Here is a 46,998-nt window from a genome sequence, read left to right as displayed (position 1 = left end):
TGCGAAAGCTCATCATCCTCGCAAACGCACTACTCAGGGACAATCGGACCTGGACACCATCTCTCCCTTGACCAACACGGATACTTTAGGGCCAAAACTGTTTGCCGTTCGCGGCTGCATCGCTTACATAGCCCCCAACTTCCATCCAATCCGACATCAGTCGACTTTTCAGGGAAAGCGCGCGTGGCACGCCAGTTCATCTATCACATGGCCGGCCTCAACAAGGCCTACGGCACCAAGAAGGTGCTCGAGAACATTCATCTGTCCTTCTACCCGGACGCCAAGATCGGCATCCTCGGCCCCAACGGCGCCGGCAAGTCGACGATCCTCAAGATCATGGCCGGCATCGACAAGGAGTGGAGCGGCGAGGCCTGGCTGGCCGAGGGTGCTACCGTCGGTTACCTGGCGCAGGAGCCGGCGCTCGATCCGAACAAGAACGTGTTCGAAAACGTCATGGAAGGCGTCGCCGCCAAGACCGCCATCATCGAGCGCTACAACGAATTGATGATGAACTATTCCGACGAGACGGCGGACGAGTCGGCCAAGCTGCAGGACGAGATGGACCGGCTCAACCTGTGGGATCTCGAACAGCAGGTCGAGATGGCGATGGAGGCACTCGGCTGCCCGCCCAAGGAGGCCGATGTCACCAAGCTGTCGGGCGGCGAACGCCGTCGCGTCGCGCTTTGCCAGCTCTTGCTGCGCCAGCCCGACCTTCTGCTGCTCGACGAGCCGACCAACCATCTCGACGCCGAGACGACGGCGTGGCTGGAAAAGCATCTGCGGGCCTATCCGGGCGCGGTGATGATCATCACCCACGATCGCTACTTCCTCGACAATGTCACCGGCTGGATCCTCGAGCTCGATCGCGGCCGCGGTATCCCCTACGAAGGCAACTACACCAAATATCTCGAAGCCAAGGCCAAGCGGCTCAAGCAGGAAGGCCGCGAGGACGATGCGCGCCAGCGGGCGATCGGCCGCGAGCGCGAGTGGATCCAGTCCAGCCCGAAAGCCCGGCAGACCAAGTCGAAAGCCCGTATCCAGGCCTTCCAGGATCTGCTGGATGCAGCCGACAAGCGGCGTCCGAGCGATACCCAGATTGTCATTCCGCATGGCGAGCGGCTCGGCAATGTGGTGATCGAGGTCGAGGGCCTGTCGAAGGGCTTTGGCGACACGCTTTTGATCGACGATCTCGAATTCAAGCTGCCGCCCGGCGGCATCGTCGGCGTCATCGGCCCGAACGGCGCCGGCAAGACGACGTTGTTCCGCATGATCACCGGCCAGGAAAAGCCCGATGCCGGCACCATCCGCATCGGCGAGACGGTCAAGCTCGGTTATGTCGACCAGAGCCGCGACGCGCTCGACCCGACCAAGACGGTCTGGGAAGAGATCTCGGGCGGCGCCGAAGTGGTCAAGCTCGGCAAGTTCGAAGCCAACACCCGCGCCTATTGCGCGTCGTTCAATTTCCGCGGCGGCGACCAGCAGCAGAAGGTCGGCAACTTGTCCGGCGGCCAACGCAACCGCGTGCATCTGGCCAAGATGCTGAAGACCGGCGGCAATGTGCTGCTGCTCGACGAACCGACCAACGATCTCGATACCGAAACGCTGGCGGCACTCGAAGACGCGCTCGAGAGCTTCGCCGGCTGCGCCGTCATCATCTCGCACGATCGCATGTTCCTCGATCGCCTGGCGACGCACATCCTCGCCTTCGAAGGCGACAGCCATGTCGAATGGTTCGAAGGCAATTTCGAGGACTACGAGCAGGACAAAATCCGCCGGCTTGGGCCTGAGGCGGTCAATCCGCACAGGATGACGTATAAGCGGCTGACTCGGTAACAACGGATTGGTTGCAAGCGCCCCAGGCTGCTCGTAGAATTACCGGAAGGAGATAAACATGCTTAATGTCGAGCTTCCTACCGCGCTGGAAAAACGCCTCGAGATCGTCGCAAGGAAAACTGGCCGGACAAAACATGACGTAGTCGTTGAGGCCATTGTCGAGCAAATTCAGGATCTGGAAGACGGACTAATCGCCCTCGAGCGCCTTAACGATGGTGAAGGTGAATGGCTTTCTCTGGCCGAAGCTAAGGAACGACTGGGATTGGACGCAAGCGACCGCAGTGACGGTTGATCGTGTGGACAATTCGTGTCGAGAAGCGTGCACTGAAGGATATCTCCAGATTGCAAAGGTCCGATCAGCGTCGGATTGTGGACTTCCTGGAAAACAGGCTCGCCTCGCGCGATAATCCACGCGAACTTGGCGAAGCGCTAACAGGACCACTGGCAGGTCTCTGGAAATATCGTGTGGGCTCATTCCGAGTTCTGACAAGGATCGATGATAGCGCTGTCGCGATTTGGGTGGTTCAAGTAGGCGACCGTCGCGAGGTCTATCGATGAATACAGTCGCGAAGGTGAGACCCGACTGGTCCGCCGCCCTCTACCTGAAATTCGAGGACGAGCGCACCCGGCCGGCGCGCGATCTCGTCGCGCAGGTGCCGGTGCCGGAACCGCGCCGGGTGGTCGACATCGGCTGCGGGCCGGGCAATTCGACCGAATTGCTGGTCGAGCGCTGGCCGCGGGCGCAGATCAGCGGCTTCGATACCTCGCCCGACATGATCGAGAAGGCGAAGGCGCGCCTGCCCGGTGTCAGCTTTGCCTTGGCGGATGCGGCGGCGTGGCAGCCGAACGAACCGGTCGACGTGATCTTTGCCAATGCGGTGTTTCAATGGCTGCCGGAGCATCCGGCCGTCTTCCAGCGGTTGATGGGATTTTTGGCGCCCGGCGGCGCGCTTGCCGTGCAGATGCCGGACAATATGGCCGAACCTTCGCACCGGCTGATGCGGGAGACCGCGGCCGAGATGCCGTTTGCCGAAAAGCTCGAGCGCGCGGCCCGCGCGCCGCTGCCGCCGGTCGCGTTCTATTACGACCTTTTGTCGCCATTCTCGGATCGGCTCGATATCTGGCACACGATCTACAACCATCCGCTGGCCGATGCCGAGGCGATCGTCGAGTGGGTGAAATCGACGGGGCTGAAGCCGTTCCTCGATCCTCTCGACGAAAACGAGCGGCAGCTTTTCCTGAAGCGCTACACGGCCCGGATCAGCGAAGCCTATCCGAAAACGGCAAGCGGCAAGGTGTTGCTGCGCTTTCCCCGTCTCTTCATCGTGGCGCGGCGTTCCGCTTAGAAACTCTTAGCTACACCCAAAAACAGTGCATGGCGGATGCTTGACCGGCTTTCGCCGTCATGCGCATCTCGCTGGGGCACGGCCCTTCATGGGCCATGGGGGGGTGGATGATGACACTGAAAAAGCTCGTTTTCGGCGGCAGCATTTGTGCGGCCGCTGTGCTCGCCTTGTCTCTATCGGCGGAGGCCAAGCGAGCGCGCTGCTTCACCAGCGACGACGGCTATTTCTCGTGCAGCTATCGGGCGCTGGACGATGCCGGCAGCTTTCGCATCTCGGCGCCGGGTTATCCGACCTACGTCCTGGAAATCGACGGACCGGGTTTTGCCTATGGCTATGTCAATCTCGGCCGCCGCAACGTGCCGCTGCCCGGGCAATTCGTGCGCAGCCGCGATGACGGTGCCTGCTGGAACAACCCGCAGACCAATACCAAGCTCTGCGCCTGGTAAAGACCCGTCCCAGGGACTTGATTTAAGCCGGCATAAACTGGCTAGGTGCAAAAGAGGTTGCGCCGAGCTTTTTGCGGCGTCGACATGAAGCCGCAACGCCTGCGCACGGGACGAACTGGAAATGCATCGCGTCATCATCAGCGGCATCGGCGTTGAAATCCCCGAAGCTTCGATCACCAACGAGGAGCTCGTCGCCAGCTTCAACGCCTGGGTGGACATGGAGAACGTCCGCCGCGAGGTGTCGGGCGAGCCGCTAGTACAGAAATCGGACAGTGCCTTCATCGTCCATGCCTCGGGCGTCCAGACCCGCCATGTCATCGAACGGGAAGGCATTCTCGATCCGACCCGCATGGCGCCGCGTTTCGCGGCGCGGCCCGACGATGCGCTGTCGCTGGAGGCCGAGTTCGGCATCGCTTCGGCCCGCAAGGCGCTCGATCATGCCGGGCTGAAGCCTGGCGACATCGACCTGGTGATCTGCTCGGCCTCGCACCATCAGCGGCCCTATCCGGCGATCGCCATCGAAATGCAGCAGGCGCTGGGGACGAAAGGCGCCGGCTTCGATATGGGGCTTGGCTGCTCTTCGGCAGCGGCGGCGTTGCACATCGCCGTCAATCTGGTGCGGGCAGGGGCGCATAAACGCGTGCTGGTGACGACGCCGGAGATCATCACCGGGCATCTCAATTTTCGCGACCGGCAGACGCATTTCATCTTCGGCGACGCTTCCGTGTCGATGATCGTCGAAGGGCTCGCCCAGGGCGAGAAGCGGCCGGGCCGCTTCGAGGTGCTGGATACGCGCGCCTGGACGCAGATGTCGAACAGCATCCGCACCAATCTCGGTTACTATACCCGCGCCACCCAGGACGATCCGTACATGATCGATCTGGAAGGCAATCTGATCAAGCAGATCGGCAACAAGGTGTTCAAGGAAGTCACCGTTGCCGGCCACAAATTCATCGTCGAGTTCCTGGCCGAGCACGGGCTGACGCCGCAAGCGATCCGGCGCTTCTGGCTGCATCAGGCCAATGCGCGGATGAACGCCATGATCCTGAAACTGTCGTTCGGCCATGACGTCGACCACGACCGCGCGCCGATGGTGCTGGAGCGCCTCGGCAACACCGCCGCCGCCGGCGCCATCATCGCCCTGTCGGAGAACCATGCCGACATGAAGGCCGGCGACTACGGCCTGCTCTGCGCCTTCGGCGCCGGCTACTCGATCGGCGGCGCGCTGTTGCGCATGCTTTAGATTTTTGTTTTACGCATGTCGTTGTCCCAAAACCGCTGCACACCCTCGGTTCAAGCCCGAGGGCATGCTTTTGGGCGACATGCATTAGCCCGGCGCGAACGGCACCAGCATCGGAACGCGCCTGGCATAGTCGTCGTAAGCGCTACCCAGTTCGCCGCGCAGAAAACGCTCCTCCAGCCTTGCCTTCATGACGATGCCGACGGTGATGAGGATGGCGCCGGCAACGCCCCAGACAGTGCCTTTCGCCGCCATGGTGGCGAGGATCGCCAGAAGCAGGCCGGTATAGATCGGGTGGCGCACCAGCCGGTAAGGGCCGGTGTCGACGACGCGATGCGCGGCCTTGGCGGTGACCGTGGCCGACCACAGGCGGCCAAGATGCAGCCGCGCCCACCAGGCAAATGCCAGACCGGCGGCAATCAGCGCGACGCAGATCCACGCTTCGGCAAGGTTCGGCGTCCAAAGCCTCAGCGGGCCGGCATAACCGTGCGCCGGGATGAAGAGCAGGATCGTGCCGAGCACCATGACGGCGCGGGATGGAAGCTCCACCCCGAAGCCGGCGCGTTTTTCGGCCCGGTCGGCCCAGAAGGCGGCCGCGGCCCATGAAACCACCCAGAGCAGCCAGAGCTGTGCGATTGCCGATGCGGGATGCATGATGAACCTCCGCGGGCTTGACCTGATCGATATTATCAACCGATGCAGCGCGGCAGCAATGCGGCACGCTTTTGCATGAGGCTGGTTCAACCATGACGCTGGTGGTGCCGACCCGTATCAGCCGTCTTGATTGGAGCATCAACGCTTTCGACTGGACCCTATGAATCGACTTCGGCTAACTGCATCCGGCAGCTAGGAATGAAACCAATGCCGGATATGTTTCCCGAAGCCGAAACTCCGGTCGAGATCGTCCCGTCGCGAAAACTCGCCGCCAGGGTGGCGGCGCTCTATCTCGCATCATTCGATCGTTTTGACACACGAGCGGTGGATACGCTGCAACTCGGTTTCGACGGCATCGACGGCGATTTCCATGCCGGCACGACGCGGCGCTCCGGCGGGCGGGAACCCTGGTATCGGCGCGGCACTGAGATGCGCAACGAACGGCAATTGTCGATCGTGGCTGCGGACGAACTGGCAATCGTCGCCGAACGGATGGGCATCGCCGAGATCAAGCCGGAATGGATCGGCGCCAATCTCCTGATCGATGGCCTGCCGCGCCTCTCCATGCTGCCGTCCGGCACGCTGCTGTTCTTCAAAGGCGGCGCGACCGTCAAGGTCGACGCGCAGAACGGGCCTTGCCGGATCGCGGGCAGGTCGGTCGCCGAGAATGCCGGTATGGCCGACCATGAGGCCGGCGCGCTGCTGTTCCCGAAGGCGGCGAAGCGGTTGCGCGGGCTCGTCGCCTGGGTCGAGAAGCCCGGCACGATCGCGGCCGGCGAGGAGATTTCGGTGCGCGTGCCCGAGCAGTGGATTTACCGGGCCTAGTCCAGAACGCGACCTCTAGTCACGGCGTATTTTGTTCTTGCTTTGTGCCGGCAGCTATGCTATTAATTTGGGTATGGTGCCAATTGGGCTCCAACGACCCGCCCGCGAGGCGGGTTTTTTATTTCAGGCTTTGAAAGTTCCGATGCTGCCGACGTGAGGTTGGCGGGACAGCGCCCCCCTTTGTCCTGCCGGACATCTCCCCCACGAGGGGGGAGATTGGCCGTCACCTCTCGATTTCGCTAATCACAGCAGTGAAGAGCGCAGAACTCGACGCGTGTGCCTGCCGTCGCTCTACGCCTCATCCTCATCGTCGAGCAGACGGGTGGCGCGCCAGCGGGTGAGCACATTGTTGGTCTGTTCGACGACGAAGAAGCGCGCGGAATCGCGGTCATAGCCTTCGGCCAGCAGCTTTTCGTAGTCGGTGTGCATATGGCGAATGTGGGCTATTGTCGCCAGCCACACGGCAATGCTCGGCGGCAAGGTCTTCATGTGCACGGCGCCGGCATCGGCACGGATCTTTTCCATGTCGGCATAGGGCGCCAGCGGCAGCAGCGCTGTCAGTGCCTTGGCGATGGCGCGGCGGCGGCCGGTCGGCGCGCTCATCACTCCACCGGCCCTGGCTCGTCCCGCCCGGCGATGGTCGCATCGGCAAAGGCATCGGTCGAGGCGAAATAAGGCTTGATGTCGATGACCGGCGTGCCGTCGAGCACGTCGATGGCATCGAGATCGACGCGGCCGGTGTTGATGTCGACGGCAACCAGCTTTGCGACATGCAGCCCAATTGGGTTCGGCCGGGCAGGGGAGCGCAGCGAAAAGACGCCTTTCGGTTCTGTGGCATGGCGGGGTTTCTGGACAATCAGTTGCCGCGGCGCATGGTGCAGCCAGGACAGGACGATCACATGGCTGGCGCGTTCCAGCCCAAGCAGGCCGTCCCGATAGAGCGGATCGATCGTGAGAACCGCCGGCTGTTCCGTCTCCCGCGCGGCCTTCATGTTTTTGGGGCAAGTCTCCCGCGTGATCCAAGGCGAAGCGATGCGGCCGATGAAGACGACATGGCCATCCGGCGGCATCGTTGCCGGGTCGGTTTCCAGGAGCTTTTCGCCGCTGCGCGTCTCGAACATGGTTCTCGCCCCGATCATGCGTCCGTTTTTGCGCGATCCGCCACGCATGCGTCATTTTCTTGTCCGGAAGCGACATAGCGCTTGCAAGCCTATCCAAACCGACATAAACATATGTTTATATCTTTTCAAAGAGAATGCTCGCATGCATGTCGCTCTCGACACGATGGTAGATACATTGAAGGCGGCGGCGGAATCCAGCCGGCTGCGCATATTGGCGCTGCTGTCGCGCGGCGATCTGACCGTGTCCGACCTCACCGAAATCCTCGGCCAGTCGCAGCCGCGCGTCTCGCGCCATTTGAAATTGCTGCTGGAGGCCGGGCTGATCGGCCGCTACCAGGAGGGCTCGTGGGCGTTCTTCCGGCTATCGGATTCCGATGCGTCGCGCGATTTCGTGCTCAGGCTGGTCTCCGGCATCCGCGGCGCCGATCCGCAGGTCGAGCGTGATCTCGAACGGCTGGCCGCAGTCAAGCGCAAGCGGCAGGACCGGGCTGCCGAATATTTCTCGGTAAACGCCGCAAGCTGGGACCATATCCGCTCGCTGCATGTGCCGGATCGCGCCGTCGAAGCAGCCCTCATCAAGCTCGTCGGCAAGCGGCCGTTCCAGTCGATGCTCGATCTCGGCACCGGCACCGGACGGCTGCTCGAGATCTTTTCGCCGCTCTATCGGCGCGGTGTCGGCATCGACATGTCGCGCGAGATGCTGACGGTGGCGCGCGCCAATCTCGACAAGGCCGGCGTTTCGAATGCGCAGGTGCGCCAGGGCGACATTTTCGCGCCGCCGGTCGAACGCGACGCCTTCGATCTCGTTACCATCCATCAGGTGCTGCACTATCTCGACGATCCCGCCCGCGCCATCCGCGAGGCAGCGCGTCTGCTACGCCCGGCCGGCCGGCTGGTGATCGTCGATTTCGCGCCGCACACGCTGGAGTTTTTACGCGACGAGCACGCGCATATGCGTCTCGGCTTTTCCGACCGGCAGATTGGCGACTGGTTTTCCGAGGCCGGCCTCGACCTCGAGGACAGCCAGGAATTCGAGCCGCGCGGCGGCAACGAGGCCAAGCTCACCGTCAAACTCTGGCTCGGCCGCGATCGGCGCATGCTGATTGCCGAGCCTTCCAACGACAGACAACCGGCCAATGCGTATCCGATAGGGGAAACCGCCTGATGAACCAGTTCCGCTTCTCCCGCCGCCCCGACATCGGCGACAAGGTCAGGGTTTCGTTCGAGTTCTTTCCGCCGAAAAACGATGAGATGGAAGCAAGGCTGTGGGACACGGTCACCCGGCTTGAGCCGCTTAAGCCGAAATTCGTCTCGGTCACCTATGGCGCCGGTGGTTCGACCCGCGAGCGGACGGCCCGCACCGTCAAGCGCATCCTCAATGAAACGACGCTGACGCCGGCGGCGCACATGACTTGCGTCGATGCGGCGCGTCACGAGGTCGATGCGGTGATCCGGGAGTTCGCCGATATGGGCGTCAAGCGTTTCGTCGCCCTGCGCGGCGATCCGGCCGAGGGCGTCGGCGCGGCCTACCGGCCGCATCCGGAAGGCTATGCCAATGGCGCCGAACTGGTTGATGCGCTGAAGGGCGCCGGCGATTTCGACATATCGGTCTCGGCCTATCCGGAAAAACATCCGGAGAGTCCGGATTTCGCCACCGATTTCGACATGCTGAAGCGCAAGGCCGACAACGGAGCGACGCGGGCGATCACCCAGTTCTTCTTCGACAACGATCTCTATGAGCGCTATGTCGAGCGGGCACGGCGGGCCGGCATCTACATACCCATCGTGCCGGGCATATTGCCGGTGCACAATTTCACCCAAGTCGCCAACTTCTCGGCGCGGTGCGGCGCCTTGGTGCCAGCATGGCTGGCCGAGCGTTTCGATGGGCTGCAGAACGATCCGCAAACGCATGCGCTGGTGGCATCTGCCGTGGCCGCCGAGCAGGTGCTGGACCTTGTCGAGCGCGGCGTCGGCGATTTCCATTTCTACACGATGAACCGGGCCGATCTGGTCTTCGCCATCTGCCACATGATCGGCATCAGGTCGCACGAAGTCGAGGCGGCGGGATCAGCCGCGGCGTAAGGCGGCAGGCGCCTTTTTGAAATGTCAAAGGTCGGGGGAATGCAAAAGGCCGGGCAAAATGCCCGGCCTTTTCAAATGGTTTGGAGTATTCGGTGCTGGTCTTCCCCCGCTCAGCGGCCTTATGGAAGGACGCCCATAATGAGGGCGCCGATGAATGCAAACGCAGCACAAATCATCAATGCGTTGATCGGCCTCGTCAGTCCCATGTCATAGCCTCCTCTTAAAGAGCTATGGCGAGAGTCTAGGGTCATTTGTGCCACAGGCAAGCAGAAACTTTGCTGCAATGCGACGAGATTGTGGAATTTGCGAGCTGCCGTTTGCCGTTAGGCATTGAAACTCTTTGTCAAAAGCCGGCTCGGGACCTGTGAATAATTTGTGGCAAAGCCGTGGCAGCAGCGAGAATGGCAGCGCTACCGCGGCGGAAAATCGGAATCGATTTTCGAACGACTGAAGATTCGACGCATCCTTTGCGCATCCAACCGGATGCTGCATGCTATACGCACGCTATACGAATGCGGTGGGCAACCGGCAGCGTTGTGAGATAGCCAGGACTTGAATTTTCTGCCAATTGGCAGTATATTGCCTGCCAATTGATGGAGGCCGGAATGAGTGTCGCTTATGCGGTTCGCGATCCTGCAAATCAGGCTTTGCCGGCAAATCTGGCGGATGCCTCGGTACGGGCGCGGCTCACGCCAGCGGCTGTTGCCGGCATCGTCAGGCTCGCAGACATCTGGCATCTGACCAGCACCGAGATCTGTACCTTGATCGGCGACGTGTCGGAGAGAACCTGGTTCCGCATGAAGAAAGGCGAGTGGGAGGGCGTTCTCTCCCAGGATTCGCTGACACGCATCAGCGCCCTGATCGGCATCTTCAAGGGACTGCGGCTTCTGTTCTCTGAAGCGCTTGCCGATGAATGGGTGCGGTTGCCGAACAAAGGGCCGCTTTACGGTGGCCGGCGCCCCCTGGACGTAATGATCGAGGGCGGCATTCCGAAGCTGCTGCAGGTTCGCCAACACATCGACGCTTTGCGCGGTGGACTTTGAATGCAGATCCCGCCGCGCGCTGACATTTCCCAGCGCGACACGATCCGGCTCATTTCGACAGGCAGGCTCAAGGAACCGGTCCTGATGCCGTTGGCCAGGAATCATGGAGATTTGGAGGACCTTGCGGAGCTCGAAGGGGCCACCAGCGGCCGTCTTCAGGCGCAGCAAGGGGGATTGCCCGACCTCGATCCGCGCGAACTGGTTTTCGGGAGGCCGGGCTACACCTTCATCAATGCGGCTTTCGCTTACACCCGTCCGGGCGGCAATCGTTTCAACGATGATGCCAGGGGCGTCTGGTACTGTGGGTTCGATGCGGAAACCGCGCTCGGCGAGGTCTCTTTTCATCTGACGCGCGAGCTTGCCGCAATCGAACGGTTTGAAAACGTCACCGACTACGCGGAGCTCGTTGCCGACTTCATAGGCTCGTTTCACGATCTGCGCGGTGCTGAGTTCAGCAAGGACCCGGTGCTCGATCCGGATACCGCCTTAGCCTATCCTGCCGGTCAGGCGCTGGCGAAGCAACTCCGCAAGCAAGACGCCGCGACCGGTCTTGTGTATCCTTCCGTGAGACATGTCGGCGGGACCTGCCTTGCCGCCTTCCTTCCCGATCTCGTTCAGAATCTCAGGCAAGGCGGTATCTGGCGTCTGGAATGGCAGGGTTCATCTGTTCCCGCGATCACGCCCATATAGCGCACGATCGGGAGCGACAACTTCGCTGCGCCATCTCTAACGCCGCCCGAACAGGCGACCGTCGATGGTGACGAGGCCGAGGGCGATCAGCGCCATGCCGCCGAGTTCGAACAGTTCGAGCCGCTCGCCCAGGAACAGGAAACCGAGCAGGATGGCACTGGCCGGCACGATCAGCGTGACCAGCGAGGCGTTGGTGGCGCCGGCCGAGGCGACGAGATTGAAATAGAGGATGTAGGCGAAGGCCGTCGACAGCAGCGCCAGTGCCAGCACCGCCGCCCAGACCGGCGGCGAGGCCGAAAACAGATTGGCGGCATCATAGGTGAACAGAACGACCGGGATCATAATGATGGTCGAGCAGGTCAATTGGCCGGTGGCAATGACCGGTGACGGCACACCCTTGAAGCGGCGGGCGATCATCAGCGCAACCGCATAGGATAGCGATGCTCCGATGAGCGCGAATTTCGCCCAGACCGGACCGCCGAGCCCGGCGACGAGGCCGGGGCCGATCATCACCGCCGTTCCCGCGATACCGAGGGCGATGCCGGCAAGCTTGTTCCACGACAGCTTTTCGTCGCTGGTCAGGGCGTTGGCGAGGATCAGCGTCCAGAACGGCGTCGTCGAATTGAGCACCGAGGCGACACCGGCGCCAAGCTTGGTCTGGCCGGCAAAGATCAGCGAGAAAGGGATGACGTTGTTGGCGAGCGCCAGCAGGAAGAACAGGCCGGCATGCGGCAAGGCGAGGCGAAACGACGGGCCTCGGACCGCAAGATAGAGCTGCAACGCGATCGCAGCTATGGTGACGCGGAACAGCACCAGCACCAGCGGCGGAAGTTCCGCTACCGCAATACGGGCAAAGAAGAACGAGCCGCCCCAGATGGCGCCGAGCAGCAGAAGCTGCGCCCAGTCCTTGAGCACCATCGGACCGCGCATCGTGGTGGTGGCAGCTATCGCCATTGGTCGTCCTCCCAGACGAGATGCCTTGCTCTTCAGGCGTCTGTTCACGCCATACCCGATCCGGCCGCAAGGGCCACCCGAAACCTGAGCGATGGCCTAGCTCGCTCATAACCGGCGTGCAGCACCGGCGTAGCGCCGCGAAGCCAGGGCGGCGAGACATAGAATTGTTTTCATTAGCCGCTAGCTTGGATTAATTGTGCGCAGCCTCAGTCAAGGGATTCGTCCATGCAGCGATTCGAAAATGCCCGCGAGGCAGCGCTGGCGCTTCGCCCGGACGATCCGATCTATTGCTTCCGCCCGCAGGTGCTGAAGGCGGACGCCAAACAGTTCATGGGCATGTTTCCCGGCAAGACCGCCTATGCGGTCAAGACCAATGGCGAGCAGATCGTGCTCAACGCCCTGGTCGAGGCCGGCGTCGGTGCCTTCGATGTGGCCTCGCCCGGCGAATTCGCCGCCGTGCGCGCCGTCTCGCCGGACGCCGAGATGCTCTACATGCACCCCGTGAAGGCGCAGTCGGACATCAGGCTGGCGCTGGAAAAATACGCCATCCGCGTCATTTCGCTCGACCATGAGGACGAGGTCACCAAGCTGACCAGGGTGGTGCGGGCGCTCGACATCGATCCGGGCGCCATCACCGTGTTCGTGCGCATCCAGACGAAAGGCTCGGCGGCCTACGAACTGTCGAAGAAGTTCGGCGCCGGACCGGCCAATGCGGTCGAACTGGCCGAACGGCTGAACCGGACGGGCTACAAGGTCGGGCTGTGCTTTCACGTCGGCAGCCAGATCGAGGATCCCGACACCTACGAGCGGGCGCTGGCCTCCGCCGACTGGGTGCGCAACCGCGTCGGCTTCGACATTGCCGGGCTCGATGTCGGCGGCGGCTTTCCGGCCGAATACGGTCATGATCCGAACAGCCGCAAGCCGGAAATGCCGTCGCTCGGCCAGATCATGTCGCGGCTGTCGGGCGACCTCCAGGAGTACCAGTTCGACCAGTTGCCGCTGGTGGCTGAGCCCGGCCGGGTGATCGTGGCGCGCTGCCTGTCGCTGATCGTGCGCGTGCTGCTGCGCAAGGGCAAAAGGCTCTACATCAATGACGGCATCTGGGCGTCGCTGTCGGATTCATGGACCGGCAAGATCACGCTGCCGGCGCGCTTCATCCCCGATCCGGCGATCCGCTCGCGCAATGGCGAGGACAAGACCATCGTGCCGTTCAAGGTCTGCGGCGCGACCTGCGATTCCGTCGATATATTGTCGCGGCCGTTCTGGCTGCCCGAGACAGTCGATACCGGCGACTGGATCGAGATCGGCCATATCGGCGCCTATTCGCTGTCGCTCAGAACACGGTTCAACGGCTTCTATCCCGACACCTTCGTCGAGGTGGCGACGCCGTTCGACGAAGGCGATGCGCCGCAGGGGTTCGCCAGCCTGGAGACGATGGCGGATTAGTGGATGGTGGAATAGTGAATGGTGAATAGTGAATAGTGAATAGTGAATAGTGAATAAATGAATAGTGGTAATTCTGGTGCTCAATGCGGCTCCGGTGCTATTCTTTTCACCATTCACCATTCACCATTCACCATTCACCATTCACCACCATCACAGCCTGGCCAGCAACTCCGGAGTCGGCCAGCCGTCGACCGGCAGGCCCAGACGCATCTGCTCCTTACGGATGGCTTCGCGGGTGTTGGTGCCCAGGATGCCGTCGACGGTGCCCACGTCATAGCCTTTCGCCTCGAGCTTGGTCTGTAGCGCCTTCATCTGGTCGGCGTCGAGGCCGGGTTCGGGGTTGCGCGGATCGAATCGCGGCGCGCCCCCCAGTCGGGCGGCAAGATTTGCCGCGGTCAGGGCATAGGTGAAGGACTGGTTCCACTCGAGATAGACGTCGAAATTGTCGTAGGTCAGGAAGGCTGGCCCCTTGCGACCCATGGGCAGCGCCAGGCCGGCCTTCAGGCCGTTGTCGAGAAGCGGTGTACCGTCGGGCCTGGTAACGCCCCACTGGCTCCATTGCGTCAACGGCAGCTTGTTGGTGCGTCCCGTCTGCTCCCACGGCAAATCGTCAGGCACACGGACTTCCTCGATCCAGGGCTGGTCGCGCTTCCAGCCGCGCGACTGGATCTTGCTGGCCGTGCTCATGATCACGTCCGGCGCGCTGCCGCGCAGGTCGACCAAGCCATCGCCGTCGCCGTCGACGCCGTGGCCGAGATAGTCGGAAGGCAACATCTGCGTCTGGCCGATCTCGCCGGCCCAGGCACCGGTCACGTCGGCCGGCACCACGCCGCGATCGATCAACATCAGCAGCGGCACGATCTGCGGCCGGAACAGCTGCGGACGGCGGCAGTCATGCGAAAGGCTCACCAGCGCGTTCAGCGTATGAAAATCGCCCTGCACGGCGCCAAAATCGGTCTCCAGGGCCCAGAAGGCGGCGATGACCGGCGCCTGCACGCCGTATTCGCGATCGGCGCGGACAAAGACCTCGGCATATTTTTGCAGATTGGCCGCACCTTGCTTCAGCCGATGCGACGAGATCATGCGGTTCGAGAATTCGATGAAGGTCTGGGTGAAGACGCCCTGGGCGCGGTCGCGTGCCAACGCCTTCTCATCGAGGGTGGCGTTTTCCAGCGCATAAAGGCCGGCAGCGCCGACGCCGGCCGCCCTAGCCTCCGCCGCCACGCCGTGCTTCCATGACTCGAAATCCCCGCCGCATTGCTGTGCCGCGGCCGGCACGGCGGTCAGGAGCAGCGCCGCGAGAAGTCCAAAGCGCAATCGCATCGCTATCCTTCCAAGAAGATTACCGGCGGTTGCAGGCATTCGTCGTTGGCTGTGTCGAAAAGCAGGCGGCAGGCCTGGTGTCAACGGGTGTTCTGCCGCAACCACTTCTTCCACGCGGCTTCGGAGCCGTTGAAGACGCTGATGTCGGCGTTTCCGGCCATGCCCGGCACGACACCCGTTCCGGTATACTGCCAGAAGGTGAAGGGATGGCTGCCGTATTTCTGGCGCGGGTGCCCGGCGACGGAGCGCAGCCAGTAGGGGTAATTGCGGAAGCCCGATAAACCGTTATCTTCGAAGAAATCGACAGACGTGTAGATGATTGGCTTCTTGCCGTAGTATTTTTCGACGATTTCGAGGAACGTGCTCATCTCGCTGCGTACCGTGGCGGGATCGGGCCGCAGCTTGCAGGTCGGCGATTTCGGGTTCCATTCCATGTCGAGAACCGGCGGCATCGCCGAACCGTCTCTGGGCACGTTCTGGATGAACCAGCGCGCCTGGGTAGCGGCCGGCGTGCAAAAGTAGAAAAAATGATAGGCGGCACGGGGGATGCCCGACGCCCTGGTGCGGCTCCAATGCTCGTTGAAAGCTTCATCGAAACGGTCTCCGCCTTCGGTTGCCTTGATAAAGGCGAAGGAGATGCCGCTGGCCCTGGCCGCCGGCCAGTCGATCGATGTCTGGTATTTGGAGACGTCGGTGCCGTGGACGGCATAGCTCCACGGTGCGCCGCTCTCCCATTCATGCGGGTCGGAATCGGCAAAACGCGGCGCGCGTACCGCAACCATCGAGGCGCTGGACGACGACAGCGATGGCGTCAGATCCTCGACCGTCGAGCAGGCGCCAAGCAGCATCAGCGTGATGAGGACCGCGAAACGGCGCATCGCTACTTCCCGAGCCGGTTTCAGCCGGCCGCTGATGGGTCTTTCCGCGGGTGGCCCCTCGACCGGGCGCGGCGCGTTTGAAACTGACTTACGCGACGCGCCTGGATCTTCGTTTCATGCATTCCCAAACCGTTACGCAGTTTTGGGACGCATGCATTCAAGCCCCGCCGGACGGTCACCCCACAGGATCGCCCGGTCTGTCCTAAGCGCGTCGCTTCGACGCGCTTAGCTCTTTTGTCTATGCATGTCGTTGTCCCAAAACCGCTGCGCACTTCTGGGCGACATGCACCTGTGATCGCCGATCATGGTTGATATTCGGTTGACGGCGCTCGACAAGAGCCGCGATTTTGCCGAAACAATGGCGGCAAATCGATGACATAGATCGAGCGCGCCCGGGGGAACTCAAATGCAGATCCTTTTGAAGTTCGTCAAATGGCTGCTCGGCCTGGCTGTGCTGGCCGCCGCGATACTCGCCGGCTGGCTGTATTTCGCGCCGCCGGAACTGATCCGCGTCGGTTCCGGCTATGCCGCCAAGATCGTCTGCTCGAACGTCTTCATCGCCGGGCGAGACGCCGACGACGTGCTCGCCGTCGATGTGCAGGCGCCGGGTCATCCGCTGCTGAAGCTGATGAGAGTGTCGGTGGACAAGGAGAAGGGAACGGTTTCGGCGGGCCTGTTCGGCGCACTCGGCAAAAGTGTCGCGGTCGCCCGCGAGGGGCTCGGCTGCGCCTCGGTTCCCGACGGCGATATTGCCGCCGCCAAGGCTGTCGCCGGAGCTGCACCGACGCCGGCGCCGCTGCCCGATCTGATCTGGCCGGAGGGCGACAAGGCCGATGCCTCGCAGGATCCCGAGGTCGCGAAAGTCCTCGACGATCCAGCCATGACCGGCGCCGGGATGCGGGCGGTCGTGGTGGTCAAGAACGGCCGCATCGTCGCTGAGCGTTATGGCGACGGCTTTTCCGAAAAGACGCCGCTATTGGGCTGGTCAATGACCAAGACGGTGAATGCGGCGATCGTCGGCACGCTGGTGAAGGAGGGCAAGCTGGCGATGACCAACCAGGGTCTGTTCGGTCCCTGGAAGGGAGATGGCCGCGCCGTGATCAGCCTCGCCGACATGATGGCGATGTCGAGCGGGCTGGAATTCAACGAGGATTACGGCGACGTCGCCGACGTAACGCGCATGCTCTACCTCGAACCGGACATGGCCGGCTTTGCCGGATCCAAGCCGCTGACCGGCGAGGTCGGCAAGGTGTTTTCCTATTCGAGCGGCACGGCGGTGATGCTGTCCCGATTGTGGCAGGACGCGATCGGCGACAAGGACAAGGCACTGGCGTGGCCTAGGACCGCGCTGTTCTATCCGCTCGGCATGCAGAGTGCAGTGCTGGAGGCCGACGAGCACGGCACCTTCGTCGGCTCGTCCTACCTCTACGCCACGGCACGCGACTGGGCGCGCTTCGGCCAGTTCCTGCTGCAGGGCGGCGTCTGGAACGGCAAGGAGATGCTGCCCGCCGGCTTCGTCGACTGGATGCGGGAACCGGCAACTGCCTCGAAAGTCTACGGCAAGGGGCAATTATGGATAGAAGGACCGGGCGACGAAGAAAACCCCGGCGCCGGCACTACCGCCGGCCTGCCCAAGGACACCTATTGGATGGAGGGGCATGATGGGCAAACGGTTGCCATCATCCCCTCGGAGCAGCTGGTTGTGGTGCGGCTCGGGCTGACGCCGGCCAGGCTCGGCTATCGGCCGCAGGCGATGGTAGCGGGGCTGGTCAAGGCGCTGCACTGAGGAATGCGGCGGTCGCAGTCTTGTCTATGCGGCTGTCGCCAAAGGCTTGGCGCGATCAACACGCGCCCGCTCGTCGGGTGAGTTCATAACCGTCCAAAGATCATTACGGCGCTGGACGTTCAACCAGAAATCCGGGCTGTTGCCAAACACCCGCGCCAGAATGAGCGCGGTAGCCGCCGTCACGTTGCGGCGGCCGTTGCACAATTCGTTCACATGCTTGCGCTGGACGCTCATAGCTTCGGCCAAAGCCGCCTGTGTCAGGCCGAGTGGTTGCATGAATTCTTCCGTAAGAATTTCGCCAACCGTTGCTGGCTTGCGTGCGGTCATCAACATGTCTCACCTCACTTATATATAACTATAACTGTGGTCGTCGAGATAGATGTCCGACGCCTCGCCCCGGCCCCCGTCCCAGCGGAAGACCAGCCGCCATTGTTTGTCGACACGGATCAAATGGAAGCCTTCGAGATTGCCGCGCAACTTCTCGAAATGGTTGCTCGGCGGCACACGCAAATCCTGATCGATCGCCGCGTCGTCAATCATCTGGAGCTTGCGGAACAAACGGCTTTCGAGATCGGACGGAATATTGCGGGAATGGGTGTCGTCCACGAAGAAAGCCCGCAGCCATCCATCTCTAAATCCGATGATCATCCCATGCTTCCGGCGAGGAGATAATGTACCACTCATTGGGTCACATGGCAATGTGTGATTTAGCCAATTAACTGATTTCAGCCACGGCCCCCATTTAGGATTGGAGCCCCAAAACCTTCCACGCCAAAATTGATATTAGATGGCGATCTTGATCACGGCGAGCCAGCTGTAGCCGCGATAAAGTGTTCTGAATCGAAGGCTTGCACCAACTCTCGCAGATTCCGATTCCAGGACGTCGCGCAGGGCTTCACGCGGCTGGACATGGAATTTTCTCAACCAGCCGCGCAGCAGCGTGCGGAACCAGCCGGGCAGGGCCTCCTGCTGGCCGAAATCGACGACGTGCAGCGAGCCGCCCGGTGACAGGGCAGCAAGAGCCGCGAACACTGTCTTCTCCCAGCCGGGAATCATCGACAGCGAATACGAGACAAAAATGCGGTCGAAACTTTTGACGCCGAACAGTGCTTTCGCGTCGAAATCGGTGGCGTCGCCGCACGCCAGGGTGACGCGGCCGGAGAGGCCTTCGCGCGCGAGGGCGGCAGTGGCCGTCTCCAGCATCTCGGCCGAAATATCGAGGCCGAAGAAGCGCGCGCCGGGATAGCGGCGGGCGGCGAGGATGATGTTGCGGCCGGTGCCGCAGCCGAGCTCGAGCACGGTGCCGCCGGCCGGCACATCGAGTCCGGCGATAAGCCGGTCGCGGCCGAGCAGATAGTATTTGCGGGTCAGGTCGTAGATATGACGCTGCCAGCGGTAGACGCCGTCCATCAGCTGGGCATGGCTGGCCGGCAATTCGGTCGTGCTCATGCGGACCGCTTCACATAGAGATGGAAGCCACCATAGATGGCCGAGCGGTCGCGCGCCGAAAACTCGCGCGAGGCGTCGTTCTCGTAGCGCCACTGGTCGAGCAGCGAATTCGAGACGCGGCCGGGCAGCAGGCTGGGTTCCGCGGCGGTACGGAAGATGACGCGGGCGCCGGTTGAGGCGGTTCGGGTGATCTCGGCCCACAACCCGTTGAGCTGGTGGTCGGTCATCCAGTCCTGTGCATCGAGCAGCACGAAGCGATCCACCGAGCCGGCATCCTTGCCGGCAAGGAACTCGATCAGATTGGCGTGGTGGATGGCAACGCGATCGACATTGTTGCGGATCGTCTTGTAGTTGCACTTTTCGAGATAGGCGGGCAGGGCGGCCTCGCCCGGATCAGGGTAGCGGCGGGCGAAAGCCTGCCAGGCGAAATAATTGGTCTTCAGCGGAAAATCGCAGGCGAGCTTTTCCAGTCGTGCCTTCAGCACGCTGGCCATGGTGCCGTCACCCGAGGTGATCAGCGAATCGTACTGGGCCGGCGGAATGCCGAGGCCGAACAGCGAGGCTTTTCGTGAGGTCGCCCATTTCAGCAGCGGTTTTTCGAAGACCGGCGCCAGCTCTTCGTCGAAGAAGCGGCGCTGATCGGCGATGCTCTTGGCGTCCATGATGCCGGCCGGGTCGACGCCGAAGAATTTTGCGGTGCGGTGGCCTATGGCGATGAACAGGCCAAGCAGGCCGGTCTGGTAGAAATTGCGGTCGAAGACAGCGATGCGGCGACGGCCGCGCCAGTTGCGGCGCTCCCAATAATGGCGGCTGACCGGGTCGAGATGCGGTGCGATGAAGCGATCGTAGGCCTGTGAATTGTGCCCGGTCTCAGCCGCGCCGAAGAAACGGAACAGGTCGCCCTGCGACGGCAGGTGACGGACGGCTTCGAGCTTCATGCGGTTCAGCGCGATATGGGCAGCGTTGAGGTCGACGGCATCGATCCTTTCCGGCGAGCGGGTGAGATAGGCAAGGATGTTACAGCCGCCTGAGGCAATGGTGACGATGCGGTGGCCCGTCCCGAGCTGCATCGCGTCCATGTCGATTTCGGGGTCTTCCCAGATCTGCGGATAGACGAGGCCGGAGAACAGGAAGGCGAACAGGCGCTCGGAGATGCCGGCTTTCGACAGCGGGCGGTTCTGGTAGACGGCCTTGCCGACTTCCTTGCCGCGGCGAAAAACCAGGTCCCCAGAAATGTCCGACATGGCAAGGCGATTCCCCGTTTGCGTTGCCGCAAGCGGGTAGCGCAGGGTGATGACAGGCCGGTGACAGCCTGTTGACGCGAGTTCAGGCCTTGCCAAATCCACCTGGGGTCGGCGTCGTCACGATGACCGCCTCGCCAGCGTCGAGGATGGTCTGATCGCAGGCTTTCAGCGTCTCGATCGCGCCGGTCTTGCGGCGGACCTTGGTCGAACCGGCCTCGCCATCGCCGCCTCCGTCCAGTCCCCGCGGCGGGCGGTTGCGATGCGAGGACAGGATCGCGCATTCCATTTTTTCGAGGAAGCGGATGGTGCGCCTGGTGCCGTCGCCGGCATTCCATTTGCCTTCGCCGCCGGAGCCTTCGCGGATATGAAAATCCTCCAGCAATACCGGGAAACGCAGTTCCAGCACTTCCGGATCGGTCAGGCGCGAATTGGTCATATGGGTGTGGACGCCGGAGGTGCCGGCAAAACCGCGGCCGTCGTTCATCCGGCCGGCCGGCGAGCCCGAGCAGATCGTCTCGTAATACTGGTACTGCTTGTTGCCGAAGGTGAGATTGTTCATCGTGCCCTGCGCATTGGCCATCGCGCCCATGGCGCCGAACAGCGCGTTGGTGACGTGTTGCGAGGTCTCGACATTACCGGCGACGACTGCCGCGGGATAGGCGGGTTTCAGCATCGAGCCGTCGGGAATGATGATGTTGATCGGCCGCAGACATCCGGCATTCATCGGGATGTTGTCTTCGACCATGACGCGGAAGGCATAAAGCACAGCGGCTCGGGCGACCGGCTCTGGCGCATTGAAATTGTTCTTCATCACCGGCGACGTTCCGGTGAAGTCGACGGTCGCTTCGCGCTTCCGCCGGTCGACCGATATCTTCACCTTGATCATTTGGCCGGTGTCGGTCGGATATTCGTATTCGGAACTGTCGGGCAGCCGCTCCAGAACGCGGCGCACGCTTTCGGCGGCATTGCCCTGGACATGGCCCATATAGGCTTCGACCACATCGAGGCCGAAATGCGCGACCATCTTGCGCAGCTCGGCGACGCCCTTTTCGTTCGCGGCGATCTGCGCCTTGAGGTCGGAGATGTTCTGGTGCGGATTGCGCGCCGGGTAGGGGTGGTTGGTGAGTAGCGTCTCCAGGTCCTTCTCGCGGAACCGGCCGCGATCGACGATGCGGAAATTATCGAACAGCACGCCTTCCTCGTCGACGGTTGTGGCAAGCGGCGTCATCGAGCCGGGCGCGGTGCCGCCGATGTCGGCATGATGGCCACGCGAGGCGACGTAGAAGAGGATCTCCTCCCCCCTCGAGGGGGAGGTGGCGGCGAAGCCGCCGGAGGGGGTCGTTGCGGCAGTGCTCGACGCACTTGTGGTGCCTTCTGCGAGGACCCCACCCGGCCGCTTCGCGGCCACCCTCCCCTCAAGGGGGAGGGAAAACACCGGTGTCACCACTGTGATATCAGGCAGATGGGTGCCGCCATTGTAAGGCGCATTCAGCGCAAAGACGTCGCCGGGGTGAATGTCGCCGGAATTGAGCCGGATGATGGTCTCCACCGAGCGGTCCATCGAGCCGAGATGCACCGGCATATGCGGTGCATTGGCGACCAGCGCGCCATCCCGGTCGAAAACGGCACAGGAGAAGTCGAGCCGCTCCTTGATGTTGACGGAATAGGCGGTGTTTTGCAGCGTCACGCCCATCTGTTCGGCGATCGACATGAACAGGTTGTTGAAAACCTCCAGCATCACCGGATCGGCTTCGGTGCCGAGTGCGGCGTGTCGGCGCTTCTTCTCGACGCGCCGCATCAATACGTGGTCCTTGGCGGTGATCTCGGCCTGCCAGCCCGGCTCGACGACAATGGTCTGGTTCGGCTCGATGATCAAAGCGGGGCCGGCGATCTGGCAGCCGGGGTCGAGATCAGGGATGCCGTTCTCATATTCACGGAAATAAACCCCAGCGGTGCGCCATTGACCTTCAGAGTAGAGGCGCACCCGTTTCTGCGCTGGTCTGGAGTGGCGAACGCCAGGAAGGCTTTGTTCGTCGCGGCCGGTGCCGCCGGTATCGGTACCTTCGACGCCGATCGATTCGACGATCATCGGCTTGTCGTCGTAGACAAAGCCGAACTGCGCCTTGTGCGCCAGTTCGAAGTCCGCCTTGGCCTGCGCAATCGAGCCGTGCCCGAAGTTCACAGGCAGCGCGGTATCGGTGCCGTCGTAGCGGATCTGCAGCACCGGTCTCGAGGCGACCGCGTCTTGGCTGATGCCTTGCGCGGCGAGTTCGTCGATGACGGCTTTGCGCAGCGTTGCGATGAGTTCATCGATCGCCGGCCCGGAATTGTCCGCCAGCGGCTTCAGCAGCGCCTGCTGGCGTGACGCAAATACAGAGGATAGGCCGATGCCGTATGCCGAGAGCAGGCCTGAGAAGGGATGGATCAGCACCGCCTCCATGCCGAGCGCATCGGCGACCAGGCAAGCGTGCTGGCCGCCGGCACCGCCGAAGCAGTTCAGGAGGTATTCGGTGACATCGTAGCCGCGCTGCACCGAAATCTTCTTGATGGCGTTGGCCATGTTTTCGACGGCGATGGTGATGAACCCTTCGGCGACGGTTTCCGGCGAGCGGCCGTCGCCGATCTCGGCGGCAAGTGCGGTGAATTTTTCGCGAACAGTCTGGACGTCGAGCGGTTCGTCCTGGCCCGGTCCAAAAATAGCCGGGAAGAACTCGGGCTGCAGCTTGCCCAGCATGACATTGGCGTCAGTGACGGCCAACGGGCCGCCGCGCCTATAGGCGGCCGGGCCGGGATTGGCGCCGGCCGAATCCGGCCCGGCGCGAAAGCGGCCGGCCTCGTAATGGAGGATCGAGCCGCCGCCTGCAGCAACGGTGTGGATGCGCATCATCGGCGCGCGGATACGCACGCCGGCGACCTCGGTGTCGAAGGCGCGCTCGTAGTCACCATCGTAATGGGCGACATCGGTGGAGGTGCCGCCCATGTCGAAGCCTATGACTTTGCCGAAACCGGCGAGTTTTGCGGTCTCAACCATGCCGACGACACCGCCGGCCGGGCCGGACAACAGCGCGTCCTTGCCCTGGAACATGTCGGCGGCGGTGAGGCCGCCCGACGACATCATGAACATGAGGCGAGGAGATTGGCCGATCTCCCCCCCTGTGGGGGAGATGCCCGGCAGGGCAGAGGGGGGCGCCGTAGGGTGCTTTGTGTCATGATTGGCGTCACTAAGATGCTGAGATGCTGGCGGGACAGCGCCCCCCTCTGTCGGCTTCGCCGACATCTCCCCCACGACGAGGGGGGAGATTGGAGCCACGCCCAGCTCACCGGCAACCCTTTGCACATACCTAGCCAGGATCGGCGACAGATAGGCGTCGACCACGGTGGTGTCGCCGCGGCCGACCAGCTTGATCAGCGGCGAGACCTCGTGACTGACCGAGACCTGCGAAAATCCGAGTTTTCTGCAGACCTTCGCAACTGCCTTTTCGTGATCGGGATGTTTCCAGGCATGCATGAAGACGATCGCGACCGCATCGATGCCGTCCGCCTTGGCTTGCTCAATAGCCGGGCGTACGGAAGCAATGTCGAGCAGGCGCTCGACACTGCCGTCGGCGCGAACCCTTTCGTCGATCTCGACGACACGCTCATAGAGCTGTTCGGGAAGGATGATCTGCTTGGCAAAGATATCGGGCCTGGCCTGATAGGCAATCCTCAGCGCATCGCGGAAGCCTTTGGTGATGAGCAGCAGCACACGGTCGCCCTTGCGCTCGAGAAGCGCATTGGTGGCAACCGTGGTGCCCATCTTGACATCGCCGATCAGAGCGGAGGGGATTGGAGCGCCGGGTTGGACGCCGAGCAGCTCGCGAATGCCATGGATGGCAGCATCGGCATAGGCTTCGGGATTCTCGGACAGCAGCTTGCGCGGGTGCAGCGCGCCTTCCGGGTCACGGCCGATTACGTCGGTGAAGGTGCCGCCACGGTCGATCCAGAAATCCCATTTTGCAGTCACTGCGGCGGCTCCCGGGATTTTTCCCTGTTCGATCTGTTAGCTTGCGAGGCCCTGACCGGCAATCGTCAAATGATTGGAATATGTTACAGGCAGAAATGCAACGTTACGAAACTCATGCGCAGCTTACGCATTGTGTCCTCGACCGCCGCCGGTAACGGAGGCGTGATTAGAGGAGAGATACCATGAACAAACTCATTCTTGCGTCGGTGTCGGCGCTTGCGTTGCTTGGCCTTGCCGCCTGCAGCAACAGCGGCACCGACAACACCACGACGCAGAGCACCAACCCGCCGGCATCCGACCAGACGATGAAGCCGGCTGCTCCTGACGCCAACAAGCCTGCCGAGCCGGCTCCGGCTCCGGCGCCTGCGCCGGCTGCTCCGGCTCAGTAGTCAATGTGACAACCAAGGAAAGGCTGGCCTCACAGGCCGGCCTTTCTGCTGCTTACGATACCAGCGCCTGGCGGCCGAGTGCGACGACGTGAGCGCTGGCGCCAGCCGCCTCAGGCATTGCGTCAAATCGATTGGGCCAGCCCCTGCGGCACTGTCTTGGCTTGATAGCGATGGGTGGTTGGTCCTATGAAGCCCCCATGTCGATTTGGGACCGCCTTGGCGACTTCGTCACACGCGTTTCATCTTCAGCGTCGTCAGGCGTCGCCGAAGTGGTCGAGGCCGTGCGCACGGTTTTCTCCGGCGATGCCGATCTGCGCCGGCGCGTCGCCTTCTCGGTGGCGATGATCGCCCTGTCGGCCAAGATGGCCAAGGCAGACGGCATCGTCACGCAAGACGAGGTGCGCGCCTTCCAGGAAATATTCGAGGTGCCGAAGGAACAGAGGCGCAATGTGGCGCGGCTCTACGATTTGGCCAAACGCGACATTGCCGGTTTCGAGACCTATGCCGAGCGGATGGCGCAGCTTTGCGGTTCGGGCCATTCGAACTGCCTGATGCTCGAGGATATACTCGACGGGCTGTTCCACATCGCCAAGGCCGACGGGCTGGTGCATGAGCGCGAGGGCGAATTCCTGCATCGCATCGCCGAGATATTCCGCATCGATGAGGCGCATTACCAGAGCATCCTGGCCCGGCATGTCGATCTGGGTGCCGCCGATCCCTATGTTGTGCTCGGCATCGAGCGCGGGAAGCCGTTCGAGGAGGTCCGCAGGCGCTACCGCAAGCTGGTCTCCGACAATCATCCGGACCGGCTGATCGCACGCGGCCTGCCGCAGGAATTCATCAAGATCGCGACGACCAGGCTGGCGGCGATCAACGCGGCCTATGAAATGATCGAGCGAGGCCTGCGGCACGCATGAGCGGCTTTCCGCCCGATGAGCCGAGCGCCGAGGTCAGGGTATCGCCGAATTTCGGACCACGGCGCGGGACGCTCGGACCCGATATGATCGTGCTGCACTACACCGGCATGGCTACCGGCGCCGGTGCCGAGGCATGGTTGTGCGATCCGGCAAGCGAGGTCTCGTCGCACTACCTGGTCCATGAGGACGGCCGCATTGTTCAGATGGTAAGGGAAAGCGACCGCGCCTGGCATGCCGGCAAGAGCTCGTGGTTCGAACAGAGCGACATCAACTCCTGTTCGATCGGCATCGAGATCGTCAATCCGGGGCATACGCTCGGCTATCGCAACTTTGCAAAACCGCAGATCGGTGCGGTGATCGGCCTGTGCGCCGGCATCATCGAGCGCCATTCCATTCCGGCGCAGCGGGTGCTTGCCCATTCCGACGTGGCACCGGGGCGCAAGGTCGATCCAGGCGAGAAATTTCCATGGAAGGCCTTGTTTGCCGTCGGTATCGGCCATGTTGTGCCGGCAGCACCGATCCGGCGCGGCGCCGTGCTGAAGCCAGGCGATACCGGCGCCGAGGTAGAGGCGCTGCAGTCGATGCTGGCGCTCTATGGTTATGGCGTCGAGATCACCGGCGCCTTCGATCGGCAGACCGAAATCGTGGTAGAGGCATTTCAGCGGCATTTCCGGCAGCGCCTGGTCGATGGCATGGCTGATGGATCGACGATCCGCACGCTGGAAAGGCTGCTCGCTTCCGTAAGGATAGCCTCTCTCAAATAATCTTTTGCAGCTTAAAAATTACAATCTGTTACTCAAAGTGACTTGCGTCGCCTTCTTTGGCGCCAATTCCGTCGTCAAAGGCGATCCGTACAGATTGTCGGACGTCTATCCCCCCAAATGTTCCGATGTTGATTGAGGGTATCTGCGCGAAGTTCTTTGTGCAGATCAAACAGAACAGGATCACATGCAGAAATTGACCGTTTTAACGGCAGCCATTGCTGCCGGCGTAATGACTTTTGCCTTCAGTGCGGCAAACAGCGCACCGCTGAGCCAGCGGGCCGATCAGGGCTTCAGTGCCGCAGCCGGCAAAACCGCCGTGCCGAAAGCCACCCGTGGTGCAAAAGTAGAGAAGACCGCCACCGCAAAAGTGGAACAAGCAACTGCGGTAAGGACGAAAAAGCCGGCCCCTGCGAAAAAGCCAACCGCTGCAAGAAAGACAATCTCAAAACACTATGTGAAGCGTAACCGCAAAAGCATCGACCACATGGCAACGGCGTCAGTCGCTCCGAAGAGCAGGCCAGCGCCTCAGGCGGTGGTAGTCGGCGCCAGCGGACAGTATTCGGCGATCATTGCGCGTTATGCCGCCAGCTATGGCGTCCCGGTGTCGCTCGCCAACGCCGTCATCAAGATCGAAAGCAACTACCAACCGAACCAGGTCGGCAGCGCCGGCGAGATCGGCCTGATGCAGATCAAGCCGGCGACGGCGCGGATGATGGGCTATAGCGGTTCGGTTCAGGGCCTCTATGATCCAGATACCAACATCAAATACGGCATGAAGTACCTCGCCATGGCGCGGGATCTCGGCGGCGGCACGACCTGCGGCACGATCCTGAAATACAATGCCGGCCATGCCGCCACACGGATGAACCCGGTGTCCGCAGCCTATTGCGGCAAGGTCAAGGTCCAGCTGGCTGCACTTGGAGCGCCCGCCTGACAAGCGACAACTTGCTTTTTCGTTTGCGTTTTCGGGCCTGAACCCCTTTATACGCCTTGCCAGCTGGCCGGGCGGCCGCACCCGCGAAGCCGAAAGGCTGCGGGTGAGGAAAGTCCGGGCTCCATGGAGACACGGTGCCGGTTAATGGCCGGCGGGGGCGACCCCAGGGAAAGTGCCACAGAAAGCAAACCGCCACGATCCAATCGTGGCAAGGGTGAAAGGGTGGGGTAAGAGCCCACCGCGCGACTGGCAACAGGAGCGGCACGGTAAACCCCACCGGGAGCAAGACCGAATAGGGGCGGTGCGAGGGGAAACCCTCGAGGGCTGTTTCCGGCTCACCGTCCGGGTAGGTTGCGTGAGGCGTATGGCAACATGCGCCCAAGATGAATGGCCGCCACGTTCTCGCCGCGTAAGGGGCGAGGGCCATACAGAACCCGGCTTACAGGCCAGCTGGCAGTTTTCCCCGATAAAAGGAAATCTCCTGATATCAGCAGGTTGCGTCTTCGGGCGCAGCCGTTGATTCAATTTTCGCCCGCAATCGAGCGCGGCGTTTCTTGAAAATGGTGCGATTTAATCGTACCATTTGGATGGCGGTACTGAGGAACGCGTCATGGGAGTCGATAAACGCAGCATCACGCTGTCGCCGGAATTGGCGGCGGCGGTCGACGACGCGGTCGCCGCCGGCGAATATGCCTCGGCGAGCGAGGTGATCCGCGACGCGCTGCGGCAATGGAAGGACCGGCGCGACCTGCTCGGCTACACGGTCGAGGAATTGCGCAAGCTGGTGCAGGAAGGGATCGACAGCGGGCCGGGGCTGGACGGGCCGCCAATCATGGAACGGCTGCGCGCCAAATATCTGAAAATGGCCGGAACCAAAGGCCTTGAGGAGTGAAATACCGCCTGCTTCCTCAGGCATTGATCGACCTCGAAGCCATCGGCGACTACATTGCCGAACAGAATCCAAATGCGGCGGTTCGGCTCGTGGATCTCTTGCAAAGGCGGTGGGATTTGCTGACCCTGCACCCCTTCTCAGGTGCGCCGCGCGAAGACATCGCAACCGGAATCCGTCACCTGATCGTCGGCGAATACCTCACCCTGTACCGCGTCAGTGAAGAGGCGATCGAAATCGTTCGCGTGCTGCACGGCCGGCGCAAGATTGATGCCGACGATCTGAATTCGTGATTGCCGATTCAGCCACCGATTGCGTCTAGCGACGCCTCGATCGCCTGCCAAAGCTCTTCCACCGGCTCGCAGCCGACCGACAGGCGAACGAAGCCGGGCGGAACGGCATCTCCCCTTTTTGATCGCCGTTCCGCCGAAGTGTGCACGCCGCCGAACGATGTCGCAGCCTGCATCAAGGCGCAATTGTTGATGAAATCCTCGGCCTTGTCCTCCGAGGCGAGCACGAACGAGATGAGAAAGCCGAAGCGCTCCATCTGGGCGCGGGCAAGATTGTGCGATGGATCGCTCTCCAGTCCCGGAAAGCGCAAGCCGCCGATCGCGCGATGGTTTTTCAGCCGTCGCGCTATCATTTCGGCGGAAGCGCACATGCGGTCGAAGCGCACGTCCAGCGTTTCGAGGCCGCGATGCACCAGCCATGCCTCGAACGGCCCGGGGATGGCGCCCGACGTCTCGCGCCAGTCGGTCACCCTCGAGATAATGTCCGCGTCGCGGCTGGCGACATGGCCGAACAGCACATCGGAATGGCCGTTTGGTGCCTTGGTGTCGGCGGCAATGACGATGTCTGCGCCGAGATCGAGCGGGCGCTGGCCGAAAGGCGTCATCGTCGTGTTGTCGACCACAAGCCCCGCACCCGCTTTGTGCACGGCTTCGGCGACGGCTGCGATGTCGCATATATCCAGTCCCGGGTTGGCGGGCGTTTCGACGAAGGCAAGCCGGTATCCGTCGAAGCCGCCGTCGAGGAAGCTCGACGTCGGCCGGACATCGTAAGTGACGTCGAAGGACTTGAGGAAGCGCTCTGCCAGCGCTCTCGTCGTGTGATAGCCGTCGGACGGCAGCAGGATACGGTCGCCGGCTTTGAGCAGGCCGAAAAATACCGCCGAGATGGCAGCCATCCCCGAGGGAAAGGCGACGCATGGGGCGTCTTCCAGATGCGCCAGCATGTGCTCGACCGCATCCCAGGTTGGATTGCTGAAGCGGCCATATTGATCATAGCCGGTGGCGTCGCCGGGCGCATGAAAGATGGCGGCCATGGTCAGGGGCAAGGGGATCGGGTCGCCCTTGGCCAGCCCGCCGCGGCGCAGATGGGGAAGTGCCGCGGCGCGTGACTTGGCTGTTTCGGACATGGTTTCAACCTCGTTACTGACCGGAAAAGGACATGCCGAGGCTATGCGCGGCAGCGATCCGCAGCAAGCCGGCTCCGGTTGGGCCACACGGCTCTAAACGCTTCGTTAGGCTTAATAGACGATAAAGACGGGAGTGCCGTCAAAGCTGCTCTCCCCAGTCGTGGCAGGCGCGTTTTGAAGACTGTTCCCGTTGACGCCCATAACACCCCATGATATCCCATTCCGATACTCAAGCCTTCGTTTCGTGTCAGGGTGAAGCGTACGCCAATCGGGCAGCCGCGGCGGCTGCGCGTTTGCCTGCGTTCGCCCGTTATAACGAAGTGGGTTTTGGACGCCGACCGGGCTGGGGCGGCGCGGACAGGAAGATGCAGAGGGGTGCGGCGGCGCAAGCGGCCGTAACGCGTAATGGACCGGTTTCTGTCGAACGCGGTGAACAGGATCGATGCGAAGGGACGGGTGTCCGTGCCGGCGCATTTCCGTGCCGTTGTGCAGAAACGCGGCTATTCGGAACTTTATGCGCTACGCTGCCTGGATCGCCCGGCGATGGATGTCGGTGGGCTCGACCTGCTCGATCGCTACGAGCAGCGTATCGCCCAGGAAGACCCGTTCCTGCAGACGGCGGACGACATGTCGTTCTTCTGCCATGGCGATGGAACGTTTCTGAAGCTCGACCAGGACGGCCGTATCACGATGAGCGATTTCATTCGCGAGCATACCGGCATTTCAGCGGAAGTGGCCTTCGTTGGCCGCGGCAATTTCTTTCAGATCTGGGAGCCGGGACGGCTCAGCGCCTATGGGACGGAAGCACGCGCCCGGCTTTTGCAACTTCGGCAGGGGACGAAGCCCGGGGAGCGGCCGGAATGATGGCGGGCGACGGCGATGAAGTTCATGCCGCTGGCGGACCAGCCCGTCACATTCCGGTCCTCCTTGCCGAAGTTCTGGAGGCGCTGGCGCCGACAAAAGGCGAGGTGATCGTCGACGGCACGTTCGGTGCCGGCGGCTACACGAAGGCCATTCTGGCAAGCGGAGCCTCGGTCGTCGCCATCGACCGCGATCCGGATGCGATCGCGGCGGGGCGGGCCCTTGAACAGCAGTCCGGCGGCAAGCTCAGGCTTGTCCAGGCACCGTTCTCGACGCTCGACGAACAGGTTGAAAGTGCCGATGGCGTCGTGCTCGACATCGGCATCTCCTCCATGCAGATCGACCAGCCGGAGCGCGGCTTTTCGTTCCGGGCCGATGGGCCGCTCGACATGCGCATGGCGCAGGCGGGCCTGAGCGCCGCCGACGTCGTCAACACCTTCAAGGTGGGCGATCTTGCCCGCATCTTCGGTTTTCTCGGCGAGGAACGCCATGCCGGGCGCATCGCCCGCATGATCGAGAGCCGTCGCGAAAAACGCCGCTTCGAGCGCACGCTCGATCTTGCCGATGCCATCGAGACGCATATCGGTCGCGCGCCAAAGGACAAGATCCATCCGGCCACCCGCGTTTTCCAGGCGCTGCGCATCTTCGTCAATGACGAACTCGGTGAACTGGCCAAGGCACTGTTTGCCGCAGAGCGCGTGCTGAAACCGGGCGGGCGGCTTGTCGTGGTGACCTTCCATTCCCTGGAGGACCGCATCGTCAAGCGCTTCATCGCCGACAGAGCCGATTCAGCGACCGGATCGCGGCACCTGCCCGAGGCGCAGGCGCGCACCGCCACCTTCACCAAGAAGGGCGGCGGCGTAACGCCTGGCGATGCCGAGATAACGGCAAATCCGCGGGCGCGCTCGGCAAGGCTGCGCGCTGCGATCCGTACAGAGGCGCCGGCGCGCGCCGGCGATTTTTCGATTTTCGGCCTGCCAAAACTGCCTGGCCCAAAGCTTCCCGGCGCCGATCGACCGGGAGAGAGGTGAGCACGTGTTTCGTACCAGCGACATAGTCCTGATCGCCGTCATGGTTTCAGCGGCTGCCCTGACCTACAAGACCAAGCGCGAGGCCGAGGAGCAACTGGCGGCAGTGCACAAGATCCAGGCGCAGATCCGTTATGAGGAGGACACGATCGACCTGCTCAAGGCGGACTGGAGCCTGCTCACCCAGCCGTCGCGCCTGCAGAAGCTCACCGAAATCTACAAATCGCAACTCGGACTCGAGCCGGTCAATGCGCGGCAGATCGTCGGGCTGGACGATCTGCCGGCGAAACCCGTCAACATCGAGGACCTTTCATCGCAGCGGCTGGGCGGCATGGCCGATATCGGCGGCAAGGATCCCGTGGTGACCGGAGGCATCGTCCAATGATCACCGGATTTCCAATGGCTGCCAGATTTCCAAAGATTGGCAGGCTGCTGAAGCGCGGTTCGAAGCCCGGTGCAGGCGGATCAATCGTGGTCGAAGGTGCCCGCAAGGCGACCGGTGGCAAGGGCAGGACCCGCATCGTCATGACGATGGCAGTGTTCTTCGGCATCTATTCGACCATTGCCGGGCGGCTGGTCTATCTGGGTTTCCAGAATCCCGACCTGTCGGGCGGCCCGCAGAGCCGGGTGACGGCATCGCGACCCGACATCGTCGACCGTAACGGCGAAGTGCTGGCGACCGACATCAAGACCGCGTCGCTGTTTGCCGAACCGCGCCGCATCGTCGATGCCGACGAGGCGATCGAAAAGCTGTCGACGGTGCTTCCCGAGATCGACTACGAGCAGACATACAACAAGCTGAAGAGCGGCGCCGGGTTCGTCTGGCTGCAGCGGCAACTGACGCCGAAGCAGCAGGCCGACATCATGCAACTCGGCATCCCCGGATTCGGCTTTCGCACCGAAAAGCGCCGGTTCTATCCGGCCGGTGAAACCTCGTCCTACATTGTCGGCCTCACCAACATCGACAATCAGGGCATCTCCGGCATGGAGAAATACATCGACGAACAAGGCTTGAGCGACCTTCAGGCGTCGGGTCTGGCGGTGGCCAAGGATTTGAAGCCGGTGCAGCTCTCGATCGACCTGCGCGTCCAGCATATCGTGCGCGATGAGGTCGCCACCGGCATGGAAAAGTACCACGCGATCGCGGCGGGCGCCGTCGTGCTCAACGTCAAGACCGGCGAGGTGCTGGCGATGGCGTCGGTTCCGGATTTCGATCCGAACAACCCCTATAACGCGCAGGACAAGGACAGGCTCAACCGTATGTCGGCCGGCCTCTATGAAATGGGGTCGACCTTCAAGAGCTTCACCACCGCTATGGCGCTCGATTCCGGCAAGATAACGCTGCAAAGCCGTTTCGACGCGTCGCGCCCGATCAGGATCGGCCATCAAACCATCCATGATTTCCATGGCAAGGGCCGGGTACTGTCGGTGCCGGAAGTGTTCATCTACTCCTCCAATATCGGCTCTGCCAAGGAAGCCGAAGCGGTTGGCATCGACGGACACCGCGAATTCCTGCATCGCCTGGGAATCCTCGAGAAGATGCAGACCGAACTGCCCGAAGTCGCTCGGCCGACCGAGCCCAAGGTCTGGAAGCAGGTCAATTCGATCACGATCGCCTTCGGCCACGGTGTGTCGACGACGCCGCTGCAGACAGCGGTCGGCTGCGCCGCGCTGATGAATGGCGGCTATCTGATGGACCCGACCTTCCTGCCGCGCACGCAGGAGCAGGCGATGGCGGTGGCCAAGAAAGTGGTCAGCGACAAGACGGTCGAGGGCATGCGCTATCTCTATGCACTCAATGCCGAAAAGGGATCCGGCCGCAATGCACGGGTGCCAGGATACCGGGTGGGCGGCAAGACGGGAACGGCGGAGAAGGTTGTCAACGGCCGTTACTCGAAGGAAAAGAATTTCAACGCCTTCGTTGCGGCTTTCCCGATGGACGATCCGCAATACATAGTGCTTACGATCGCCGACGAACCGAAGCCGGAAAAGCCCGGCATGGGTGCTACGGCCGCCTCGAACGCGGGCATCATGGCTGCAAACATCATCCGACGTGCGGCTTCCATGCTTGGCGTGAAGCCAGATTTCAGCCATGAAAATGGTGCAACGCTGGTTTCCTACCAGTGATTCTTGGGGCGCGCCGGCAACTGCGCGCTATTTTGTTGCGATGAACGGGGTTCGATGAAGCTGAAAAATCTAGCCGGTATCCTGCCTGTCGAGGGGACAGCTTCCTTCGACATGGAGGTTACAGGGATTTCGTCGGATTCCCGCCAGGTAACACGGGGCGTCGTCTTTTTCGCGCTCACCGGCTCCAAGGCGGATGGCGCAGCCTACGCAGCCGATGCCGCAAGCCGCGGCGCTGCAGCGATCGTGGTCGGCAAAGGCAGTGCGGTCGCCGGGCTGCCAGTCCCGGTTCTTGTCGTAGACGATCCGCGCCTTGCACTGGCGCTGAGTGCTGCACGTTTTTTCGGCATGCAACCGCAAACCATGGTCGCGGTGACCGGAACCAGCGGCAAGACCTCGGTCGCCGCATTCACCCGGCAGATATGGGAGCAGGCGGGTTTTGCCGCCGCCTCGATCGGCACGACCGGCGTGGTGGCGCCGGGCCGCAACGAATATGGCTCGCTGACCACGCCGGATCCGGTGGCACTGCACAGGCTGCTCAAGGAGCTGGCGGAGGCCGGCGTCACCCACGCCTCGATGGAAGCGTCCAGCCATGGCCTCGACCAGCGCCGGCTCGACGGCGTCAAGCTCGCGGCCGGCGGCTTCACCAATCTCGGCCGCGACCATATGGACTATCATCCGACGGTCGAGGACTATCATCGCGCCAAATTGCGTCTGTTCGACGCGCTGCTGCCGAAGGGCGCGCCGGCGGTCATCTTTGCCGACGACCCGTGGTCGGAGCCGACGATCAAGGCGGCGCGGGCAGCGGGACTGAACGTGCTGACGGTCGGCCGCCACGGCGATTTCCTGCGGCTGAAGCGGGTCGAGCACGAGCGCCACCGCCAGCGCGCCGAGGTCGAAGCGGACGGCGTTCTCCACGAAGTCGACTTGCCGCTGGCCGGCGACTTCCAGATTGCAAATGCGCTGGTGTCGGCCGGCCTCGCCATTTCGACTGGAACATCTGTTGCCAAGGCGTTGATGGCGCTGGAGAAATTGAAGGGCGCGCCGGGACGGCTCGACCTTGTCGGGACGGCGGCCAACGGCGCGCCGGTCTATGTCGACTACGCGCACAAGCCGGATGCGCTGGAAAACGTGCTGGCTTCGGTGCGCCCCTTTACCACCGGCCGCGTCATCGTCGTATTCGGTTGCGGCGGCGACCGGGACCGAGGCAAGCGGCCGATCATGGGCGAGATCGCCACAAGACTGGCCGACGTGGTCATCGTCACCGACGACAATCCCCGCTCGGAAGTACCCGAGACGATCCGCGCCGCGATCCTGGAAGCCGCACCTGGCGCCATCGAGATCGGCGACCGGCGCAAGGCCATCCACGAGGCGGTCGGGATGCTTCACGCTGGCGACACGCTGATCGTGGCCGGCAAGGGCCATGAGGAAGGCCAGACCATCGGCACCGAGACGCTGCATTTTTCCGATCATGAGGAAGTTCGCTCGGCGCTGCGGGAGCAAGCGGCGTGAGCTATCTGTGGACCTCCGAGGCGCTGGTTGCCGCCATGGATGGCCGGCCGCTCGGTCCGATGCCTGAAGCCATCGCCGGCATTTCCATCGACAGCCGCAGCCTGCAGCCGGGAGACGCTTTCTTCGCCATCAAGGGCGAGGCCATGGACGGCCATGATTTCGTCACCGCTGCCATCAAGGCGGGCGCCGGCGTGCTGGTCGTCGCCGAGGGCAAGCTGCCGTCGCTGGGGCGGCTGACTGCACCGATGATCGTCGTGGAGGACGTGCTTGTCGCTCTGGAAAAGCTCGGCGTTGCGGCGCGCGCACGCTCAAAGGCCAGGGTCATTGCCGTGACCGGATCGGCGGGCAAGACCACCACCAAGGAAGCGCTACGCCACGCTCTCTCCGCGGTCGGTACGATGCATGCATCGGCCCAGTCGTTCAACAATCACTGGGGCGTGCCGCTGACGCTGGCGCGCATGCCGCAGGATTGCGACTATGCCGTCTTCGAGATCGGCATGAACCATCCCGACGAGATCCGGCCGCTGGTCAAGATGGTCCGGCCGCATGTCGCCATCGTCACGTTGATCGCGGCCGCTCACCTCGGCTTCTTCCGCAACCTGGACGAGATCGCCAAGGCCAAGGCAGAGGTTTTCGAGGGACTGGAGCCCGGTGGCGCCGCCCTTCTCAACCGCGACGATGCGCGCTGGAAGCTGCTGGAGAAGATGGCCAAAGAGGCCGGCGTCGAGCATGTCTACGGGTTCGGCGAGAATGCCCGGGCGACCTTCAAACTGATCAAATGCGAGCTCAATGCCGATCACTCGGTCATCACCGCCAAGATTGGCGGGCACGAGATTGTCGCCAGGATCGGCGCGCCGGGCCGCCATATGGTGCAGAACGTGCTCGCGGTGCTTGGTGCCGCGCATCTGGTCGGCGCCGACGTTAACAGGGTTGCGCAGGCGCTGGCCGATCTTTCGCCCGAACGCGGACGCGGCAAGCGCTATGTGTTGCGTCATCCCAACGGGCCGATCACGCTGATCGACGAGAGCTACAACGCCAATCCGGCGTCGATGAGCGCTGCAATGGCACTGCTCAACACGACGCCGGTGTCGGGCGAGGGCAGGCGCATTGCCGTGCTCGGCGATATGCTCGAGCTCGGCAGCCATTCGGCGAAATTGCATGCCGCGCTTGCCGGTCTGATCGTCGGCACCGACACGCGCACGGTCTTTCTCGGAGGCCCGGAAATGCGGGCGCTGGCCGACGTTTTGCCCGACGAGATCAGGACGGAATACCGCGCCGGTGCGGAAGATCTGAAACCGGTTCTTCTATCGGAATTGAAGCCCGGCGACGTGGTCATGATCAAATCGTCGAAGGGCATAGGCTTTTCAAAGCTGGTCGAGGCGTTGCTCGGCAAGTTTCCGGCGGAAGCCACAACCAGCAGACAGACCTAGGATCGGTCCGGGGGACGCAAGCGCATGCTAACACTGCTCGTCGAATTTGCGGACAAGATCTCGGTCTTCAACGTCTTCCGCTACATAACCTTCCGCACCGGCGGAGCGCTGATCACAGCGGCACTGATCGTGTTCATTTTCGGACCGACCATCATCAATTCGCTGCGGCTGCGGCAAGGCAAGGGCCAGCCGATCCGTGCCGACGGGCCGCAGACGCATTTCAAGAAGGCGGGAACGCCGACAATGGGCGGACTGATGATCCTGTCCGGCATCGTCGGTTCGTCGCTGCTGTGGGCGAACCTGTCGAGCATCTACGTCTGGGTGGTCCTGCTGGTGACGCTGGGATTCGGCTCGATCGGCTTTTACGACGATTATCTCAAAGTAACCAAGCAATCGCATCTCGGCTTTTCCGGCAAGGCGCGGCTGGGGCTCGAATTCGTCATCGCCGGCATCGCCGCCTGGGTGATCATGCATAACGGCCAGGCGCCGTTCTCGTCATCGTTGACATTCCCTTTCGCCAAGGAGTTTCTCGTCAATCTCGGCTGGTTCTTCATCCCGTTCTCGTGCTTCGTCATCGTCGGCGCCGGCAATGCGGTGAACCTGACCGACGGTCTCGACGGGCTGGCGATCGTGCCGATCATGATCGCCGCCGCATCCTTCGGCGTCATCGCCTATCTCTCTGGCAACGCGGTGTTCGCCGAATATCTGCAGATCCATTTCGTGCCCGGCACCGGCGAACTTGCGGTGGTCCTTGGAGCGGTGATCGGCGCCGGTCTCGGCTTCCTCTGGTTCAATGCGCCGCCGGCGGCGATCTTCATGGGCGACACCGGCTCGCTGGCGCTGGGTGGGCTGATCGGCACGGTCGCGGTGGCGACCAAGCACGAGATCGTGCTGGTCATCGTCGGCGGCCTGTTCGTCGTCGAGATATTCTCGGTCATCATCCAGGTCGGCTACTTCAAGATGACCGGCAAGCGCGTCTTCCTGATGGCGCCGATCCACCATCATTTCGAAAAGCTCGGCTGGACCGAAAGCCAGGTGGTGATCCGCTTCTGGATCATCGCCGTCATCCTGGCGCTGGTCGGCCTGTCGACCCTGAAGCTCAGATAGGAGGCCGCTTGATCCCCGCCGCATCCTTTTCAGGCAAGCGCGTTTCGCTCTTCGGGCTCGGTGGCTCGGGGATTGCCACGGCGCGCGCGCTGATCGAGGGCGGCGCGGATGTGCTGGCCTGGGACGACAATCCCGACAGCGTCGCCAAGGCCGGCGCGGTCGGCATCACGACAGCGGACCTGCGCGGTGCGGACTGGGCGAGGTTTTCCGCCTTCGTGCTGTCGCCCGGCGTGCCGCTGACGCATCCCAAGCCACACTGGACCGTCGAGTTGGCGCGGGGCTCAGGCGTGGAGATCATCGGCGACATCGAGCTTTTCTGCCGTGAGCGGATGCTGCTGGCACCGGCAGCACCTTTCATTGCCATTACCGGCACCAACGGCAAGTCGACGACCACGGCACTGACGGCGCACATCCTAAAATCGGCTGGGCGCGACACGCAGATGGGCGGGAATATCGGCCGCGCGGTGATGACGCTCGATCCGCCGCAGCCTGAACGGCATTATGTGGTTGAGTGCTCTTCCTACCAGATCGATCTTGCCCCTTCGATCAACCCGACGGCCGGTGTGCTGCTCAATCTGACGCCGGACCATCTCGACCGCCATGGCACGATGCAACACTACGCCTCGATCAAGGAGCGGCTGGTGGCCGGCAGCGAGACGGCAATCATCGGTGTCGACGATTCCTGGTGCGCCCAGATCGCCGATCGGCTGGAGCGGGCCGGCCGGCAGGTCATCCGCATCTCCAAGCGGCTGCCGCTGACCGACGGCTATTTCGCTGACGGCACCAACTTAATGGAAGCCGTGCACGGCCGCTACAGCCGTGTCGCCTTCCTCGAAGGCATCGGCTCGTTGCGCGGCCAGCACAATGCGCAGAACGCGCTGGCCGCCGCCGCCGCCTGCCTCAAGGTCGGGCTCGAGCTCGGCGAGATCCAATCCGGACTGGAGAGTTTCCCTGGGCTGGCGCACCGCATGGAGCAGGTCGGCCGCAAAGGGCATGTGCTGTTCGTCAACGATTCCAAGGCGACCAATGCCGATGCCGCTGCACCGGCGCTGTCGAGCTTTGCGCGTATCTACTGGATTGCCGGCGGCCTGCCGAAAGAGGGCGGCATCGAGCCGTTACGCGGCTTCTTCCCGCGCATCGCCAAGGCCTATCTGATCGGCGAAGCCGCACCGGCCTTTTCGGCGACGCTGGGCGAAGCGGTGCCCTACGAGATATCAGGCACGTTGGCGGCGGCAGTCGAACACGCCGCCCGCGATGCGGCCGGGGATAGTAGCGGCGAGGCAGTGGTGCTGCTGTCGCCGGCCTGCGCCAGTTTCGACCAATTCAAGAATTTCGAAGTCCGCGGCGAGGCGTTCAGGCAAGCCGCAACCGCCATTGATGGCGTGAAGCCCATCGGAGGGACACGATAATGCAAAGCCGTCTCGACAAAAGCCCTGTGGCGACCTGGTGGTGGACGATCGATCGGTGGTTCCTGGCGGCGTTCCTGTCGCTGATGGGGCTCGGCATCGTTTTGTCCTTCGCCGCAAGCCCGGCGGTGGCCGAGCGCATCGGGCTAGACAGTTTCCACTTCGCGACGCGCCAGATTATCTTCACCATTCCGGCACTTGGGGTGATGCTGGCCGTCTCGTTCCTTGAATCCAGGCAGATCCGGCGCATGGCGCTGGTCATGCTGTGCATCATGCTGTTTTTGATGGTGGCGGTGCTCTATATCGGCGTCGAGGTGAAGGGCGCGCGGCGTTGGGTGTCGCTTGCCGGCCTCTCGATCCAGCCGTCGGAGTTCCTGAAACCGGCCTTCGTCATCATCTGCGCCTGGCTGTTCGCCGAGCACAAGCGCCAGCCGGACATTCCGGGCAATTTGTTCGCCATGTTGCTGCTTGCACTGGTCATCTCACTGCTGGTGGCGCAGCCTGACCTTGGGCAGACCATGCTGGTGCTCGGCACCTGGGGGGTGATGTTCTTCATGGCCGGGTTGCCGTGGCTGTGGATCGTCGCGCTGGGTGCTGCCGGCGTCGGCGGCGTGTTCGCTGCCTATGCGGTGTTCCCGCACGTTGCCGGCCGCATCGACCGCTTCATGACCGGCGAGGGCGACACGTTCCAGGTCGACATGGGCCGCGAGGCGCTGATCAATGGCGGCTGGTTCGGCGTCGGGCCGGGCGAGGGTACTGTCAAGCGGGTCATCCCCGACAGCCACGCCGACTTCGTCTTCTCCGTCGCCGGCGAGGAATTCGGGCTGATCATGTGTTTCTTCATCATGTCCATCTTCGGTTTCATCGTGCTGCGCGGTCTCAACACGGCGCTCAGGGAGCAGGACGATTTCACCCGCTACGCGGTTGGCGGCCTGGTCACGGTCTTCGGCCTGCAGTCGGTCATCAACATGGCCGTCAATCTGCAGCTGATGCCGGCCAAGGGCATGACGCTGCCGTTCATCTCCTACGGCGGCTCCTCGCAGATCGCGATCGCCATCTCGATGGGCATGGTGCTGGCGCTGACGCGCAAGCGCCCGGAAAAGCGCAAGCAGCTGGGCTTCATGCCGTCGCCGCGTGCGATGCCGGCGGAGTGAGATGGCCAAGGGGGTCATCCTTCTGGCGGCGGGCGGCACGGGCGGACATCTGTTCCCGGCCGAGGCACTGGCGCACGAACTGACCGGGCGCGGCTGGGCGGTGCATCTGGCGACGGACGAACGCGCCGAGCGCTTTGCCGGGCAGTTCCCGGCGGCCGCCATCCATCCGATCCAGTCGGCGACGATGGGGTCGAAAAATCCTTTTGCCGTGCTCGCCGCATTTTGGAAAATCTGGCGCGGGGTGCGGCAGGCATCGGCCGTCATCGCCAGCGTCAAGCCCGCCATCGTGGTCGGCTTCGGCGGCTATCCGACGCTGCCGCCGCTCTATGCCGCGACCCGGCGCAAGGTGCCGACGCTGATCCACGAGCAGAACGCGGTGATGGGCCGTGCCAACCGGGCGCTCGCCGGCCGCGTCGACGCTATTGCCGGTGGTTTCCTACCGGAAGACACAAGTGCTACAGGCGTCAAGACGGTGACCACCGGCAATCCGGTCAGGCCGCAAGTGCTGGAAGCGGCGAAGACGCCTTATGCCGCATCGGCCGGTGAAGAGCCGTTCCGATTTCTGGTGTTTGGCGGCAGCCAAGGCGCGCAGTTCTTTTCCGATGCGGTGCCGGCGGCGATCGCCCGGCTTTCCGATGCACAGCGCAGGCGGCTGGCGATCACCCAGCAGGCGCGCGCCGACGATGTGACGCGGGTGAAAGCCGCCTATGCCACGCTTGGCATCGAGGCCGAGGTGTCGCCCTTCTTCACCGACATGGCGGCGCGGCTGGCGGCGGCGCATCTGGTGATGTCGCGCTCCGGCGCATCGACCGTATCGGAAATCGCGGTGATCGGCCGGCCGGCGCTGCTGGTGCCTTATCCGCACGCGCTCGACCACGACCAGGCGGCGAATGCGGCGGCCCTTGCGGCAGCGGGCGGCGCCGAGGTGCATCCGCAATCCACGCTTTCGGCGGAGCGGATCGCCGTGCTTGTCGGCGGGCTGATGGATGATCCAGGCAAGGCGGCGACAATGGCCGCGGCGGCGAAATCGTCCGGAAAACCGGATGCCGCGCGGTTGCTCGCCGATCTGACAGAGGCTATTGCGTCCAGGAAATCCGTTTCGGAATTCAGGAAGGAGACGCACGCATGAAGATGCCACAGACGATCGGCCTCGTGCATTTCATCGGCATTGGCGGCATCGGCATGAGCGGCATCGCCGAGGTGCTGCACAATCTCGGCTACAAGGTGCAGGGATCCGATCAGGCCGACAGCGCCAATGTGCAGCGGCTGCGCGACAAGGGCATCGAATGCTTCGTCGGCCATCAGGCCGAAAACCTCGGCGAGGCCGAAGTGGTCGTCGTCTCCACCGCAATCAAGAAATCCAATCCGGAGCTGAAGGCGGCGAGAGAGAAGTTGCTGCCGATCGTGCGGCGCGCCGAAATGCTGGCCGAACTGATGCGCTTCCGGCAAGCGGTGGCGATCGGCGGCACGCATGGCAAGACGACGACGACTTCGATGGTGGCGACGCTACTCGAAGCCGGCGGGCTCGACCCGACGGTAATCAATGGCGGCATCATCAATGCCTATGGCACCAATGCCCGCATGGGAGACGGCGAATGGATGGTGGTCGAGGCCGACGAGAGCGACGGCACCTTCCTCAAGCTGCCGGCCGAGATTGCCGTCGTCACCAATATCGACCCCGAGCACCTCGACCATTACGGCTCCTTCGACAAAGTGCGCGAAGCGTTTCGTCAGTTCGTCGAGAATGTGCCGTTCTACGGCTTTGGTGTGATGTGCACCGACCATCCCGAGGTGCAGGCGCTGGTCGGCCGCATCGAGGACCGGCGCGTCATCACCTATGGCGAAAATGCGCAGGCCGACGTGCGCTTCACCAATCACCGCATGGACGGCCCGACCTCGGAATTCGACGTGGTGATCCGCGACCGCAAGACGCACGGCCAGATAACGATATCAGGCCTGCGGCTGCCTATGCCCGGGCGCCACAATGTTTCCAATGCGACGGCGGCGATTGCCGTCGCGCATGAGCTCGGCCTTTCGGCTGAGGCAATCAAGAAGGGCCTGTCGTCCTTCGCCGGCGTCAAGCGGCGTTTCACCCATACCGGTTCGTGGAACGGTGTCGATGTGTTCGACGATTACGGTCATCATCCGGTCGAGATCACGGCGGTACTGAAGGCTGCGCGCAGCGCCACCAAGGGCCGCATCATCGCCGTTACCCAACCGCATCGCTTCACCCGGCTGCGCGATCTGTTCGACGAGTTTTCCGTCTGCTTCAACGATGCCGATACGGTAATGGTGGCGCCCGTCTATGCGGCCGGCGAGGAGCCGATCGACGGCGTTACGTCCGACGCACTGGTGTCGCGCATCCGCTCCGGCGGCCATCGCGACGCACGCTACATCGAAGGTCCGGCGGCGATTGCGCCGATTGTGCGCGAGGTGGCGAAGCCGGGCGATTTCGTCGTCTTCCTCGGCGCCGGCAACATCACGCAATGGGCCTATGCGCTGCCCAGGGAACTCGGCGGGACCATCTCATGATGCGCGGCCAGGCGTTGATCGAGAAGCTTGGCGACCGGCTTGCCGGACTGCGCGGCCGCATCATGCCCAATGCCGAGATGGACAAGATCACCTGGTTTCGAGCCGGCGGGCTGGCGGACGCATTGTTCCAGCCGGCCGACGAGGACGATCTTGCCACGTTCCTGAAGGCGGTGCCGGAGGAAATTCCGCTGACCATCGTCGGCGTCGGCTCGAACCTGCTTGTCCGTGACGGCGGCATTGCGGGCTTTGTCATCCGGCTTTCGGCCAAAGGCTTTGGCGAGACCGAAGTGATTGCGCCGACTACGATCAAGGCGGGCGCCGCGACACCCGACAAGCGCCTTGCGGCCGTTGCCTACGAGGCCGGCATCGGTGGCTTTCATTTCTACCACGGCATTCCCGGCGCCATTGGCGGAGCGCTGAGGATGAACGCCGGCGCCAATGGCGTCGAGACGCGCGAGCGCGTGGTCGAGGTGCGGGCACTCGACCGCAAGGGCAATGTTCATACGCTGAGCAATGCCGATATGGGCTATGCCTATCGCCATTCAGCGGCGCCGTCCGGGCTGATCTTCACGTCGGCGCTGCTCGAAGGCATTCCCGAGGACAAGGCGGCGATCAAGGCCGCGATGGATGCTGTCCAGAACCATCGCGAGACCGTGCAGCCGATCCGCGAAAAGACCGGTGGCTCTACCTTCAAGAATCCTGAGGGCACCTCGGCCTGGAAGGAGATCGACAAGGCCGGCTGCCGCGGCCTGATGGTCGGCGGGGCGCAGATGTCGCCGATGCATTGCAACTTCATGATCAACACCGGAACCGCCACGGGCTACGAGCTTGAATATCTCGGTGAGACGGTGCGTGCGCGCGTGCTCGAAAGATCAGGCATCCGGCTGCAGTGGGAGATCAAGCGCATCGGTAATTTTCGGCCGGGCCATGCCGTCCAGGAATTTCTCGGACAGTTGCTTTAGGCAAGCTGACCGCCGTTGCCTTTTGGACTCATGAATTCACATTTTGCTGCCGTTTTTGCGGAAAGTGAATCCATCGGAATCGTAAGCACTTGCCAGCGAATCAACTCTCTGATTCTCTGCCCTGAAGCGTTTCCTGATTTGAGTCGTTTCGACGCGTTACTCGCGTTTCCGTCTGGGGGGCAACCTGCCGGGAGACTCGGACTCAATGTTGCGGAAACACGGGAGCGAAGTTGCTCGGCGCATTTGAGCGCGCGCGATGCTTTTCGGGGCATGCACGATGGTGCAGGCCTGCTGTGAGAGGAAATGACGGGGAATGACAAGCAAGCATGTGGCCGTCCTTCTGGGGGGATTCTCGTCCGAGCGGCCCGTGTCCCTGTCGTCGGGTAAGGCCTGCGCCGATGCGCTCGAGGGAGAGGGCTACCAGGTCACCCGCGTCGACGTCTCGCGCGATATCGGCTCGGTGCTCAGCGCGCTCAAGCCTGACGTCGTCTTCAATGCGCTGCACGGCCCCTTCGGCGAGGACGGCACCATCCAGGGTATCCTCGAGTACCTCGCCATTCCGTACACCCATTCCGGCGTGCTTGCCTCGGCGCTCGCGATGAACAAGGAACAGGCCAAGAAGGTCGCCAAGGCGGGAGGCATTCCGGTGGCGGAATCGAAGGTGGCCAATCGCTTCGCCATCCAGAACAAGCACCCGATGAAGCCGCCCTACGTCGTCAAGCCGGTCAACGAAGGGTCGAGCTTCGGTGTCGTCATCGTCCATGAAGGCCAGTCGCATCCGCCGCAGATCATCGGCTCGTCCGAGTGGAGATATGGCGATACGGTGATGGTCGAGCGTTATGTTCACGGGCGGGAATTGACCTGCGCGGTGATGGGCGATGTGGCGCTCGGTGTCTGCGAGATCATCCCGACCGGCCATTCCTTCTACGACTATGATTCAAAATACGTCGCGGGAGGATCAAAACACGAATGCCCGGCAAAACTTTCACCGAATATTTACCAAAAAATACAGACACTGACGCTCAAGGCTCACCAAGCTATCGGCTGCCGGGGCGTTTCCCGGTCGGACTTCCGTTATGACGATCGTCACTCCGAAAACGGCGAAATTGTCTGGCTCGAGGTCAACACCCAGCCGGGCATGACGCCGACGTCTTTGGTGCCGGAAATCGCCGCGCAAGCGGGACACTCGTTCGGCGATTTGTTGAGTTGGATGGTGGAGGACGCTTCGTGTCTGCGTTGAAGTGGGGACAGGGCAAGGGGAAGGGCACGGCCGGGCCGGCGCTGTTCGGCATGCCGTTGTCGTTCGACCATTTCGTGCTGCCGCGCCTGCTCCGCCGGCCGGTGCGCGTGCTGGCGCGCCTCGGCGAAGGCGACTTCGAAGCGCCGCCCTATTGCGCTGCCATGCTGTCGGCGGCACTGCTTGTTTCGAGCAGTGCCTATGGCGCCTATCTCGGCGGATATTCCGACGCCATCGTCCAGAGTGTCACCGCCCGCACCGGCTTTGCCGTCGACCAGGTCAAGGTCGTCGGCAACCGCGAAACGTCCGAGATAGATATTCTCGACAGGCTGGAACTCGACGGCTGGACCTCGCTGATCGGCTTCGATGCCGAAGCCGCGCGCGAACGCATCACCACGCTACCCTGGGTCGAAGCCGCGGCAGTGCGCAAGGTCTACCCGCATACGCTGGAAGTGCGCGTCGAGGAGCGCGAGCCGTTCGCGCTGTGGCAGCAAGGCAGCGCGCTTTCGGTCATCGAGAAATCCGGCACCGTCATTGCGCCGTTCTCCGGCGGCAAGCAGATATTGCTGCCGCTGATCATCGGCACCGGCGCACCGGCCAAAGCGCCGGATTTCCTGGCCAAGATCAAGAATTATCCGGAGCTCGCCGCGCGGATCAAGGGCTATATCCGCATCGGCGAACGGCGCTGGGATCTCAAGCTTGAAAACGGCATCACGATCAAGCTCCCCGAAGACGGTGAGGATCAGGCGATTGCCGACCTGGTCAGGATGGATCACGAGAACGGGCTTTTGACGCGCGACATCGCCGCCGTCGACATGCGCCTTTCCGATCGTCTGGTCGTCCAGTTGACGCCGGAAGCGGCGACACAGCGCCAAGCCGCGCTCGACGAAAAGCCCAAGATGCTGAAGCGCAAGCCGGAGACGAAGATATGAGCTGGCTTGGCGGCAATAGCGATGCCTCGTCGCGCCGGTCCGGCATCCTGACGGTGCTGGATGTCGGCTCCAGCAAGGTCTGCTGCGTGGTGGCCAAACTCAAGCCGCGCGACGATGGCAAGCTGCTGCGCGGCCGCTCGCATCGCGTCCAGGTGATCGGCATCGGCCACCAGAAATCGCAAGGCGTGAAATCGGGCGTCGTCATCGATCTCGACCGTGCCGAGCACGCCATCCGTCTTGCCGTCGACGCCGCCGAACGCATGGCGGGACTGACGGTCGATTCGCTGATCGTCAACATGACTGCCGGCCGGCTGAAGAGCGAGGCTTTTTCGGCCACCATCAATCTCGGCGGCCATGAGGCCGACGAGGCCGACATCAAGCGGGTGCTTGCCGCCGGCGCCAAGCAGGCGTTGCGGGCCGAGCGCGAGGTGATCCATTCGCTTCCCGTAGCCTTTTCGCTGGATGCCGAGCGCGGTGTGCGCGATCCGCGCGGCATGGTTGGCGACCAGCTTGGCGTCGACATGCACGTGCTGACAGGCGACGCAGCGCCCTTGCGCAATCTGGAGCTCTGCATCAACCGCTCGCATCTGTCGGTCGAACGCATGGTGGCGACGCCCTATGCCAGTGGGCTTGCTGCGCTGGTCGACGACGAGCTCGAAATGGGCGCGGCCTGCATCGACATGGGCGGCGGCACGACGACGATCTCGGTGTTTTCGGAAGGCAAGTTCGTCCACGGCGATGCCATCGCGATCGGCGGCAACCACGTCACGCTGGATATGGCCAAGGGCCTGTCGACCTCGCTCGATGCCGCCGAAAGGCTGAAAGTGATGCATGGCTCGGCGCTGCCTGGCAGTGCCGACGACCGCGACCTGGTTTCCATCCATCCGATCGGCGAGGACGGCGAGGTGCCGTTGCAGATCCCGCGCTCGGTGATGACGCGCATCATCCGCGCTCGCATCGACGAGACGCTGGAATTGTTGCGCGACCGGCTGAACAAGTCCGGCTACGGCAATGCCGTCGGCAAGCGTGTGGTGCTGACC

Annotated in this window: 46 protein-coding genes and 1 other RNA gene (1 of these 47 cut by a window edge); 35 read left to right on the top strand and 12 right to left on the bottom strand. The window is 62.8% G+C overall.

Annotated features, from left to right (window positions below; translation table 11 throughout):
• The first annotated feature begins 183 nt into the window (after window positions 1–183).
• From ettA to NKH41_RS10460, 6 genes are all read left to right on the top strand, one after another.
• Window positions 184–1,833 carry an energy-dependent translational throttle protein EttA gene (gene ettA / locus NKH41_RS10485; RefSeq protein WP_352767711.1) on the top strand — a complete coding sequence of 550 codons (1,650 nt, stop codon included), beginning with the start codon at window positions 184–186 and terminating at the stop codon, window positions 1,831–1,833.
• 58 nt (window positions 1,834–1,891) lie between these two features.
• Window positions 1,892–2,125: a type II toxin-antitoxin system RelB family antitoxin gene (gene relB, locus NKH41_RS10480; protein WP_352471524.1), complete on the top strand. Its 234-nt coding sequence runs from the start codon at window positions 1,892–1,894 to the stop codon at window positions 2,123–2,125.
• A gap of 2 nt (window positions 2,126–2,127) precedes the next feature.
• Window positions 2,128–2,391: a type II toxin-antitoxin system RelE family toxin gene (locus tag NKH41_RS10475; protein ID WP_352501113.1), complete on the top strand. Its 264-nt coding sequence runs from the start codon at window positions 2,128–2,130 to the stop codon at window positions 2,389–2,391.
• Complete coding sequence (tam, locus tag NKH41_RS10470) at window positions 2,388–3,179, top strand: trans-aconitate 2-methyltransferase (RefSeq protein ID WP_352767713.1); 792 nt, start codon at window positions 2,388–2,390, stop codon at window positions 3,177–3,179. The genes NKH41_RS10475 and tam overlap by 4 nt, the downstream gene beginning before the upstream one ends.
• Window positions 3,180–3,286: 107 nt before the next feature.
• Complete coding sequence (locus tag NKH41_RS10465) at window positions 3,287–3,625, top strand: hypothetical protein (protein ID WP_352767715.1); 339 nt, start codon at window positions 3,287–3,289, stop codon at window positions 3,623–3,625.
• 121 nt (window positions 3,626–3,746) lie between these two features.
• Window positions 3,747–4,868, top strand: a complete 1,122-nt coding sequence (locus tag NKH41_RS10460) for a beta-ketoacyl-ACP synthase III (RefSeq protein ID WP_352492730.1) — start codon at window positions 3,747–3,749, stop codon at window positions 4,866–4,868.
• An 84-nt stretch (window positions 4,869–4,952) separates the two neighbouring features.
• On the opposite strand, the gene NKH41_RS10455 is transcribed toward NKH41_RS10460, so the two are convergent.
• A complete protein-coding gene (locus NKH41_RS10455) occupies window positions 4,953–5,519 on the bottom strand; it encodes a methyltransferase family protein (protein WP_352471529.1) in 567 nt (188 codons plus the stop codon).
• 207 nt (window positions 5,520–5,726) lie between these two features.
• On the opposite strand from NKH41_RS10455, the gene NKH41_RS10450 reads away from it, so the two are divergent.
• Window positions 5,727–6,344 (top strand): MOSC domain-containing protein, encoded by a 618-nt coding sequence (locus NKH41_RS10450; protein WP_352767717.1) that lies wholly within the window; start codon window positions 5,727–5,729, stop codon window positions 6,342–6,344.
• Window positions 6,345–6,635: 291 nt separating this feature from the next.
• On the opposite strand, the gene NKH41_RS10445 is transcribed toward NKH41_RS10450, so the two are convergent.
• Together NKH41_RS10445 and tsaA are read right to left on the bottom strand one after the other, a co-directional pair.
• On the bottom strand, window positions 6,636–6,947 hold the full coding sequence (locus NKH41_RS10445; RefSeq protein WP_352767719.1) for a DUF2293 domain-containing protein: 312 nt from the start codon (window positions 6,945–6,947) through the stop codon (window positions 6,636–6,638).
• Entirely contained in the window at window positions 6,947–7,465 is a 519-nt protein-coding gene (gene tsaA / locus NKH41_RS10440) for a tRNA (N6-threonylcarbamoyladenosine(37)-N6)-methyltransferase TrmO (RefSeq protein WP_352767721.1), read from the bottom strand. Before tsaA ends, NKH41_RS10445 begins: the two co-directional genes overlap by 1 nt.
• A 142-nt stretch (window positions 7,466–7,607) precedes the next feature.
• Between tsaA and NKH41_RS10435 the strand changes: the two genes are divergently transcribed.
• From NKH41_RS10435 to NKH41_RS10420, 4 genes are all read left to right on the top strand, one after another.
• A complete protein-coding gene (locus NKH41_RS10435) occupies window positions 7,608–8,630 on the top strand; it encodes an ArsR/SmtB family transcription factor (protein ID WP_352501078.1) in 1,023 nt (340 codons plus the stop codon).
• Window positions 8,630–9,547, top strand: coding sequence for a methylenetetrahydrofolate reductase [NAD(P)H] (gene metF / locus NKH41_RS10430; RefSeq protein WP_023676795.1), 918 nt, complete (start codon window positions 8,630–8,632; stop codon window positions 9,545–9,547). The genes NKH41_RS10435 and metF overlap by 1 nt, the downstream gene beginning before the upstream one ends.
• A 605-nt stretch (window positions 9,548–10,152) precedes the next feature.
• A complete protein-coding gene (locus NKH41_RS10425) occupies window positions 10,153–10,590 on the top strand; it encodes an antitoxin Xre/MbcA/ParS toxin-binding domain-containing protein (protein WP_352471535.1) in 438 nt (145 codons plus the stop codon).
• On the top strand, window positions 10,591–11,280 hold the full coding sequence (locus NKH41_RS10420) for an RES family NAD+ phosphorylase (protein WP_352471536.1): 690 nt from the start codon (window positions 10,591–10,593) through the stop codon (window positions 11,278–11,280). It abuts the gene before it with no gap.
• Between the two features lie 36 nt (window positions 11,281–11,316).
• On the opposite strand, the gene NKH41_RS10415 is transcribed toward NKH41_RS10420, so the two are convergent.
• Window positions 11,317–12,234: a DMT family transporter gene (locus tag NKH41_RS10415; protein ID WP_352767723.1), complete on the bottom strand. Its 918-nt coding sequence runs from the start codon at window positions 12,232–12,234 to the stop codon at window positions 11,317–11,319.
• A 225-nt stretch (window positions 12,235–12,459) separates the two neighbouring features.
• Between NKH41_RS10415 and NKH41_RS10410 the strand changes: the two genes are divergently transcribed.
• Entirely contained in the window at window positions 12,460–13,680 is a 1,221-nt protein-coding gene (locus NKH41_RS10410; RefSeq protein WP_352767725.1) for an alanine racemase, read from the top strand.
• Window positions 13,681–13,830: 150 nt separating this feature from the next.
• On the opposite strand, the gene NKH41_RS10405 is transcribed toward NKH41_RS10410, so the two are convergent.
• Together NKH41_RS10405 and NKH41_RS10400 are read right to left on the bottom strand one after the other, a co-directional pair.
• Window positions 13,831–15,003, bottom strand: coding sequence for a lytic murein transglycosylase (locus NKH41_RS10405; protein ID WP_352767726.1), 1,173 nt, complete (start codon window positions 15,001–15,003; stop codon window positions 13,831–13,833).
• Between the two features lie 80 nt (window positions 15,004–15,083).
• Window positions 15,084–15,881, bottom strand: coding sequence for a glycoside hydrolase family 25 protein (locus NKH41_RS10400; RefSeq protein ID WP_502895651.1), 798 nt, complete (start codon window positions 15,879–15,881; stop codon window positions 15,084–15,086).
• A gap of 406 nt (window positions 15,882–16,287) precedes the next feature.
• On the opposite strand from NKH41_RS10400, the gene NKH41_RS10395 reads away from it, so the two are divergent.
• Window positions 16,288–17,667 (top strand): serine hydrolase domain-containing protein, encoded by a 1,380-nt coding sequence (locus NKH41_RS10395; protein ID WP_352767728.1) that lies wholly within the window; start codon window positions 16,288–16,290, stop codon window positions 17,665–17,667.
• Between the two features lie 24 nt (window positions 17,668–17,691).
• Here the strand turns inward: NKH41_RS10395 and NKH41_RS10390 are convergent, their stop codons facing one another.
• From NKH41_RS10390 to NKH41_RS10370, 5 genes are all read right to left on the bottom strand, one after another.
• The gene (locus NKH41_RS10390) at window positions 17,692–18,000 is read right to left on the bottom strand and encodes a HigA family addiction module antitoxin (RefSeq protein WP_352453138.1); all 309 of its coding nucleotides are present in this window, start codon (window positions 17,998–18,000) and stop codon (window positions 17,692–17,694) included.
• A 12-nt stretch (window positions 18,001–18,012) separates the two neighbouring features.
• Window positions 18,013–18,315, bottom strand: coding sequence for a type II toxin-antitoxin system RelE/ParE family toxin (locus tag NKH41_RS10385; protein ID WP_352767730.1), 303 nt, complete (start codon window positions 18,313–18,315; stop codon window positions 18,013–18,015).
• A 135-nt stretch (window positions 18,316–18,450) separates the two neighbouring features.
• Window positions 18,451–19,116, bottom strand: a complete 666-nt coding sequence (locus NKH41_RS10380; RefSeq protein ID WP_352501072.1) for a class I SAM-dependent methyltransferase — start codon at window positions 19,114–19,116, stop codon at window positions 18,451–18,453.
• Entirely contained in the window at window positions 19,113–20,360 is a 1,248-nt protein-coding gene (locus NKH41_RS10375; RefSeq protein WP_352767731.1) for a BtaA family protein, read from the bottom strand. The genes NKH41_RS10380 and NKH41_RS10375 overlap by 4 nt, the downstream gene beginning before the upstream one ends.
• 82 nt (window positions 20,361–20,442) lie before the next feature.
• A complete protein-coding gene (locus tag NKH41_RS10370) occupies window positions 20,443–24,363 on the bottom strand; it encodes a hydantoinase B/oxoprolinase family protein (RefSeq protein WP_352767733.1) in 3,921 nt (1,306 codons plus the stop codon).
• Window positions 24,364–24,545: 182 nt separating this feature from the next.
• Between NKH41_RS10370 and NKH41_RS10365 the strand changes: the two genes are divergently transcribed.
• The 7 genes from NKH41_RS10365 (at window position 24,546) to NKH41_RS10335 (ending at window position 28,549) form a co-directional block, all read left to right on the top strand.
• A complete protein-coding gene (locus NKH41_RS10365; RefSeq protein WP_352778751.1) occupies window positions 24,546–24,752 on the top strand; it encodes a hypothetical protein in 207 nt (68 codons plus the stop codon).
• Window positions 24,753–24,949: 197 nt separating this feature from the next.
• Window positions 24,950–25,669 (top strand): TerB family tellurite resistance protein, encoded by a 720-nt coding sequence (locus NKH41_RS10360; RefSeq protein ID WP_352471547.1) that lies wholly within the window; start codon window positions 24,950–24,952, stop codon window positions 25,667–25,669.
• Window positions 25,666–26,433 (top strand): N-acetylmuramoyl-L-alanine amidase, encoded by a 768-nt coding sequence (locus tag NKH41_RS10355; protein ID WP_352767736.1) that lies wholly within the window; start codon window positions 25,666–25,668, stop codon window positions 26,431–26,433. Before NKH41_RS10360 ends, NKH41_RS10355 begins: the two co-directional genes overlap by 4 nt.
• A gap of 184 nt (window positions 26,434–26,617) precedes the next feature.
• The gene (locus NKH41_RS10350) at window positions 26,618–27,367 is read left to right on the top strand and encodes a lytic transglycosylase domain-containing protein (protein WP_352471549.1); all 750 of its coding nucleotides are present in this window, start codon (window positions 26,618–26,620) and stop codon (window positions 27,365–27,367) included.
• A 59-nt stretch (window positions 27,368–27,426) separates the two neighbouring features.
• Window positions 27,427–27,825, top strand: an RNA gene (rnpB, locus tag NKH41_RS10345) — RNase P RNA component class A.
• A gap of 152 nt (window positions 27,826–27,977) precedes the next feature.
• Window positions 27,978–28,259 carry a type II toxin-antitoxin system ParD family antitoxin gene (locus tag NKH41_RS10340; RefSeq protein ID WP_352767738.1) on the top strand — a complete coding sequence of 94 codons (282 nt, stop codon included), beginning with the start codon at window positions 27,978–27,980 and terminating at the stop codon, window positions 28,257–28,259.
• Entirely contained in the window at window positions 28,256–28,549 is a 294-nt protein-coding gene (locus tag NKH41_RS10335) for a type II toxin-antitoxin system RelE/ParE family toxin (protein ID WP_352501067.1), read from the top strand. Before NKH41_RS10340 ends, NKH41_RS10335 begins: the two co-directional genes overlap by 4 nt.
• Before the next feature lie 8 nt (window positions 28,550–28,557).
• Here NKH41_RS10335 and NKH41_RS10330 read toward each other — a convergent pair whose 3' ends face one another.
• The gene (locus NKH41_RS10330; RefSeq protein ID WP_352767740.1) at window positions 28,558–29,673 is read right to left on the bottom strand and encodes a cystathionine gamma-lyase; all 1,116 of its coding nucleotides are present in this window, start codon (window positions 29,671–29,673) and stop codon (window positions 28,558–28,560) included.
• A 405-nt stretch (window positions 29,674–30,078) separates the two neighbouring features.
• Between NKH41_RS10330 and mraZ the strand changes: the two genes are divergently transcribed.
• From mraZ to ftsA, 15 genes are all read left to right on the top strand, one after another.
• Complete coding sequence (mraZ, locus tag NKH41_RS10325) at window positions 30,079–30,537, top strand: division/cell wall cluster transcriptional repressor MraZ (RefSeq protein ID WP_254818997.1); 459 nt, start codon at window positions 30,079–30,081, stop codon at window positions 30,535–30,537.
• Window positions 30,534–31,565, top strand: coding sequence for a 16S rRNA (cytosine(1402)-N(4))-methyltransferase RsmH (rsmH, locus tag NKH41_RS10320; protein ID WP_352767741.1), 1,032 nt, complete (start codon window positions 30,534–30,536; stop codon window positions 31,563–31,565). The genes mraZ and rsmH overlap by 4 nt, the downstream gene beginning before the upstream one ends.
• A 4-nt stretch (window positions 31,566–31,569) precedes the next feature.
• The gene (gene ftsL / locus NKH41_RS10315; protein ID WP_023676771.1) at window positions 31,570–31,947 is read left to right on the top strand and encodes a cell division protein FtsL; all 378 of its coding nucleotides are present in this window, start codon (window positions 31,570–31,572) and stop codon (window positions 31,945–31,947) included.
• Window positions 31,948–31,961: 14 nt separating this feature from the next.
• Window positions 31,962–33,689 carry a peptidoglycan D,D-transpeptidase FtsI family protein gene (locus NKH41_RS10310; protein WP_352524267.1) on the top strand — a complete coding sequence of 576 codons (1,728 nt, stop codon included), beginning with the start codon at window positions 31,962–31,964 and terminating at the stop codon, window positions 33,687–33,689.
• Between the two features lie 54 nt (window positions 33,690–33,743).
• Window positions 33,744–35,198, top strand: coding sequence for a UDP-N-acetylmuramoyl-L-alanyl-D-glutamate--2,6-diaminopimelate ligase (locus NKH41_RS10305; protein ID WP_352767742.1), 1,455 nt, complete (start codon window positions 33,744–33,746; stop codon window positions 35,196–35,198).
• The gene (locus tag NKH41_RS10300) at window positions 35,195–36,628 is read left to right on the top strand and encodes a UDP-N-acetylmuramoylalanyl-D-glutamyl-2,6-diaminopimelate--D-alanyl-D-alanine ligase (protein ID WP_352767744.1); all 1,434 of its coding nucleotides are present in this window, start codon (window positions 35,195–35,197) and stop codon (window positions 36,626–36,628) included. The genes NKH41_RS10305 and NKH41_RS10300 overlap by 4 nt, the downstream gene beginning before the upstream one ends.
• Window positions 36,629–36,652: 24 nt before the next feature.
• Window positions 36,653–37,735 (top strand): phospho-N-acetylmuramoyl-pentapeptide-transferase, encoded by a 1,083-nt coding sequence (gene mraY / locus NKH41_RS10295; RefSeq protein ID WP_023676767.1) that lies wholly within the window; start codon window positions 36,653–36,655, stop codon window positions 37,733–37,735.
• A gap of 8 nt (window positions 37,736–37,743) precedes the next feature.
• The gene (murD, locus tag NKH41_RS10290; protein WP_352471558.1) at window positions 37,744–39,144 is read left to right on the top strand and encodes a UDP-N-acetylmuramoyl-L-alanine--D-glutamate ligase; all 1,401 of its coding nucleotides are present in this window, start codon (window positions 37,744–37,746) and stop codon (window positions 39,142–39,144) included.
• The gene (gene ftsW / locus NKH41_RS10285; protein ID WP_352456168.1) at window positions 39,144–40,295 is read left to right on the top strand and encodes a putative lipid II flippase FtsW; all 1,152 of its coding nucleotides are present in this window, start codon (window positions 39,144–39,146) and stop codon (window positions 40,293–40,295) included. The genes murD and ftsW overlap by 1 nt, the downstream gene beginning before the upstream one ends.
• Window position 40,296: 1 nt before the next feature.
• Window positions 40,297–41,424 carry an undecaprenyldiphospho-muramoylpentapeptide beta-N-acetylglucosaminyltransferase gene (gene murG, locus NKH41_RS10280; RefSeq protein WP_352539519.1) on the top strand — a complete coding sequence of 376 codons (1,128 nt, stop codon included), beginning with the start codon at window positions 40,297–40,299 and terminating at the stop codon, window positions 41,422–41,424.
• Window positions 41,421–42,827 carry a UDP-N-acetylmuramate--L-alanine ligase gene (murC, locus tag NKH41_RS10275; protein ID WP_352471560.1) on the top strand — a complete coding sequence of 469 codons (1,407 nt, stop codon included), beginning with the start codon at window positions 41,421–41,423 and terminating at the stop codon, window positions 42,825–42,827. Before murG ends, murC begins: the two co-directional genes overlap by 4 nt.
• Complete coding sequence (gene murB, locus NKH41_RS10270) at window positions 42,824–43,789, top strand: UDP-N-acetylmuramate dehydrogenase (RefSeq protein ID WP_352767746.1); 966 nt, start codon at window positions 42,824–42,826, stop codon at window positions 43,787–43,789. The genes murC and murB overlap by 4 nt, the downstream gene beginning before the upstream one ends.
• A 313-nt stretch (window positions 43,790–44,102) precedes the next feature.
• On the top strand, window positions 44,103–45,029 hold the full coding sequence (locus tag NKH41_RS10265) for a D-alanine--D-alanine ligase (protein WP_352471563.1): 927 nt from the start codon (window positions 44,103–44,105) through the stop codon (window positions 45,027–45,029).
• Entirely contained in the window at window positions 45,017–45,958 is a 942-nt protein-coding gene (locus NKH41_RS10260) for a cell division protein FtsQ/DivIB (protein ID WP_352742469.1), read from the top strand. The genes NKH41_RS10265 and NKH41_RS10260 overlap by 13 nt, the downstream gene beginning before the upstream one ends.
• On the top strand, window positions 45,955–46,998 hold the 5' portion of the coding sequence (ftsA, locus tag NKH41_RS10255; RefSeq protein WP_023676759.1) for a cell division protein FtsA. Its footprint extends 264 nt past the window's final position; only the first 1,044 of its 1,308 coding nucleotides appear in the window; it begins with the start codon at window positions 45,955–45,957; the stop codon falls past the right edge of the window. The genes NKH41_RS10260 and ftsA overlap by 4 nt, the downstream gene beginning before the upstream one ends.

Origin of the sequence: Mesorhizobium sp. M1169, assembly GCF_040318345.1 — a bacterium.
GTDB lineage: Bacteria > Pseudomonadota > Alphaproteobacteria > Rhizobiales > Rhizobiaceae > Mesorhizobium.
The sequence above is the reverse complement of the archived record's forward strand: the minus strand, read 5'-3'. Positions and strand labels throughout refer to the sequence as shown.

Bases quoted from the DNA above. Each gene is read 5' to 3' on its own strand.
- NKH41_RS10450 (WP_352767717.1), top strand. From the start codon at position 5,727: ATGCCGGATATGTTTCCCGAAGCCGAAACTCCGGTCGAGATCGTCCCG.
- NKH41_RS10265 (WP_352471563.1), top strand. From the start codon at position 44,103: ATGACAAGCAAGCATGTGGCCGTCCTTCTGGGGGGATTCTCGTCCGAG.
- NKH41_RS10415 (WP_352767723.1), bottom strand. From the start codon at position 12,234: ATGGCGATAGCTGCCACCACCACGATGCGCGGTCCGATGGTGCTCAAG.
- NKH41_RS10330 (WP_352767740.1), bottom strand. From the start codon at position 29,673: ATGTCCGAAACAGCCAAGTCACGCGCCGCGGCACTTCCCCATCTGCGC.
- NKH41_RS10350 (WP_352471549.1), top strand. From the start codon at position 26,618: ATGCAGAAATTGACCGTTTTAACGGCAGCCATTGCTGCCGGCGTAATG.
- NKH41_RS10435 (WP_352501078.1), top strand. From the start codon at position 7,608: ATGCATGTCGCTCTCGACACGATGGTAGATACATTGAAGGCGGCGGCG.
- NKH41_RS10395 (WP_352767728.1), top strand. From the start codon at position 16,288: ATGCAGATCCTTTTGAAGTTCGTCAAATGGCTGCTCGGCCTGGCTGTG.
- tsaA (WP_352767721.1), bottom strand. From the start codon at position 7,465: ATGTTCGAGACGCGCAGCGGCGAAAAGCTCCTGGAAACCGACCCGGCA.
- NKH41_RS10360 (WP_352471547.1), top strand. From the start codon at position 24,950: ATGTCGATTTGGGACCGCCTTGGCGACTTCGTCACACGCGTTTCATCT.
- ftsW (WP_352456168.1), top strand. From the start codon at position 39,144: ATGCAAAGCCGTCTCGACAAAAGCCCTGTGGCGACCTGGTGGTGGACG.
- NKH41_RS10365 (WP_352778751.1), top strand. From the start codon at position 24,546: ATGAACAAACTCATTCTTGCGTCGGTGTCGGCGCTTGCGTTGCTTGGC.
- relB (WP_352471524.1), top strand. From the start codon at position 1,892: ATGCTTAATGTCGAGCTTCCTACCGCGCTGGAAAAACGCCTCGAGATC.
- NKH41_RS10355 (WP_352767736.1), top strand. From the start codon at position 25,666: ATGAGCGGCTTTCCGCCCGATGAGCCGAGCGCCGAGGTCAGGGTATCG.
- NKH41_RS10380 (WP_352501072.1), bottom strand. From the start codon at position 19,116: ATGAGCACGACCGAATTGCCGGCCAGCCATGCCCAGCTGATGGACGGC.
- NKH41_RS10385 (WP_352767730.1), bottom strand. From the start codon at position 18,315: ATGATCATCGGATTTAGAGATGGATGGCTGCGGGCTTTCTTCGTGGAC.
- tam (WP_352767713.1), top strand. From the start codon at position 2,388: ATGAATACAGTCGCGAAGGTGAGACCCGACTGGTCCGCCGCCCTCTAC.
- NKH41_RS10420 (WP_352471536.1), top strand. From the start codon at position 10,591: ATGCAGATCCCGCCGCGCGCTGACATTTCCCAGCGCGACACGATCCGG.
- murB (WP_352767746.1), top strand. From the start codon at position 42,824: ATGATGCGCGGCCAGGCGTTGATCGAGAAGCTTGGCGACCGGCTTGCC.
- rsmH (WP_352767741.1), top strand. From the start codon at position 30,534: ATGATGGCGGGCGACGGCGATGAAGTTCATGCCGCTGGCGGACCAGCC.
- NKH41_RS10400 (WP_502895651.1), bottom strand. From the start codon at position 15,881: ATGCGCCGTTTCGCGGTCCTCATCACGCTGATGCTGCTTGGCGCCTGC.
- metF (WP_023676795.1), top strand. From the start codon at position 8,630: ATGAACCAGTTCCGCTTCTCCCGCCGCCCCGACATCGGCGACAAGGTC.
- NKH41_RS10405 (WP_352767726.1), bottom strand. From the start codon at position 15,003: ATGCGATTGCGCTTTGGACTTCTCGCGGCGCTGCTCCTGACCGCCGTG.
- NKH41_RS10340 (WP_352767738.1), top strand. From the start codon at position 27,978: ATGGGAGTCGATAAACGCAGCATCACGCTGTCGCCGGAATTGGCGGCG.
- NKH41_RS10465 (WP_352767715.1), top strand. From the start codon at position 3,287: ATGATGACACTGAAAAAGCTCGTTTTCGGCGGCAGCATTTGTGCGGCC.
- mraZ (WP_254818997.1), top strand. From the start codon at position 30,079: ATGGACCGGTTTCTGTCGAACGCGGTGAACAGGATCGATGCGAAGGGA.
- NKH41_RS10390 (WP_352453138.1), bottom strand. From the start codon at position 18,000: ATGTTGATGACCGCACGCAAGCCAGCAACGGTTGGCGAAATTCTTACG.
- murC (WP_352471560.1), top strand. From the start codon at position 41,421: ATGAAGATGCCACAGACGATCGGCCTCGTGCATTTCATCGGCATTGGC.
- NKH41_RS10460 (WP_352492730.1), top strand. From the start codon at position 3,747: ATGCATCGCGTCATCATCAGCGGCATCGGCGTTGAAATCCCCGAAGCT.
- NKH41_RS10425 (WP_352471535.1), top strand. From the start codon at position 10,153: ATGAGTGTCGCTTATGCGGTTCGCGATCCTGCAAATCAGGCTTTGCCG.
- NKH41_RS10445 (WP_352767719.1), bottom strand. From the start codon at position 6,947: ATGAGCGCGCCGACCGGCCGCCGCCGCGCCATCGCCAAGGCACTGACA.
- NKH41_RS10305 (WP_352767742.1), top strand. From the start codon at position 33,744: ATGAAGCTGAAAAATCTAGCCGGTATCCTGCCTGTCGAGGGGACAGCT.
- NKH41_RS10455 (WP_352471529.1), bottom strand. From the start codon at position 5,519: ATGCATCCCGCATCGGCAATCGCACAGCTCTGGCTGCTCTGGGTGGTT.
- NKH41_RS10375 (WP_352767731.1), bottom strand. From the start codon at position 20,360: ATGTCGGACATTTCTGGGGACCTGGTTTTTCGCCGCGGCAAGGAAGTC.
- murG (WP_352539519.1), top strand. From the start codon at position 40,297: ATGGCCAAGGGGGTCATCCTTCTGGCGGCGGGCGGCACGGGCGGACAT.
- NKH41_RS10410 (WP_352767725.1), top strand. From the start codon at position 12,460: ATGCAGCGATTCGAAAATGCCCGCGAGGCAGCGCTGGCGCTTCGCCCG.
- NKH41_RS10310 (WP_352524267.1), top strand. From the start codon at position 31,962: ATGGCTGCCAGATTTCCAAAGATTGGCAGGCTGCTGAAGCGCGGTTCG.
- mraY (WP_023676767.1), top strand. From the start codon at position 36,653: ATGCTAACACTGCTCGTCGAATTTGCGGACAAGATCTCGGTCTTCAAC.